Here is a 56,401-nt window from a genome sequence, read left to right on the forward strand (position 1 = left end):
CGCTGGCGCGCGCCCCCCCCCTCGCCGGCCCGCCGCGGGGGGGGGGCGGGGGCGCGCGCGGCCGCGGGGGGCGGGTCGTTACCCACCCCCCCCCCCCCCCGCGGCGGGGGGGGGGGGGGGGCCCCCCCCCCCCCCACGGCCGTCGCGGCCACACCGGCCAGCAACAGCCCGACCACCGCGTGCGCGGTACCGGGACCGGCCGCGCGGGCGTCCACGGCGGCGAGGTGCGCGGTGCCGCCACCGCCCGCGTGGACGGGGGCGACGGGTGAGGCGGGGGGCTGGGAGGAGGGGGATCCGGATTCATTCGCCACGACCTTGATCGCGCCCTTCACCGTGACGCTCCCGCAGGTGATCTTCACGTCGTAGCTGCCCGGTTCCAGCGAGGAGCGGACCCGGGTCTCGCCGGCGAGGGTGCCGGCCGCGCCGACGAGTTTCGCGTCGGCGACGAACGCGTCCGACGCCGCGGAGCCCGTCGTACCGGAGCAGCCGCTGATCCTGAGCGCTACGTCGGCGCCTGGGGCGGGGGACGCGGGGGTCACCGAGACAGTGCCTCCGTCCGCCGCGTACGCCGTCGGGGTGAGCGCCGCGAGGACCGCCGCAACCGCACAGAGAGTGACTTTCAGTGAGCCCATCGTGAACCTCCAGATAGCTGGAGACTCCTCCTCGTCCCCCGGCCGCGCATCCCTGGCGGGGCCCTATTGCTCCGTATGGGGGAGGGGATACGGGGAGTGCATAGCATGGTCACCTCACAAGCCCGCGTTACCTCAGCAGGAGTGCCCGCCCATGACAGAGCGCAAGCCCATCGAATCGTGGCTCACCGACATGGACGGGGTGCTGATGCACGAGGGCGTCCCGGTTCCGGGCGCCGACGCGTTCATCAAGAAGCTGCGGGAGACCGGGCGTCCGTTCCTGGTCCTCACCAACAACTCGATCTATACCGCCCGCGACCTGCACGCCCGGCTGAACCGGATCGGTCTGGAGGTGCCGGTGGAGAACATCTGGACCTCGGCCCTGGCCACCGCCGCCTTCCTGGACAACCAGCACCCCGGTGGCACCGCCTACGTCATCGGCGAGGCCGGACTGACGACCGCGCTGCACGACGCCGGATACGTGCTGACCGACTCGGACCCCGACTTCGTGATCCTCGGCGAGACCCGGACCTACTCCTTCGAGGCGCTGACCAAGGCGATCCGGCTGATCAACGACGGGGCCCGGTTCATCGCCACCAACCCCGACAACACCGGCCCCTCCCCCGAGGGCGCCCTCCCCGCGACCGGCTCGGTCGCCGCGCTGATCACCAAGGCCACCGGCAAGGAGCCGTACTTCGTCGGCAAGCCGAACCCCCTGATGATGCGCAGCGCGCTGAACACCATCGGCGCGCACTCGGAGACCAGCGCCATGATCGGCGACCGCATGGACACCGATGTGCTGGCCGGTCTTGAAGCCGGCATGACGACCTTCCTGGTGCTGACCGGTCTGACGACCAGGGCCGACCTCGACCGCTATCCCTACCGCCCGACGAAGGTCGTGGACTCCATCGCGGACATCGTCGACCTGGTCTGAGGCTCCGACCGGGGCAGGAGTGCGGGCAGTTCGGCGACCGAGCCGAGGACGTGCGTCGCGCCCGCGCCGCTCAGCGCGTCGCGCCGGTGTGCCCCCGTGAGCACACCGGCGACCATGCCGGCGCCGGCGCGGACGCCGCTGAGCATGTCGTACGAGGTGTCGCCGACCACGGCCACCTGTCCTACGGCGTCGGCGGCGCCCGTCCGCAGGAACGCGGTGAGGACCATGTCCGGGTACGGGCGTCCCCGGCCCCCGGCGTCGGCGGGGCACAGGGTGAGGTGCGCGAGGTCCTGCCAGCCGAGGGCGGCCAGGATCGCGTCCTGGGTGGTGCGGGCGAAGCCGGTCGTCAACACCACCGTGCGGCCTTGGGACTTGAGGGTCTCGATGGTCTCGCGGGCGCCGGGGAGGGCGGTGACCCGGCCGCCGTCGACGAGGTCCGCGTAGGCCGACTCGAAGACCTTGTTGGCTTCCTGGGCTTGCGATTCCGTCCCGAACAGGTGCCGGAAGACGGAGATCTTGGACTCGCCCATGGTGGCGCGGACGTGGTCCAGCATCGCGTCGGGTTCCGCGCCCAGGTGTCGGGCGGCGGCGGTGAAGGCCTCTTCGACGAGGCCGTCGTCGGCGACGGTGGTGCCGGCCATGTCCAGGACGACGAGGCGGATGTGCTGGTTCATCGGTTGCTCACCAATTCAGTTCGTTCGCGGTGGTTTCGGCGATCGCCGGGGAGCAGGTCATGCCGCGTCCGCCGGGACCGGTGACCAACCACACGCCGTCGCACACCTGTTGGCGGTGGACGACCCGGGTGGGGTCGGTGCACTGCGCGTACACGCCGGCCCAGCGGCGGCGGATCTTCGGCAGGGGACGGCCGAGCAGCGACTCGACGACCTCGGCGAGGTGGTCGTAGGGGTCCTCGACGGTGTCGAAGGCGAAGGGGTGCTCGTACTCGTGGGTGTCGCCGATGGTCAGTCCGCCGTCGGCGCGCTGCACCATGAGGAGTTGCACGGCGTGCGCGGCTGCGGTCGGCGACTGCGGCTGGTGTGTGGTGAGTCGGTCGAGGGCGGGGCCTCGGTAGGCGGGGTAGTAGCGGAAGCTGTCCGCGTCGGCGACCGAGGTGGGGAGCGGTTCGCCGAGCGGGTCGGTCTGCATCATCTGCAGGCGGACGCGGCGGACGGGGAGTTGGGGTCCGGCGAGTTCGCGGACGAGTCCGCCGAGCCAGGCGCCCGTGCACAGGATCACCGCGTCGGCGGGGTGCACGTCCCCGTGGTCGTCGCGTACCGCGTGTTCGCCGACGACCTCGCGGACCTCGCGCCCCGGCAGGAAGGTGTAGTGCGGGGACTTCGACAGCTCGGCGCGCAGGGCGAGTTGGGCGGTGCGCGGCTCCACCGCCGCGTCGCGCTCGCAGTACAGGGCGGCGGTGAAGTCGCCGCGCAGGGCGGGGTTCACGGCGCGGACCTCGGCGGGGGTGAGGAGTTCGTAGCCGCGGGCGGCGGAGTCCTCGCGGGCCACGGCGGCCTCGGCGACGGCGAGTTCGCGCGGGCCGCGCACCGGGGTCAGTGAGCCGTTGGCGCGGAAGCCGAGTCCGGGGACGCGACGGCCGATCTCCTCCCACAACTCCCTTGCCCGCAGGGCGGTTTCGAGTTCCTCGCCGCCTGCTCGGCCGCTCACCCAGATCTGTCCGAAGTTGCGCAGGGACGCGCCGCGCGCCTCCGTCTCGCGCTCGATCTGTACGACCTCGTGGCCGCGTTCCACTGCTTGCCAGGCGTGCATGGTGCCGACCACGCCGCCTCCGACGACTGTGACTCTCACGCCTAGAGCGTGAACCAGGCCCGCCTTTTGGGCTAGACCCGTTATGGATTCGTTAGCTTGGTGACGAACGAGAAGCGGTCGCCCCGGTACAGGCCCCGCACCCGTTCCAGCGGCTGCCCCTCCGCGTCCTTCGACACGCGGTGGATCAGCAGCATCGGCAGGGCGGGCGGGGTGCCGATGAGCAGGGCCTCGCGCGGGGTGGCGAGCACGGTCTCGATGCGTTCGTCGGCGTCGCCGAAGCGGATGCCGCGGGCGTCGAGGTAGCCGTAGAAGGAGGAGCCGGGCTCGAAGTCCGTGTCCAGGTGCGGGAGTCGGGCGACGGAGACATAGGTGCTTTCGAGGCCGACCCGCTCCTCGTCGGCGAGCAGCAGGCGCTCCAGGTGCCAGACGGGTTCGCCGCGGGTCAGTCCGGTCTCGGCGGCCAGCGCGTCGGGGCACGGGAAGCGGTCGAGCGTGACGAGGCTGCGGCCAGGGGTGCGCCCCTGCCGCCGCACGCCCTCGGTGTAGCTGGTCAGGGACAGCGGCTGCTCCAGCTTGGGGCCCGCGACGACCGTGCCCCGGCCCTGCCGGCGCAGCCTGCCCTCCAGGACGAGTTCGCGCAGCGCCTGCCGGACGGTCTCGCGGGCGACCTCGTACCGCTCGGTGAGGTCGCGCTCGGTGGGGATCACGGCGCCCTCCCCCAACTCGTCGACGAGCGCGGCAATTTGGGCCTTCACCGCGTAGTACTTGGGGATGCGGCCGTGCTCCGGGATGCCGTCGCGGACGGGGGCGCCGGGGGCCTGGTCGTTCGGGTAGTCCACGCGGAGATGGTCGCAGAAACGGCGTCCCGCGTTATCGGCGCCTGCGGGCCAGCAGCAGGGCGCCGGTGGTGACGAGGAGGACGGAGGTGACGGCGAGGACGAGGTGGGCGGTGCCGATTCCGGTGCGGGCGAGTTCGTCGGTGAACGAGAGGTCCTCGGCGGGCGGGGTCGCGGCGGAGGGAGCCGTTGTGGCGGGGGTGGGTGTGCCGGATTCCGGGGCCGCTTCGACGTCGAAGCGGTAGTCGTTCGACTGGCCGACCCAGTACCCGTCGTCGGCATGGCGTTGTACGACGGCCGCGTTGGCGGTGATCTCGTTCGGCCCGGTGTCCGGGGCGAGCGCGAGGCGGACCTTGACCGTGAGGGTCCTGCCGGGGTCGACGGTGAAGCCCGGGAAGCCGTCGTCGAAGGCGCCGACGAGTTCCGCCTCGTCGGTCGTCGCGAAGCGGACGGGGTGCGGGCGCGGGCCGGTGCCGTCGTAGAAGTCGAGCCTGGGCTGGGAGGGCTTCAGGGCGTGCCGCTCGTCGACGAGGACGACGACCGGGTGGATCGCGGTGCAGCGGCGGGCGGTGGTGTTGGTGAGGTCGAGGTACCAGGTGCCGTAGCCGCCGCCGGCCTCGTAGGTGTCGGGGCCGTCGTGGATGCGGGTGGTGAGGGGGAAGGTGCGGGCGTCGGGGGCGGCGCAGGTGGGGGTGGGGTCCGCCGCGTGCGCCGGTGTGGTCGCCGTGAAGAGCATGAAGAGAAGGGTGGCGGCTGCGGCGAGGCAGAGGGACAGGGGTGCGCGCAGTGGGGTGCACGGTCTCAGGGGCAGTCGCATAAGCACATGAGCGTGCCGGAGGCGGGGGCCGATGGAGGGTGACGCGGCCGTCGGTGTGCCTCGAACGGGCGCGGCGGGACCCCTGTTCGGCGGAAGTGTCACAGTTCCCGGAGAAAGTGACACACTTTTTCAGGACACCTCCCCCACCGGACAGGTCCTAGCCGTCCGCCCGCCCGAACAGCGGTCCGAGCAGCAGCTGCGCGGCCCCCTCCGCGACGCCCCGCGCCCCGCCGGAGGCGATCCGCACCGGTACGGCGGCCTCGCCGGCGCCCTCGCGCCGGGCGCGTTCACCGAGGACGGCGGCGACCCCGCGCACGAAGGGCTCCGGGTCGGCGGCGACGGTACGGCCGCCCAGCAGCACGAGGTCGATGTCGAGCAGGCCCACGAGGTTCGCGGCGCCCGCACCGAGCACCCGCGCCGCCTCGTCCACATCCCCGCGCGCTACGGCGGCCAGGCACAGGGCCTCGATACAGCCCCGGTTCCCGCAGTCGCAGGGCGGCCCGTCCAGCTGGATGACCTGGTGCCCGAACTCTCCGGCCCCGGTCCGCGTCCCCCGGTGCACACCGCCGCCGATCACCAGTCCGGCGCCGAGTCCCGTGCCGAGGTGCAGATAGGCGAAGGCCCCGCCCTCCCCGCCGACTGCCAGCCCGAGCGCGGCGGCGTTCGTGTCCTTGTCGACGACGACCGGCACCCCGAGCCGCCGCCCGAGCGCGTCCCGCAGCGGAAACCCGTCCCACTCGGGAAAGCCGGTGACGCGATGCAGCACACCCTGGCTGTGGTCGAGCGGCCCGGGCAGGGCCACGCCCACACCGAGCAGACGGCCGTCGGCAGAAAGAGAGGCGGGCGCGGGGCCTCCGACCACCTCCCCCACCAGCCCCTCGGCCTCCCGGGCCACCGCCTCCACGACCACCGCTGCGCCCGCCCCCAGGTCCAGCGGGGCGCCGCGCTCCCCGACCACGGTCCCGGTGAGATCGACGAGGACCACCCGCAGTTCGTCCCGGTCCAGGTGCACGCCGACCGCATGGCCGGCCTCCGGGACCAGGCGCAGTACCGTGCGCGGTTTGCCGCCGGTGGAGGCGCGGCGACCGGCCTCCGTGACAAGGCCGGGCTCCCGCAGCCGGGCCGTGATCTTGCTGACGGCCTGGGGGGTGAGACCGGTGCGGTCGGCGAGTTCGAGCCGGCTGATCCCGTCCGGTCCGGCGATCCGCAGCAGGTCGAGCACCAGCGCGGTGTTGTGGCTGCGCACGGCGAGCAGATTCGCACCCACCGCACCGGCCGCCGCTCCCGCACCCGCCGTGGATCCGGCTCCGCTCCCGCTCCGCGCACTGTTCACTCTCCCATTCTCCCCACCACTTGCACTTTGGCAACAGCGTTGCGAAAGTGGAGGGCATGACTGGACGCACCACTCGCACACCCCTCCGCGTCGGCCTCGTCGGCTACGGCCTCGCGGGCTCCGTCTTCCACGCTCCGCTGATCGCCGCCACCGAGGGCCTCGCCCTCGACACGGTCGTCACCTCGAACCCGGAGCGGCAGGACCAGGCCAGCGCCGAGTTCCCCGACGTCCGCATCGCTGCGTCCCCGGACGAACTCCTGGACCGCGCCGCCGAGTTGGACCTGATCGTCATCGCGTCCCCGAACAAGACGCATGTCGCGCTCGCGACGAGCGCCCTGAAGGCCGGTCTGCCGGTCGTCGTGGACAAGCCGATCGCCGGCACCGCCGCCGAGGCCCGCGAGCTGGCGGCCCTCGCCGAGCAGCACGGCCTGCTCCTCTCCGTCTTCCAGAACCGCCGCTGGGACAACGACTTCCTGACCCTGCGGAAGCTCCTGGCCGAGGGCGAGCTGGGCGCCGTATGGCGCTTCGAGTCCCGTTTCGAGCGCTGGCGCCCGCAGCCCAAGGGCGGCTGGCGCGAGTCCGGCGATCCGGCAGAGATCGGAGGTCTCCTCTACGACCTCGGCAGCCATGTCGTCGACCAGGCGCTGACCCTCTTCGGGCCCGTGACCTCCGTGTACGCCGAGTCGGACATCCGCCGCCCGGGCGCGGAGACGGACGACGACACGTTCATCGCGCTGACCCATGCGAACGGCGTCCGCTCGCACCTGTACGTCTCCGCGACCACCGCCCAACTCGGCCCGCGCTTCCGGGTCCTGGGCTCCAGGGCGGGCTACGTCAAGTACGGCCTCGACCCCCAGGAGGCGGACCTGCGGGACGGAAAGCGCCCGGGCGCGACGGCCGGCTGGGGCGAGGAGCCCGAATCCCTCTACGGCCGTGTCGGCGTTGGGGGTCCCCCCTCTGGGGGAGAATCCCCCCTCACCGGCGGTGGCCGCCCCGAACCCACCCTCCCCGGTGACTACCCCGCGTACTACGCGGCCGTCGCCGCCGCCCTCCGCGACGGCGCCCCCAACCCGGTCACCGCCCTGGAGGCGGCTGCCGCCCTCGACGTACTGGAAGCCGCGCGCCGCAGCGCCCGCGACGGAATGACGGTGACCCTGTGACCCAGCACAAGCCCGCGATGACCCAGCGGATCGCCCCCGAGATCACCCCGACGGTGGAGGAACTCGAGGCGCAGGAGCGCCGGTTGGTGTTCCAGCACTTCACCTTCGACGACGCGTGGGCGCTGGGTTCCCTCCTCGTGGAACTCGCCCGCGAGAGCCAGGCCCCGGTCGCCATCGACATCCGCCGCGCCGGCCAGCAGCTCTTCCACGCGGCGCTGCCGGGGTCGACCCCCGACAACGACGCGTGGATCGACCGCAAGCGCAGGGTGGTCGAGCGCTTCGGCGCCGCCTCCTACCTGGTCGGCACCCGCTTCCGCGCCAAGGGCAGCACCTTCGAGGACTCCTCCCGCCTCGACCCCGACGAGTACGCGGCCCACGGCGGCTCGTTCCCGATCAGGGTCGAGGACGTCGGCGTCATCGGCACGGTGACGGTGAGCGGCCTGCCCCAGCTGGAGGACCACCGGTTCGTGGTGGCGGCGCTGGAGCAGTTCCTGGACGACGGCCGGAATTAACCCCGGGCTCCCTCCGGTTGGCACCGTCCGGCACGTCCAGTGCATCCGACACCGGAGGGAACGGGACAGATGAGCAGTGCCCTGAAGGAGACGGTCGGCCGGTACGGCATCTGGAGCGTGGCTCTGCGCTCCGAAGATCCGTCCCGGCAGGGCGAGTTGGCGGAGGCCGCGGCCGAGCTGGAGGAACTCGGTTACGGCGCGGTCTGGTTGGGCGGCAGCAGCGCCGCCCGCAACGCCGTGCCGCTCGTCGGGGCGACCCGGCACTCAATCCAGTGGCGCACGTGAGTCCGGCTGAGTGGACCTACGCCAAGTCGGACGTGTCCAGGTCGAACCCGAAGGGCTCGGGCAGCCCCAGCTTCGCGCCGAAGACCGCCTTCTGCGAGTGCTGGTATCGACCGCCCTCGGGCTCCCAGTGCACGACCACCTCGCCACGGTGCCGGTCGACGAGGAGATACACCGGCAGCGCGGCCTGGGCGTAGGCATCACGCTTCTCGATGCGGTCGACGTCGGCGTCCTTCTCGCCGCCCGACGTCACCTCGACGACCATCAAGACGGCCGAGGCATCCGCCCAGGACGGCTGCCCCCGGAAGTTCCCGAGCGGGGCGACCGCGCCATCGACGCGAGCGCGCCCGGCACGATAGGCGGGAATGGCCAGCCCTCGCTCCTGGTACATGCGCAGCCCGGGATCGTGCGCCCGCACCTGGTCTCCGACGGCCATGACGTTCTCGTCGTGGTCACCGTCCAGCGCCGGAGTCACTATGACACTCCCGTTGATCAGCTCGACGTGGAGGCTCTCTGGCGCCGCGGCGTCGAGCGCTTCGAACTCCTCAAGCGTCACTTCGGTCTGCGCAACGGTCATGGTGCTCCTTCTCCACACCAGCCTACGCGTCCTTCAGCTCCTGCCGCTGACGCCCCAGCCCGGCAATCTCCAGCTCAACCACATCCCCAGCCCTAAGGAATGGCTTCGGTTCAGGCTGCCCCAGCGCAACCCCCGCCGGCGTCCCCGTATTGATCACATCCCCGGGATAAAGCGTCATGAACTGGCTGACGTACCGCACCACTTCGGCCACCGGGAAGATCTGCTCCGCCGTGGTGCCGTCCTGCTTCAGCTCCCCGTTGACCCACAGTTTCAGCGAGAGCGCCTGCGGGTCCGGCACCTCGTCGGACGTCACCAGCCACGGGCCCAGGGGGTTGAACGTCTCGCAGTTCTTCCCCTTGTCCCACGTCCCGCCCCGCTCGATCTGGAACTCCCGCTCGGACACGTCGTGCGCGACCGCGTACCCCGCGACATGCGCGAGCGCCTCCTCGTGGGAGTCCAGATAGCGGGCCGTACGCCCGATGACGACGGCGAGTTCGACCTCCCAGTCGGTCTTCACCGACTTGCGCGGGACGAGCACGGTGTCGTAGGGGCCGACGACCGTGTCCGCCGCCTTGAAGAAGACGACCGGCTCGGCGGGCGGCTCGGCGCCGGTCTCGCGGGCGTGGTCGTGGTAGTTCAGCCCGATGCACACGACCTTGCCGATCCGCGCCAGCGGCGGCCCGACCCGCAGCCCGTCGGCGTCCAGCGCGGGCAGCGACCCGGCGTCGGCCGCCGCCCGGATCCGGCCGAGCGCGGCGCTGTCGGCGAGCAGCGGCCCGTCGATGTCCGGGACGATGCCGGACAGGTCCCGCAGGACCCCCTCGGCGTCGAGGAGCGCGGGCCGCTCCGCCCCTGCCGTACCGACTCGCAGCAGCTTCATCTTCACCATCTCCATCGATCACGCGGGCCGTCGCCCGACGGGTGCAGCCATCGGAGGACTGGTCGATCCTCCAAGCTCAAGGTCCAGTCCGCAATACCCGGTTCACGGACTGGACCGTCACCGCGCCGCTCAGCTGTACAGCAGGGCCCGCTCCACCGCGCTCCAGGCCGCGCTGGTCACCACGTACAGGGCGACGGCGAGCGGCACCACGGCCACGGTGACAAGGGTGAGGAAGGACATGAACGGCAGCACCCGGCCGACGGCGCCGGCGTCGACGACCGTCCGCCTGGCACGGACGTAGCTGAAACCGGCGACCGTGGCGACGACGAGGAACAGGCCGACGTAGACGAGCCCGGCCGGCCCGAACACCCCGCCCCCGGCGAGCGCGTCGGCCCACCGTCCGCCGAGCGGCGCGGCGAACAGCCGGTGGGTGAGCAGTCCGTCGCCCCCGCCGGAGAACAGCCGGTAGAGGAGGAAGAACGCGGGGAGTTGCAGCAGGCTCGGCAGCAGCCCGGACAGCGGTGACACCTTCGCATCGGCGTGCAACTCCAGTACGGCCGCCCGCAGTTTCTCCGGCTGCCTCGCATACCGCTTCCGCAACTCGGCGACCTGCGGCTGGAGTCGGGCCCGCGCCCGCTGTCCGCGCGCGGCGGCCCGGGAGAGGGGATGGACGAGGAGTCGTACGAGCGCGGTGAACAGGACGATCGCGGCGGCGACCGCGGACGGGCCGAACAACGGGTTGAGCAGGTCGGCCAGTTGGCCGACCAGATGGGCGAGAACGGACATGGGTGAGCCCTCCGTGGGTCTCGTCGTGCCGGAGTGGGGCATGGCGATGTGACGACCCGCGCGGGAACGCGTTACGCGGTGGTCGTCCGGAGGGCGGTGCCGGGTGCTCGGGGGCGGGGGCGGCCCGAGGCGTCGGGATCGCGCTGGGGCAGGAACGCCGTACGGCGGGCCCGGTCGCGGATGGCCGTACGGACCCGGGTGGGCGGTACGGCGGGCGCGCTGCGCGCGGAGAGCAGGGCGCAGACGGCGAGGGCGGTGCCGGTCGCGGCGAGCGCGACGCCGGCCGGGAGGCCGCCGGTGTCCGCCAGCATCAGCGGGAGCAGCAGGAAGAGGAGCAGCAGGGCGGCGCGATTGCGGACCACTGACCGTCCCCTCCCCTCAACTGCCGTTCTCGTACCGTCCGTTATACCTGATCGGACTCGAACGGCTGGAGCAGTCGCCGCGGCTTGAGGAGGGCGCGGCTGATCGGGTCCGCCGGGTTCGGGTCGAGTCCGGGGCCCGGATCCACGAGGACGTCGGCGACGGGGACGACGAGCGAGCAGCGCGGGCACTCGCCGTACAGGCCGAGTTCGGTGCCGCAGTCCGCGTGCCGGAAGTAGCGCAGCTGGGGTTCGTCGAACTGCTCGCGGCCCCAGCGGCCGAGCGAGCGGAGCGTCGGCCACAGGGCGAGCGCGCGGTCCGTGGGGACGTACTCCTCGCGCGGCGGGGACTCCTGGTAGCGGCGCTTTTCGAGGATGCCCTCGGCGGTGAGGGCCTGGAGGCGGGCGGCGAGGACCGCGCGCGGGATGCCGAGGTGGACGAGGAAGTCGTTGTAGCGCCGTACGCCGTAGAGGGCGTCGCGGATGACGAGCAGCGTCCAGCGCTCGCCGACCACCTCCAGTGCCCGGGCGATCGAGCACTCCTGCGTCGCGTAGTCCTTGCCCAGTGCCATGCCGTCCACCTTAGCCATTTTCCGACTCAAGGTTCAATGAACGAACCCACAGTGCTACGGTACTCCGCATGACTAGGTTCAGTGAACGAACCCTCTCCCCGGTTTCCGAGAAGCACGAGGTCACCGAGGTCGACGCGCCCCGCCCCCGCGCCACCCTCGCCCTGACCAGCGCGGCCACCGCCGTGGCGCTGATGACGTACACCGCGCCTATGGTCACCCTCCCCGACATCGCCGCCGCCCTGCACACCCCGCTCTCCGCCCAGGCCTGGCTGCTCAACGGCACCCCGCTGGGCCTCGCCGCGCTGCTCCTGGTCGCCGGCAGCCTCGCCGACGACTACGGCCGCCGCCGGATCTTCCTGGCCGGCACCTTCGCGCTCGGCATCACCACCGCGCTCTCCGCGCTCACCTCCTCGACCCTGCTGTTCACCCTGACCCGCATCGCGCAGGGCGCCTCCAGCGCGGCGCTCCTCGCCAGCAGCCTGGGGCTGATCGTGCACGCCTTCCCGACCCCGCGCGGCCGACTGCACGCGACCGGCGTGTGGGGCGCGTTCGTCAGCGGCGGCATAGCGGTCGGCCCACTGGTGACGGGCGCGATGCCCGACTGGCGCCTCGCCTACGCCGTCCTCGGCGCCGCCGCCCTGGTCGTGGCCGCGCTCGGCGTCCGTACGCTGTCCGAGTCCCGCGCGCCCCGGGGCGGACGCCCCGACCTGGCCGGAGCGGTCACCTTCGGCCTCGCCCTGGTCGCCCTGGTGGCCGCGCTCACGCTCGGCCGCGACGGCTGGCTGCGCGCCCCGGTGGGCCTGCTGTTGCTGGCGGCCGTCCTGCTCGTCGGCGTCTTCGCCCTCGTCGAGCGCCGGGGTACGACCCCGATGATCGACCTGAGCCTGCTGCGCCACCGCCCCTTCCTGGCCTCCTCGGCGGGCGGCCTGTTCACGGGCTTCGCGGTGATCGGCCTGTTCAGCTTCCTGCCGGCGCTGCTGCAGCAGACGCTGGGCCTGTCGGCGATCGACACGGCTTGGCTTTTCCTCCTCTGGTCGGGCCTGTCCTTCACGGTCGCCCTCCAGGCCCGCCGCCTCGCGGGCCGCGTCTCCTCCCGCCACCAACTCGCCCTGGGATTCCTGCTCCACGCGGCCGGCGTCCTGACCATGCTCGGCGCACTCGACTCCGGTTCCTGGACCCGGCTGCTGCCGGGCCTGGTGATCGCCGGAGTGGGCAGCGGCCTGCTGAACGCCGCGCTGCCCCTGCTGTCCGTCGAGTCCGTACCGGCCGCCCGGGCCGCGATGGGCTCCGGCGCGCAACAGACCTTCCGCTACATCGGCTCCTGCGCGGGTGTCGCGCTGACGATCGCGATCGCCACGTCTGCGGGCAGCGGCCTCGCCCGCGGCGCGGACATCGCGATGGTGGTGTCGGCGGCACTCGCGCTGCTGGCGGCGGGGAGTGTGGTGGGGCTGCGGGAGCGGGTGTGACCCCTCACCGGGCCCTCACCGGGGTCGCGTGGACGTGAGCGTGCCCCACACCACCATGCGGTACCGGGAGGTGAACTCCGGGGTGCAGGTGGTGAGGGTGATGTAGTAGCCGGGGGTCCGGTAGCCGTAGGACGGTTTGACGGTCGAGTGCGGGACCGGCCGGATGACACCGGAGTCGGCGGCGGAGGTCTGCGGCAGGATCTTGTCGACCGTGTAGGTGTAGGTGGCCGCGCCCGTCTCGACCCGGACGGTGTCCTTGAGCCGCAGTCGCGGGAGATACCGGAAGGGTTCGCCGTGGGTGTTGCGGTGCCCGGCGAGCGCGAAGTTCCCTGCCTGGCCCGGCTGTTGGGTGCCGGGGTAGTGGCCGACGTACCCCTTGTTCAGCACCTTCTGCTTGCTGACGCCTTCCGCGATCGGGACGCGGAGGTGGAGGCGGGGAATGGTGAGGATGGCGTAGGCCTGGGAGGGCTGGGAGGTGGTCGTGGATCCTCCGGATCCCCTCGCGGCGGTGGCGGAGGTGGTCCGGTGCGGTGAACTGCCGTCGGCGGCATCCGTGTTGGCCGGTGTCGATGTGGCCCCCGGCGCCGGTGTCTGCGTGGCCCATTGCCGTTCCAGCGCCTGCACTTGTCGCTCCGCGCCCCGCCGGGCCTCCCGGTTGGTCCACCACAGCTGCTGGACGACGAGGAGGAGCAGGACGACCCCGGCGGTGACGAGCAGCTCGCCGCCGGTCCACAGGGCGCGTCGGCGCAGCGCACGGCGTCGACGGCGGTGCTGCTGTACGACGGGGACCCGCATGGGCGGCACGATAAGGGCGGCTTCCCGAACTCACCAGAGCCGTGGCTCCCGTCGGCGCTTCCGATGACGCGTGAAGGTCGCCGTTCGATCCTTCGTACACTGGTTTTAGAAAGGGGTGTCGCAACCCTCGACAACCCCACGCACCACACCCGATGCTTCCTGGTGGCACGAGCCGGGGGGATGGCCGACGCCGGTGGGACGACCGGCGGTTGAGCGAACCGGGAGAAGAAATGATCCGACGCAGAACCCTGCTGGCCGCGGCGGGCGGTGGCCTCCTCGGCACCGCCCTGGCGACCGGTACCGCACGCGCCGACGCGACGGTCGCGGTCAACCCGGCGACGAAGTACGGCACTTGGGAAGGCTGGGGCACCTCGCTCGCCTGGTGGGCGAACGTCTTCGGCGCCCGGGACGACTTCGCCGACATCTTCTTCACCACCAAGTCGACGACGTACAACGGCACTTCGCTCCCCGGCCTGGGCCTGAACATCGCCCGCTACAACCTCGGCGCGTGCAGCTGGAACACCGTGAACGGCGAGTCGATGGTCGCCTCCGCCAACATCCCCGCGTTCAAGCAGATCGAGGGCTACTGGCAGGACTGGAACAACGAGGACCCCACGTCCTCGGCGTGGAAGTGGACGGCGGACGCGACCCAGCGCGCGATGCTGGTGAAGGCGACGGCGCGCGGCGCGACCACCGAGCTCTTCGCCAACTCCCCCATGTGGTGGATGTGTCTGAACCACAACCCGTCCGGCGCCTCGGGCGGCGGCAACAACCTCCAGTCCTGGAACTACCGCCAGCACGCCTCCCACCTGGCGTCCGTCGCCCTCTACGCGAAGAACAACTGGGGCGTGAACTTCGCGACGGTCGAGGCCTTCAACGAGCCCTCGTCGAGCTGGTGGACGGCGACCGGCACGCAGGAGGGCTGCCACATGGACTCGACGGTCCAGGCGGCCGTACTCCCGTATGTCCGCAGCGAGTTGGACGCGCGCGGCCTCACAAGCACGAAGATCTCGGCCTCCGACGAGACGAGCTACGACCTGGCGCGCACGACGTGGAGCGCCTTCAGCTCCACGACGAAGGGCTACGTCAACCGCGTCAACGTCCACGGCTACCAGGGCTCGGGCGGCCGTAGAGACCTGCTCTACACGGACGTTGTGACGACGTCGGGCAAGGCCCTCTGGAACTCCGAGACGGGCGACAGCGACTCCACCGGCCTCACGATGGCGAGCAACCTCCTCTACGACTTCCGCTGGCTGCACCCCACGGCGTGGACGTACTGGCAGGTCATGGACCCGAGTTCGGGCTGGGCGATGATCGCGTACGACCAGAGCACGCTCACGGCCGGCGCGGTGCAGACGAAGTACTACGTGATGGCCCAGTTCAGCCGCCACATCCGCCCCGGCATGACGATCCTGGACACGGGCGTGAGCTACGCGGCGGCGGGCTACGACGCGTCGGCGAAACGTCTGGTGATCGTCGCCGCCAACACCGGCTCGTCGTCGACGACTTTGACCTTCGACCTCTCCAAGTTCACGACGGTGGCGGGCGGTACGAGCGGCCTGGTCCCGCGCTGGAACACGGTCACGGGCGGCGGGGGCGACTTGTACACCTCCCACTCGGACACGTACCTCAGCGGCAAGACGGTGAGCGCGACGTTCGCGGCCGGGGCGGTGCAGACCTTGCAGATCGACGGGGTGGTGATCTGACCCCGGAACCCGAACTCCGTTACGGCAGTGGGCAGTTGGGCCTGCTGGCGCTGGCGCTCGGCGGTTTCGGAATCGGCCTGACCGAGTTCGTGATCGCCGGGCTGCTGCCGCAGGTCAGCCGCAGCCTGGACGTGTCGACGGCTGCCGCGGGTTGGCTGATCTCCGGCTACGCGCTGACGGTCGCGGTAGGCGCGATAGGGGTGACTGCGGCAACGGCGGGCCTACCGCGAAAGCCGGTCCTGATAGGCCTGGTGGCTCTCTTCGTGGCGGGCAACCTGCTCTGCGCCATCGCGCCGAACTACCCGACCATGCTCCTGGGCCGCGTGGTGGCGGCCCTCTGCCACGGCACGTTCTTCGGCATCGGCTCACTGGTAGCCCGCCGCCTGGTCCCACCGGAACGGTCCTCCCGCGCGGTCGCGATGATGTTCGCCGGCCTGACGGTGGCGAACGTCCTGGGCGTCCCGTTCGGCGCCCTCGTCGGCGAACGCTGGGGCTGGCGGGCAACATTCTGGGCGATCACGGCGACGGGAGCGGTGGCGCTGGCGGCGATCGCCGTACTGGTGCCCGGCTGGGCGGGACGGGTGAGTGGGGGTGCAGGCCTCCGGACCCAACTCCACTCCTTCCACTCACTCCAGGTATGGCTGACCCTGACGGCCACGGCCCTCGGCTACGGCGGCATGTTCGGCGCGTTCAGCTACCTCGCGTACACCTTCACCGAAGTCACGGGCTTCTCCACGACGGACGTCGCCTGGCTCCTGGTCGTCTACGGCACAGGCCTGGTCGTGGGCAACATCGCGGGCGGCCGGGGCGCGGACCACAACAGGGACGCGACGCTGATCGTCTCGCTGATCGGGCTGACGGCGACGCTGACGGCCTTCGGCCTGCTGGCGAGCAGCCGCCCGGCGTCGGTGATCCTGGTCTTCCTCCTGGGCGCGTTCGGGTTCGCGACGGTCCCCGGGATGATCACGCGAGTCACGGACGCGGCGGGCGGCGTACCGCTGGCGGCCGGCGCGAACGTCTCCGCGTCGAACGTGGGGAACGCGGTGGGGGCGTGGCTGGGCGGCTTGGTGATCAGCGCGGGGTGGGGGTATTCGGCCCCGTTGTTCGTGGGGGCGGGGATTGTGGGGGTGGGGGTGGGGGTCATGGGATGGGCGGCAGGGGCAGCGGGGTCGGGGTCGGCAGGGGCCACGGCGTCGACGGAGGACGCGGTGGCGCAGCGGTCGTAAACCTGCTGGAAGCCGGTGCGCCACCCGGCGTTCTCCGTGGCCCGGCCTCCCCACGTCCGTCTCACGCCTGTCCCACACCTGTCCCACGTCTCTCTCACTGGCCGACCTGCGGATATCTCTCCCCTTGCCTCCATCTGCGTCGGCATCGGCAGTACCGTGTCGTTCATGCGCCCCGACACGCCCGCCGAGAACGTCGACCACCCCGCCGAAGCGGCCCGCCTGGAGCGGACGGCCGCCCGCTACCCCGAGGACGCCGAGGCCCTGCTCATCCAGGCCGCGGCCCACCTGGAACTGGCCGGCGACCGCCCCGCCGCCACAGCGCTCTACGACCGCCTGCTGTCGTCGCCGAACGACCTGGAAACTCCTCACCTGGTACGGGCCCTCAAGGCCTCGAACCTCTGGGAGTACGGCCACGAGGCCGAGGCCAGGGCGATCATCGACGGCGTGCGGGCGGCGTCCCCGCGCGATCCCGCCCCCTGGGTGATCGTCGCGGAGTCCCTGGAGTCCCACGACGAGCTGGAGGCGGCGCAGGAGACGTTCACGGAGGGGGTGCGTCTGCTCCTGACGGACGTACCCGAACCCCCGTACTCCACCCACCCGTTGCTGTTCGGCCGACACCGGGTCCGGCGCATGCTGGGCGTGTCGCACGACGAGTGGGACACGCTGGCGGACACGCTGCACTCGTCGTCGGTGTCGCTGGACGAACTGCACGACCCGAAGCGGGTGTGGTCCCTGGGCTCGGACAACCCGGCGGAGCTCGAGGCCGAGATCTCTCGGCTGCGGGCGGAACTGGGCGCGTTCCGGGAGGCGTTGTCGCGTCCGTTCCCGGTGGCTGTACTCCATTGGCCGGAGGGGGAGTTGACGGAGCTGGTGGGAGCGTATGCCTCGCTGGCGGAGGAGTACCCCTCGCACGAGGAGCACCTGGCGACGATAGAGGGGTCACTGCGGGAGCTGGCGGCCAGCGGCACCCCGAACCTCGGGATCGTGACGGGGACGGTGCCTTCTTATGAGGCGTTCGCGGCTTCGGAGGGAGCTTCCCCGGGGGATGTTGATCTGTTGCCGCAGTATGCGACGACACTGGCTGCGCGGGGACGGGCTGTGGTGTGGCCGCCTCAGCGGGGGGCTAGCTGTTGGTGTGGGTCGGGGCGGGCTTATGGGGAGTGTCACGGGGGCTGAGGGGTGATGGTGGCGGTCGAACAACACAGGTCCGCCGAACGTCAGTTGGTGCTCAGCTACTTCGAGATGTGGAACACCGGCGATTCGACTGTCGCCGGTGAGGTTCTTCATCCGGAGTAGCGGGACCATACGCATCCGGAAATCGCGGGACCCGATGACGTTCGGCGGGCGGTGGAGCATGTCCGGGCCGCCCAGCCGGACCTGCGCTTCGACATCAGTGCGGTGTTGAGCGAAGGGGAACTGCTGGCTGCGGTCGGGGAGGTGAGCCGGGGAGCCGGTTCGGCGACGACGGCGAGCGGGCTGATCTGGCTGATCCGTGTTCGGGACGGCCTGCTGGCGGAGATGTGGACCTGCCGGCGCGACGAACGGGCCTGATCCGCGGCTCTCGACACAACGCCTCAAGTACGCCGGCACAATACTTCCGTGCCAGATGTCGTCCCGTCCTCCCCCGCCGTGTCCGCCCGCATGAGCCGACAGAGCTCCCGCGACACGGCTCCCGAGGTGGCGGTACGACGCCTCCTGCATGCCGAGGGCCTGCGGTATCGGGTGAACGTGCCGGTGCCCGGCATGCCGCGTCGCACGATCGACATCGTGTTTCCCAAGGCCAAGATCGCGATCTTCATGGACGGTTGTTTTTGGCACGGCTGTCCGCTGCACGCGACGCAGCCCAAGTCGAACGCGGAGTGGTGGCGCAACAAGCTGGACAAGAACATGGCGCGCGATGTCGAGACGACCGAGCACTTGCTCGCGGAAGGCTGGACAGTACTGCGCTTCTGGGAGCACGAGGCGGCCGACGGCGTTGCCCGACGAATCGCCGCCTCCGTCGCACCCCATCAACCAGCTGTGACCGAGCCATGACGGGCCCCAGCGACATCACCCCTGCCACCTGGAGTTCGTTTCAGAACGACTGGGATCAGCAATCATGAAGTTGCTTCACGTATTGACATCCAATTCACCCAATAGTGCTTCGAGGTTGCACGAGTGGGATGCCGATCTGCTCCGCGTGGGCACTGGCCATGGCGTGATCCGTCGCGCCGGTCAGCTCGCTGCGGCCCAGCCGGCCTGACGAGCGAGAGCGGAGACGGTCGATTCCCATGACCGACAATTTCGACGAAATGTACGAAACGTTCAAGGCGCTCTTGGACACGTTCCCTCCCTCGGAGGCGGTCAAGCGGCTGGAGCTGTTCGGTATCAGCCCTGACATCGTCGAACAAATCCGTGAGCACCACGAGCAGCAGATGATCCGTATCAAGGAACTCGAAGAACCGCATGCGGTGGTCCTGGGCAACCGTGACACGTGGTACACAGGCCCACAGGCCAAGGACAAATGCTGGCCCGGTGTCGTGGACCTGCTTCGCAAGGACGGCTGGTCCGAAGAACCTGCCATCAGGGAACTCGACGACTCGTCCACCCGCGTCGTCTCCCTGTTGAACCATCCGAAGGAAAGAGCATTCTCCACACGGGGACTGGTCGTCGGCTATGTCCAGTCGGGCAAGACCACCAACTTCACATCGGTGATGGCCAAAGCCGCTGATCGCGGTTACAAGCTCTTCATCGTCCTGGCGGGCATCCACAACGGCCTCAGGCGCCAAACACAAGCCCGCCTGGTGCAACAACTAGTCGAGCCAAACCCCTCCATGTGGTCCCAACTGACAGGGCTCGACAAGGACTTCACACCGCAGGAGAACCCGGCTTCGTACTTCGGGAAGAGCAACAAGACGCACGTCCTGTGCGTGGTGAAGAAGAACGCAGCAGTACTGCGCAAGCTCGGCACATGGTTGGAGAAGGCTTCGGACTATCTCCAGGACTGCCCCGCGCTGATCATTGACGACGAGGCGGACCAGGCCACGGTCGCCACGAAATCCATCAATCCACTGATCCTGAGCATCATGAGCAGCCTGCCGCGGTCCGCCTACGTCGGCTACACGGCTTCCCCGTTCGCCAATCTGCTGATCGACCCGAGCGCCGAAGACCTCTACCCCCGTGACTTCGTCGTCAACCTGCCCAAGCCAGCCGGTCACTTCGGCACCGAGGTGTTGTTCGGTCGCTATGCCCTCGACGGCGAGGATCCCGAACAGGTCGACGATGGATACGACATGATCCGCTCGATCCCCGACGACGACGTGTCGTGCGTGCGCCCCGAAACGAGGGCCGACGCCGATGGCTTCGAGCCCTTCATCACAGACACCCTCAGCAGAGCGATCGAGTACTTCTGGCTCGTGACGGCAGCCCGCAGAGTGCGGCGCGCGGGCAATCCACACAGCACGATGTTGATCCACACAAGCGTCAACACTGCCGTGCACAACAGCTTCAAGCGGCCGTTGGAGCACCTTCGCTCCCGTGCAACGCAGTCCCTGACCGACGAAGGCTTCCTCTCCAGGTTGCGTGCTCTTTGGGACCAGGAGACAGCACGCGTCCCCGCCGAGGACTTCGGTGAGTCGAAGGTTCCGTTCGACGAACTGGCGACGGAACTGCCGGGTGTACTCAGAAACTGTCGCGTCATCATGGACAACTCCAGCAGCGAAGACCGTCTCGACTACGAGAACGGCCCGGTCGTCGCCATCGCCGTGGGTGGCAACACTCTGTCGCGCGGGCTGACTCTCGAAGGCCTGTCGGTGAGCTATTTCGTCAGAGCCGTGTCGGCGTACGACACGCTGCTGCAGATGGGGCGATGGTTCGGTTTCCGAAACGGCTACGCCGACCTTCCTCGGATCTGGATGACCGACGAACTCGCCGAATGGTTCCGGCACCTCGCCACGGTCGAGACGGAGATGCGTCGGGACATCGACGTCTACATGACCGAGTCCGAGACACCGCTGACTTTCGCGGTCCGTCTGCGCACACACCCCGCTCTACGGGTCACCGCGGCAGCCAAGATGCGCGCTGCGGTAACAGCGGCGTCCTCCTACGGGGGCAAGCGGGTCCAGACCCACTATTTCCACACCAACGGCGAGTGGCTGCGCGGAAACATTGCTGCCGCCCGCGACTTGGTCGCAGCTTCCCTCTCGAACGCTGTCAGAGTGGAGCAACGCCCGGCCGACGGGCGCTATGTGTTCCGTGACGTGCCGTACGACGTGGTGACCGACTTCCTCGCCGCGTACAAGTTCCACGAGAAGTCACCGGAGAACGATGCCGGTCTGATCAGCGACTACATCCGAAAGCGGGTCACTTCAGCCGACTCGCTGCGCCGATGGAACGTTGCGATCGTCGGCAACCCGGCGGGAGAAACGTACACCTTCGTTCCCGGTGTGGCAGTGGGGCGCAATACCCGTGCCCGCCTCAAGGTGGAGAGCCCTGACAGGGACTTCGCCGACATCAAGACACTGATGAGCCGTCCCGACGCCGCAGTGGATCTGACCGGGGACACAACGAAGCTGACAGAGTCGGGCATCAAGGATCTACGTCGCGCCCAACTCCCGGATACAGGTCTGTTGGTCCTGTATCCGATCGACAAGACGTCACAACCGAGCCCGGACAAGGAACTTCGTGCACCGCTGAACGCCGAGGAACACGTCATCGGCGTCGGTCTCGTATTCCCCGAACCGCAGCATGGGGACAGCACGGTCGAAAAGTACATCTCGGCCAACCTGTCAGGTGTCCGCATCGAGGACGAGGACTACAGCCTCCTCGAAAGCGAGGATGCATGAAGGAAGATGCGCTTCGCAAGCTCGTCGAAGATCGTTGGACCGCACTCCACGCCGAGCAGATCACTGGTGAACGAAGCCTGAGAGTCTCGCAGTTGCCCGTCGCAAGCGACAGCGGGTCATTGGCGGTGGCCGTCGACCGCAGTGGACATCGACATGTTCTGGTGCCGATTCACGCGCACCGCAAGGTCCGTCCAGGTCTGGACGGACCCGTACTCAGTTTGCGAAAGCGGGCTCTGGAGGACGAGGAGACGTATCAGACGTATGCCGATCTCGCCTGCATGCGCAATGACCTCGATGATCTGTTCACGGAACTGTGCGTGGACGTGTTGGGTGCGGTCGAAGAGCTACCCGACAATCCGGTCAAGGCGCTCTACCGTGTTCTCGATCGATGGAGGACTCTTTTCCAGGCGCAGGCAGTTCCCCTGGGACCCGAACAACTTGCTGGGCTCTTCGGTGAGTTGACAGTCCTCAATCGGCTTCTCGTGAAGGACCCGAGCGCGCACCGACTCTGGCACGGCCCCGAAGGCCACCATCACGACTTCACTGGCGGAGCCACCGCCGTCGAAGTGAAGGCGAGCACCACCAGAGAGGGACGAAGACCACGGATCCACGGGCTCGACCAACTCGACGTGCCAGAAGGCGGAAACCTCCTTCTGGCCTGGTTCCGGCTGCAACGCGCATCCGGAAACACCGCAGGCACCGCGTTCGTGGACTTGGTCGAACAGGCGCTTCGGCTCTGTGATGATGAAGGCGCGCTGCTCAATCTGCTCGCCTTCGTCGGCTATCGCCCTGCAGATTCCAGCCACTATCACGATGTGCGTTTCGTGATCAGTGAAGAGCGGTGGTACCGAGTCGGCCCCGACTTCCCCGGTCTCACCGGCCGGGCACTCGTCGATGCCGGCGTGCCCGTCTCGATTCTCGACGTCGAGTACACCATCGACCTGTCCGGTGAAACGCCTGCTCCCCTGCCGTCAGACCAAGTGCCCCAATTGATCGAGGGTCTGATCCGGGAGTCCGCGTGATGGAGCCGCGCTGGTATTCACAGCCCTATCCTCCGGAAGGCGCGAGCGCCGCTGAAGGAATCCGTAACCAGCTCGGGCGTCCGGAACTCGACCTACTCACCATCCTGGTGCGCGAGTCCGCCCAGAACAGCTGGGACGCTCGACTGCCGCAGCCCTCCTCTCCCGTGGACTACCGCATCGACATGTGGACAGTCGGTCCGGCCCACGCCGGCGCATGGCGAGAACTTCTGCTCAACGGTGCGCCCGCAGGCAGCGCGGAGACCTTTCCGTTGCGCGACACCCTCAGGCGTGGCCCGGTCCGCGTCCTCTCCGTCTCCGATCGTGGGACGCGGGGACTCGGAGGACCTACTCGCGCCGACGACGCGGTCGGCGCCGAGCGGGACTTCGTCTCTTTCATCCGCAACATAGGTGAACCGCGCGACACCGCACTCGGAGGTGGCACCTACGGCTTCGGCAAGGGCATTTTCTACCTGCTGTCCAAGTCCGGAACCGTGCTCGTGCACTCCCGTTGCCGTACAGCACAGGGAGGTTACGAGACCCGACTCATCGGTTGCACCCTCTGGAAGAGTTACGTGGCCGGTGAACCAGGCGAAGACCGTCGCTATACCGGTCGGCACTGGTGGGGCAACATGTCAGGGCCCGTCGTCGAACCCCTGGTCGGCCAGGAAGCCGAAGCCACAGCGCAACGTCTGGGACTCAGGTCCTTCAGTCCCGAGGAGACAGGGACGACCGTCGTCGTAATCGATCCAGACCTGGACGAACTCGCTCCGCCCGAGGCGGCCGACTATCTGGCAGAGACCATCGCCTGGCATCTCTGGCCAAAGATGATCTCCGTCAGCAGCAAGCCACCCGCCATGAAGTTCGCCGTAGCCTGCGACGGTGTCGAGCACTCCGTGCCGGACCCGCGGGAAACCCGCCCCCTCAACATGTTCGTCGCCGCTCACGAATCGATGGCTGGCCCGGAGGGCAAGAACCTGCACTGCTTGAAGCCCAAGCAGTATCTCGGACGCCTCGGGCTCGTGAAGCGGATCATTCCGCCCCTGGAGCCGACGCGTGCCTCACGCATGCTCGACATCGAAGACATCGTCCATCACGTCTGTCTGATGCGACCTGCAGAACTCGTCGTCACGTACCACGCCGGGCCGAAACCTCCCAGCGTGAATCAGGGATACGCCGGAGTCTTCAGAGCCGACGAAACGATGGACGAGATCTATGCGAAGGCCGAACCGCCTACGCATGACGCCTGGAATCCGCAATCTCTCGTAAGGCCCGAGAGTACCTTCGTGCAGACGACGTTTCGGCGCATCGGCGAAGCTCTGGACAGCCTGCTCTCACTCGGCGGCATGGCCCGTACCGGAGCCAGCAACGTCGCCCTGGGTGCTGCCAGTTCGCTCTTTTCCGGGCTTGTGGGTGGAACCTGGGGCATCGGTGGCGCCACGGCCTACTCGAAGCCCGGCAGCACCGCACGTGCTGCGAAGTCGAACGACACGGAGGAAAGGACGGCCCGTTCGACTCCAGGCCGCGTCGTCCCAAGTCCCGAAGCCTCCGGTACGGATCGGTCTCCAGCCAACGCCCCGGCAAGCTCCGGCGGATTCGGTACCGGCACTGAACACTTCGCCGATGGGTCCGGAGCGGACGGAACAAACACGCCACGCCGCCGCCCGAAAGTCCAGTACATCGGCGAGCCGTACTACGACGATCGCGGCGACACCTCCGTACTCGTCCAGGAGTTCCGGCTGCCCGTACCCGGGCCACAGCAGGTCCGGATCGATCTGGCCGTCACTCTTCCCGGAACCGGTGGGCGTGAGACGGACCCTCCCATCGGGGCAAGCATGCCCGCGCTCGTCGGCTGGGAGGACGACACCGGTCGTGTGTATGCCTCCGAGCCGCACGTGATCGAGGGCAGCGAATCCGTCTGGCTGGCTCTTGTGCGACCGGCTCCGGACACCATGACCGAGATCGGCATCAAGGTCGAGGCGGTGAAGTCCTCATGAGTCGACGCGTCCTTCCGTATCGCGTCCCCTCCGAAGACGTCGTGGTCACCGAGACATGGTCGCTTGTCGTCCCGGACGGAGAGATCGCTCTGCCGGAAGCCCTGCCCGACTGGGACTATCAGATGGACCTGCATCTCCGCAGGACCGTCCGTGTAGACCTGGACCGAGCACGAGCCGAATCCGGACTTCCCGTCGACGCCGCGCTCATGCTCGCGGCCGTGTGGACAGCCACCGGATCCAACCTCAGCGGGCCGGCTCAGCATGTGCGCCTGGCCGACAGAGGCACAAGCACCGTGGAACTCGATGTCCTGCTGCGAGGTACCGATCTGGGTGGACTGCTCATGCTCGACACCGCACTCGTCCTGGCCGAACGTCGGAGCAATGGCCGCCCGTCCTCTCCCCGCCGAGCAGGATCTGTGTTGTGGAGCGACCGTGAGTTCCTCCGACTCCAGGGTGACGCGCCGCAGTTCCCCATGGCCGTGATCGACTTCGCCCGGACCTCTTTCCCCGACCATGCGGCATGGCATCTACAGATCAGTGGAAGCCTGGAGAGCGCGACTATGGGTTCTCTGCTCCTTCTGGTCAATGAGAGGAACGCGGTCACCACCACCGCATTCGAGAATGCGGGCAAGCCCCGTCCGGTGGATCGCATCGTGCTCTCGGCCGTGTACGCCGACGCGGCTCGGATCATGATTGAACACGCGCTGAGCAATGACGACTTCGCCGAGGACTCCGACTTCCCCGAGGGCTCGCTGGGCGCCACAATGTTGAGCCTGTTCGACCAGCTCTTCCCAGGACAGACAATCACCGACATCCGTCTGCGCCAACGGCAGTCGCCGGCTTTGTTCGGCTCGGACCTGCAGGCGGCGGTCAAGATCTTCGAGGTGTCCTGATGAGCTTCCTCTACCCTCGTTTGCTGGCCGAACAGGCAAGACCGCTCTTCGAGGAGTACAGCCACCTACCCATCGCCGAGTTGGCCGGCAGAGTCGCCACCTCTCACGATTCTGCGGTCTACGTGGCCACCGGTGGTGACCGAGTCTCCGCGACTCGGCTCAAGGAACTGCGTGCAGGCGTCGTCGACCTCGCCAAGAGCGCCGGGTTCCCCGACGACTCCGACCGCACCCGCAATGCCGAATTCGACCTTCGGCTCGCCGCCCTGCTGCACGCCGAGATGGGCATGGTGCCTGCGGAGGCAGCATCACGGGACGTCTGGGCATTTCTGGCGCTGGTCCTGCTCCCGGATGTCGCGTTCTGGCGCTACCCCCGACCCCCGGGAGACCGCGTCCTCGGCACGGACCTCACCCGTCACGTCTTCGGCCGGCTGTGGTGGCGGGCCCAACTCGTGCGCTCCTCCGACGACCCGGAACCGTACGGCGCTCTCAAGATTCTCGGAGAGGCCGCCTTCGACCAGATCTACGCCCGCCGGGCGGCGCTCGGTGGAAGCCCGCACATGGTCCGAGCCATCCTCCGTGTGTGGCAGACCCTCGACCTGGCAGGCCTGAACGAACGCGAAACACTGCGCGACTTCCTCAAAAGGCTTTTGCGGCTTGCCCCGTTCGTGCTGTTCGACGGGATCGAAGAGCACACCCTGGACCAAGAGTTGCGCACAGTCGCACAGGAATCCCTCGACGCCCAGCGCCTTACCAGAACGCCTCCCGGCAGTGAAGCTGAGCACGATGGCGACGAAACACAGCTCGTTGTGACACCCGAGTCCTCCGCAGCCCAAGAAGCTCCAGGGGATGCAGCCGAGTCACGTCGCTTCCGCTCGGTCGAACTCTGCGCCGGGGCCGGAGCTCAAGCACTCGGACTGGCGCAAGCCGGATTCGACCCTGTCCTACTCATCGACAGCAAGGCCGATGCCTGCTTCACGATCGACCTGAATCGTCCCGGCTGGGACGTGATCTGCATGGACATCGCGCAATTCCAGCCGAGCGAGCGTCCCGAAGCCCTGGGTGTCGATTTGGTCAGTGGTGGACTTCCCCGCGTGAAGTCTCCTGCGACCGTCGGCCGAACCGAGGACACCGAGGAGCGCGAAGTCCTCAGGGCCGCGATCGCTCTGGTACGCGCCATCAAGCCAAAGGCCGTTCTCTTGGAGAACGTTCCGGACCTGGTCCAGAGCCCTGACTTCGCTACGGACCGCTCATGGATTGAGGCTCAGCTCAACAATGCGGGTTACAGCTGGAGTTGGCGAGTCCTCAATGCTGCCGACTTCGGTGTGCCGCAGAACCGCAGTAGCGGTTTCCTGGTCGCACTGCAATCCCCGTACTTCTCCCGATTTTCGTGGCCTGAGCCGAACGAGTTGCCGCCGCCGACCGTGGGCCAGGTTCTGGGCCCTTCCATGTCCGCAAACGGATGGCCGGGCGCGGAACGCTGGATCAAGGCAGCCAACCGCATCGCACCGGCCCTTGTCGGCGGTTCCGACCGTCGCGGAGGTGCCGATCTCGGTCCCACGGGTACCAAGAAGGCGTGGGCAACCCTTGGCGTCAACGGCAACAGCCTTGGTGACGATCCCCCGGAGGCCGACTTCCCTGCTGACGGCCAACCCAAGCTGACCGTCGACCAGGCCGCGATGATCCAGTCGATCCCGCAGGAATGGAGCTTCTTCGGTGGCAAGACGTCCAGGTATCGTCAGATTGGTCATGCAATGCCACCACCTCTCGCGAGGGCTCTCGGTCGGGCCATCTCTTCCGCCCTGCGCAGCTAAGATCGCCTCATGAGCACGCCCCGTCCCCTCACCCCTCAGCCCATCACGGTCCTTGATCTTTTTTCTGGATGCGGTGGCTTCACTCAAGGGTTTCACGAGTTCCGTCCGGAGGGGGCGGCGGACGGCGGACCGGTGTTCCGTAGCGTCGCGGCAGTCGAACACGATCTCGCTGCAGCAGCTACATATGCGGCGAACTTCGGAAGCCACAAATCGGACGACAGGCTCCCGCCGGCGCGCGTCCACCTGGAGGACATCGAGGACTGGAAGCCGACGGACGAAGCCCTTCACGCGGACGTGGTGGTCGGAGGACCCCCCTGCCAGGGGTTCTCAGCTTTGAATCGCCACAAAAAGGGATCCGAGCGGAACCGCCTCTGGGAAGAATACGTTCGTATCGTAAGCAGAATTCGCCCGAAGATCTTCGTCATCGAGAATGTCGATCGATTCCTGAAGTCGGACGAGTTTCTGAACCTTCTCAGCGAAGTAAAACCTGGTGGCCTACTCTCCGACTACCGCCTGATCAACCCGCCGGGTCACGAACCAGGTGAAACCGACGACAAGAAGCACAAGCGTTACCTCCTCAACGCAGCCGACTACGGCGCGGTTCAAGCACGTCGTCGGGCGATCGTGATCGGTGTCCGAAAAGACGTCGACGGCAACCGCGCGATGAAGTACCCCCCAGCGACGCATACCCGACACCGGAAACACAGCAACGCCATTCCGGCGCAGCCACTCGACGGTGTCGATCTGGAGCCATCATACTGGCGGGCTGTCGACTCAGTATTCAACGAGTCGAATCTGCTCGAAATCCGAGGCACCGAACTTCCGGACGGAAAAGAATACGTTCCCGATGTGGATTCCGTCCTTCCCGGGGTCTTCACAACCCCTGACCTCCACTTCGGCCGAAATCCAGAACCGCTCTCAAGGGCCCGCTACCGAGCTATCCCCAAAGGTGGGAATCGAAAAAACCTGACTGGTAAGTGGTACACGATCGACAGTGACGGAGAAATTCAAATCTTCGACACCCAGAACCCTCCGGGCGTGAAGACAATCGTCAAGTACCTCTCAACCGAAAGCTGGGACAACCACAACACCGGTACGGGCGACGTGATGGGCCGACTTCGGCTGGGTGAACCCTCCGTGACTATCCGCACCGAGTTCTTCAAGCCCGAGAAGGGGCGGTACCTTCACCCCACCGCCGCTCGCCCGATCACCCACTACGAGGCCGCCCGAATTCAGGGCTTCCCACTCGACTTCCGGTGGTGCGGCTCGAAGACCGACATCGCCCGCCAGATCGGCAATGCCGTACCCATCCCACTCGGCACTGCCATTGCCGCGGCGATCCACGCCTATTTGCGGGACTGACCCAAACCATGCTTCCAAGAGCCGGAAGCGCCGAGACCCGACTTCCAACTCTTGAGCCCGTCCCCTCGACGGCCGACCGCGTCCGGTTGTTGTGAGTCAGTGGTCAGGGCGTCGATCCGATTTGCACCTCGAAGTGTGTCTGAGCACGGTCCAGAATCTCCTCCGGATCACAGCCGTGCGCCCGCAGCCAGTGCAGAACGTCCGCGATGACCTCGATCACCGCTTCCTCGGCCATGGCTGCGCCCAGTCGACCAAGGCCCGGTTCCTGAGGCAGTCCTGCGGTCCGGTAGGGGCCGAGCAGCAATTCGGCCCGCATGACACCGGCTGTGCTCACGTGGCCATTTGACGCGTTAAGGCCTGTTTTCAGCTCACACCAGGTCACCTTGCGGTCCTGGTGCAGCAAGACGCCCCAGCAGTCTGCGACCGCATCGACGAGAACCATGCCTCGTCCACCCTCGGAGTCGGAAGTCCCGTCGACGAGGGTCGGCAATGCGCGCGGATCGGGGTCGTGCACCTCGATCCGCAGGCGAGTCCCGTTCATAGAGACCGCGAGCGTGGCCGGGGTGCCGGCGCCCACATGCGTGATGACGTTGGACACCAACTCGCTCACACAGAGTTGAGCCTCGTCGGTCACGTCATGCAGACCCCACATGCCCAAGTGCAATCGCATGATGCGGCGCAGTGCAGCCACTTCCTCGGGATCCGCCGTAAAGGCCAGGTCCCACGACCTTCGTGACATACACGCTTCTTGGATCACCAGGACTCCTCTCGTTGCATGCCACCTCCGCATGATCGACGGAGCGTTGCATGGCCTCACCGTGAGTGGCGTTGTCGACCAGAGTGACGCCGACACATCCCGTCATGCAATGTGCAGGAAGAGATTCCCACTTCCGAGTGATTGGCACGCAGAGGTCTTGGCGCGAGACTGAACACCCGCTAGTCGACGGATTGTTGAGAGGTTTCAGATGGCCGGTTCACCGACGGCGCGCCGTCGCCGTCTCTCGATCGAGCTGAAGAAGCTCCGGGAGACGAACGCGTTCACCTGCGCGCAGGTGGGCCAGGCGCTGGACTGGAGCGGCTCCAAGGTCAACCGCATGGAGACGGGCAACGGCCGGGTCCAGCCGTCGGACATCGACGCCCTGTGCCGGTTCTACGACACGACCGACGAACTGCGGGAGTTCCTCAAGTCGTTGGCTCGGGAGGCCAAGACGCGCGGCTGGTGGCAGGTGCACGGTGCCGGCGTCCCCGAGTGGTTCAACATCTACATCGGTCTGGAGCAGGACGCCTCCACGTTCCGGCAGTACCAGTGCGAGTTGATCCCGGGACTCATGCAGACCGAGGCGTACACCGGTGAACTCCACAGGACGGGAGCCCACATGTCCGCCGAGGACATCGCCAGGGCCGTACAAGTGCGCATGGAGCGGCAGGCCATGCTGACGCGGCCCGACTCTCCTGATGCCTGGTTCGTCGTGAACGAGGGCTCACTGCGCAACGTCATCGGGGATCGGGCGTTGATGCGAGAACAGCTCGAACGCGTGCTGGGATCAGCCGAGTTGCCGAGCGTGACCCTGCAGGTGCTTCCCTTCGACTCGGGCACGTATCCAGCCACGGGCACGTTCACCATCCTGGGCTTTCCCGCTCCGGAGGACCCGGACCTGGTGTACCGGGACGGCATCACCGATGCTGTGTACCTGGAGGGCGAGCATCACGTTCGTGAGTACACGAAGGCGTTCGACGGCCTGCGGGCTGCGGCGCTCAGCCCTCAACGCTCCGCCCAGTTGATCAAGTCCGTTCTGAAGGAATACGCAAGTTGAAGAGTGCAGAGACCGGGACCCACAACCGTCTGGTCTGGTTCACGTCGTCCTACAGCAACGGCGCCGGAGGTGAGTGCGTCGAGTGTGCGATGACCGATGGCCGTGCACTCGTGCGTGACACCAAGAACGCCACGGGCCCAGTGGTCACCGTTCAAAGCGGCCCTTGGCATTCCTTCGTCCAGGCCTTCCAGGACAGCGAGCCGGCGGACTGAACACCTCTCAGGCATACCGCCCCCACTGCCCCCGGTGAACGACATCCTCCACGCCCCGCCGCCGTTCCGCGATGCCCCCACTCTGCTCGGGAACATCCTCAGCCCGGTACCCGACCGTGATCCCCCCGATCGGGGCGTACTCGTCCGGGACCCCGAACTCCGCCCGGAGCGGCTGGAGATGCTCAAGCGCGATGCCGAAGAAGCAAGCGCCGAGGCCTTCGTCGACCGCGGTCAGGAGCATCAGCAGGGCGGCCATTCCCGTGTCGTTGTGCCAGTACGGCGCGGGCCAGCGAGCCTCGGCGCGGTCCTCCCAACCCTTGTCGGGTTCGGCGTGGCGCTCCAGGTACGCCGCCTTGTGGGCCAGGGGGACGACGGCCAGCGGGGCATCCTGCATGGTCGGAGTTTTCTCGACGCGTCACCACCGCCAAGCGCCGCCCGCCGGGCGGTGAACTCACCCTCACCGAGCGGACCGAGAACCGGGCCCTGTCCGCGGCCCGGGCACCCGTCGAACGAGGCATGGCACGGCTGAAGTCCTGGCAGATCTTCCGCAGATCCCGCATCAGTCCCAACCGCATAAGCGTCATCACCAAGGCCGTCCTCACCCTGGAGAAGCAACGCTGAAAACGCTCAGTGTCTGCCGCGGGCGTATATCTCACAACCGGCTACTGGGGCATTCCCGGAGATGAGCCAGTTGTGACGCCCTAGGTTCCCGAGGGGACTGGCTCGTTGCTCCCCGCCACACCCTCTCTGCCCTCGTTGGCCCTGTTGTCCCTCAGGGCCGAGACAATGCCGACGCCATCCGCCCGTCGCTGCCGGGATTACGCAAGCTCGGTATCCGCGTCGTCATCGCCGACAACCAGAGGCGTCGGGCACCTCCGCCCCGCCACTGCTACGGTCTCGTCCATGGCGCTCTCGGTCTCCACAGGTCAGGCTGTCGACCTACGCGTACAGCCGGTTGGCGAGGTTCTTGATCGCGTCGAGCGGTCTCTGCAAGTGGGCTTGCTCCCGGACACGATGGTGCGCAAGCGCCGATCCGTGGGGGCCAGAACAGACCGCGACACCTGGGTGCGGATCGAACGGCGCCTGCTCGACAAGATCCCCGACCAGGGGTGGAACGGCGCTGAGAGTGCCGCGCGTCTGGAAGGCATCGCCCAGCCCGAATGGCACGGATGTGTGGTCTGGCGGGCCACGGACGGGCAGGTGATGTGGCGAGCCGACGAAACCGAGCTCATGCCAGGAGCCCCTATCGGAAGCGCCATCCTGAGTGGAGTCCCGAAGCTGTCAGATGACTGGTGGGGGGCATTGAACGCGTCGTTGGACGCGCTGGCGGCCCAGCACACGAGTCGGATCGCCACACCGGACACCGACACCATCACCCAGGCCCTCGTCACCGAGTCCATCCACGGTGTCTTCTCCGGCGATTTCGATCCGACCATCGAACAGTGGGTACCGGCCCACGCGGACCTGAACTGGGCCAACATGACCGCTCCGGCGTTCAGTCTCTTCGACTGGGAGGACTGGGGTAACGCGCCGCTGGGGCTGGACTCGGCCTCGCTGTGGGCGAGTTCCCTTGCTGTCCCGGCTCTGGCCGACCGCGTATGGCACGAGCGCCGGTCCGACTTCGAGAGCCGGGACGGCAAGTTGATGACGCTGTTCGCCTGCTCGAAGCTCCTCGGGCCGTACGCACACCCAGAAGACCCTCGGCTGGAACCCGCCCGGCGCAAGGCCGAACAGGTCATCAAGGAGCTTCAGACCGGCTGATCGCGTGAACGGTCCCGCAGGAGACTCCGGTACTCCTGGACCGTTAGTTCCTCGACCTCGCCGACCAGGGCGCCGACGAGGTCGCCCAGATGGGCGGGATCATCAGTGCCCACAGCCACAGTGCCGACCCTCGGGATGTGATAGGCGGCTATGAACGCCGCCTGCACGCGCGAGAGTTGATGACTGTCACCGAGGAAGACACGGGGGTCGATCCTGGCCCACACCGAGTCGCTGGTACTGCCGCCGAAGGGGCTCATGCCCCAAACCTCGCTGGGGTCCAGGTCCCACGCCTCGATGAGTGCGTCCGCGGCGTCCAGCGTTCTGACTCCGACGAGTAGGCCGGCGCGGACCATGAGGGTCGCTGGCCTCGGAACGGTCGGGCCGATCAGTCCCACCAGGAACGATGGATCCCAGGACGCGATGCCCCAGGCGGCACACAGGCCCTTGCTCATAGCGTCATCGAGGACAGCGCACGCCTCTGTCAGCACCTCCTGGCCATGCGGGCCGGCCTCGCGGAGCGAGTGTTCCGGGTTGTGCAGGAACACCAGATCCGGCTCCTGCCCCAGGTCCCCAGCCGCCTGTTCCACGGCCGCGTGCAGCCGTACGGGGTCCAAGGAGTGCTCCGCCCCGCCCGGTCCCGGAAAGTAGCCCACCTTCGTGGAGACGGTGAACTTCGGCAGCAGGTCGCCGGCCGTCTGCGCCAGGACCTGATGCGAACGGAAGCCGAGGTAGTTGGTGCTGGTGTCGAGTGCTGTGACGCCGAGGTCGAGCGCCCCGGTCAGGAGCCGGCGTTCGTGACGAGACCGGTGTAGCCCGAGAACAACTCGGGGGTCAGCACCGCGCACAGCTCCTCCTCCACGAGGATCTCAGCGACCTCCGCTACTTCGGCCCCGGCGACGGCCGCGGCCTGTTCCAGCTCGACTGGCCTGCCGCTCAGCAGCAGACGCAGAGCGGGCAGTGCCTTGGCCGCGAGGGTGAGCTTCTTCCCCGAGGCCACGATGTCGACGGTCTCTCCGTGTTCCTGAATCTGGGGCGGGAAATGGGTGGTGCACACCACGGCGTCGAGCGGCCCGAGTACGTCGAGGAACGGCAGGTGCCGAGGCAGGGTCGTCGCTTGCTCGAAGGCGGCCAGGAAGTCGGGCGGCGGGCGTTCGCTGACCAACTGGGCGGCAGCCGCGGTCAGGGCTTCGCTGCCTGTTCCCTGCCAGCGGTCGAGATCGTGGCGGAAGATCTCGTGCTCGCGGCACCAGTCGGCCAGCCACGCGAGCCAGCTCGCCCCCGTGCGCTTGGTGATGCCGAACGTGACGTGCAGGCTGTTGCCGGAGCCGCTGCCGGTCCGTGTCGCCTGGTGCCAGTGGCCTCGGGGTATGTGCATGACGTCGCCGGTCCGCATCAGGCCAGACCAGATGATCTCGTCGCTCGGAGTGGTGTTGGGGTCGGCGTCCCGGTACATCGGGACGTTGCGGGAGGTCGCGCGGACCTCCCATTCCTTCTCACCCGCGAGCTGGACGATGACGACATCGTGGTCGTCCCAGTGCAGGGGGAAGCCGGAGGCGTCGTTCGTGGTCAGGTACGCGTTGACCTGGACTCGCTCGTGGGACCACCATTGCAGGGCCCGGCAGGCGACTTCCATGGTCGGATCGAAGACGTTGGCCTGGTCCATGATCACCGTCGCGCCTTCGCCCAGGAGCCTGCCCAGGCTGCGCATGTTGACCATGGAGATGCTCTGGCCCCGGGGACTGACGCTGTCGGTGTAGTAGATGGCCGGATGGACCTCCTCGCCCTTCTGGAAGCACCGGAACTGCGGGCGGTTCAGGCTCCTGCGCATGGCGATGTCGAGCAGGCGGTTCGGGGTCATGATGCGGGAGACGAGTGCGGGGTCGTCCATGCTCCCGCGTACGAAGTCCTTGCCCAGCTCCTCGGGTCCGCTCCATCCGAGTGTTGTCTCGATGGCGCTGATCAACTGATGTTCCATCGTTGCGTCCTCCCATGGGTTCAGCCACGTGCTTCGGACGCGGTGGGGGCAGGCACGGCCGACCGCACCGGCCCCCACCGCTTGGTGCCTACTCGCTGTCGTGCAGATTGCCGTCGCCACCCGGCCACGGCGCGTCGCCGGAACTACCCTGGTTGTCCGACCGGAGGCTGTCGTACCGGTCATGGACGGCGGTCAGTTCTGTCACCGCCACCAGGAGGCCACTTCGGGCCGGAGTCGGTGTCGTGGGCTCTTCCACCTCGTGCTCCTTCCTTTTCGGTTCTCCCGCCAGGGCCGGCGGGAGGTCGATGGCCGCCCCACGGCCGGGAAGCAGTGATGCTGTGGAGCGGCTGTCCTTGGGGGAGATGTGCGGCCCTACACCCGCGAGTGGGTGGGCCTGCGACTCGTCGGCAAGACGCTCGTGTCCTCGCGCATGTTGGTCTCCAGGAGGCGCTGATCCGGTTCATACAGACATGCGCGGCAGACGTAGAAGGCCGCGTGCATGCCGCTCGACTGGACAGGCCCGATCCATGTCACCTCGACGTCGTCACGTCCGCACCACAGCCAGCACTCGCCGCGGGCCAACCACTCGTGGCGGTCCCAGAGCGCGTACTCGGTGGGTTGCCGGGTGACGGGGTCGATGTCGCGACGGGAAGGACGGAAGACCACATCGGAATCGGTCAGCGGATTCCGTCGTAGCGAATGTCGTCCCATCACGCGACCGCCAGGGTGAGCGGCTCGGGCTCAGCCACGATTCCGTGCTTCGGCCGACGCGCGAAGAACCGGCGCAGAACGGCGGCTCGTATGGCAGGCGCTGTCATCGGCAGCTCGATCTCCGCCCATACGTGCTTGCCGCGTTCAGATGGCGCCCAGGCACAACGCAAGGCGAGAAGATCGACCAGCGCCAGTCCTCTACCGCTCTCGTCTTCGTCTTGGGCCCAACTCATCTGCGGGGCTGATGAGTTGCCGTCGAGGACATCGATCACCAGGGATCCAGACCGGAGGTAGAGCGTGACGGTGACAGGACCCTTCCCGTGGACCACGGCATTGGTGATGAGCTCGGATGCGACCAGGCGTATGGCGTCAGCTTTCTCGTCGTCCATCGGCACGCCCCACGTACGGACCTGGTCGATGACCTTGCGCCGGGCGAAGAACACGTCGCTTTCCGTACCGGCGAAGACGAATCGATGGACGATCGTGGACATATGGGGACGCCTCCGAAGCGATGGAGAACGGCTTCGTCCCCGACGGGGGGCACGGGGACGAAGCCGCCGATCTTAGGAACCGTTCCCGAAGCGGACGCCCTGCGCGCGCTCCTCGTTGGACGGCTGACACTCAGTCAACGGCCCAAGCACGCAAGGCGGAACGTTTCTAGGGGGTTCCTCATGGGGACGCCCTCCCCGTACACGGACACGCGAAGTAGCCTCCCCACTACGCCGCGAGGGGATGACGGGAGTGATGACGTGCCTGGTGAACCGCTGGCAGTCCACCCGCTGACCTTCCTCCGCCACACGCGCGGATGGGGCAAGGCCGAGTTCGCCCGCCTCATGCAAGCGCACGGCAGATCACTCGGAATCCCGCTGGCGACCAACCGGACGACCGTGTGGAAGTGGGAGCAGGGACAGGAGCCGGACGCTGACGCCCAGCGCGTGCTCGCCGACTTGCTGCGCGTCCCGTACAAGCAGGTCCGGGAGGAAGGATGGCCGCGGTGGCTCCCCGTCTGGGAGATCGCGGAGCTCACCACGCCGTGGACCGAGGCCGGTACCGTTGAAGCCTTGTCCGAACTCGTCGGGAGTGGCCGCATGGACCGCCGGGGCTTTCTCACCATCACCGGCGCCGCCTTGACGGGCCTCGCAGCGAGCTGGGCAGACGCGCCCTCCGCCTTCGCCTCGGCGCTCAACGGCGACCAGGTCACGGACACGATGGTCTCGACGATCGAGCAGCGCATCAGCACGCTCCGCACGCTCGACGACCAACTCGGAGGCGCCCGGCTCCTGGAACAGGCACGCGGTGACCTCGCCTTGGTAACTGGCCTCCTCGGCGCCGGACGCTACACGGACAGGATTCGCGTCCGCCTCTACTCGCTGGCGGCCCGGGTGTCGCACCTGACCGGCTGGATGGCCTACGACGCTGGCCTGCGGTCCGCCGGCCAGCACTACTACGTCGGGGCCCTGCGTAGCGCTCGGACTTCTGGAGACGACGCCTTCGGCGCCTTTATCCTCGCGGAGATGGGAGTCCAGGTCTCTGAGGCTGGACGGACCGCCGAGCGGGTCGACCTCATCTCGACCGGCATCGACAACGCACCTCAATCTCTGTCGCCGTACACCCAGTCCTTCCTCTACCTGCACAAGGCCGAGGCACTGTCACGTGACGGGGACCACCGGAACGCCGGAACGGCGCTCAACCGAGCCGTGTCCCTCTGGGAGCACGGCTCGGCGGAGGAGAACCCTGACTGGCTCAACTGGTTCGGCGAGGCGCAGTTGAAGTCGACCGAAGGCAAGGTCCTGTTGCGTTCCGGGCAGGTGGAGCGCGCGACGAGTGCCCTGAAAACCTCCGTAGAGAGCGCGGTTCCCCGGGACAAAGCCGTACGGTCCAGCCGCCTGGCGGAGGCACGGCTCGCCGGCGGCGACTTGGAAGGGGCTCTGGACGCCGCGAACCACGGCGCCGGGCTCCTGGAGAGCAGTGTCAGCTCCGTACGAGCTCTGGACCGCTTGAAGGAGTTCAACGCTCGACTCGAATCGCGCAAATCCGTCTCCGCCGTCCGTGAGTTCCGCGAGCGTCTTCAGGCGCTTCCCGTCGCGGCCTGACAGTCGCCGTCTCGCACTTCGAGGGCCAACCCGCCCCGCTGGAGCAGCCGATCCAAATGCCAGGATGGACGGCATGACGACGATCGACGGCGAGGTCGAGGCTGGATTCGAACCGGTGCGTGAGGCGTTCGAGGCGAACTTCTCCCAGCACGGGGACATCGGCGCGGCGGTGTGCGTGTACCAGTACGGCCGACCGGTGGTGGACCTGTGGGGAGGCGTCGCCGACACCGAGACCGGTCGTCCGTGGACGCGGGACACGCTGCAGCTCGTCTACTCGGCCACCAAGGGGGCGACCGCGACAGCGGTGCACATGCTGGCCCAGCGCGGCGTATTGGACCTGGACGCACCGGTGGCGAAGTACTGGCCGGAGTTCGCCGCGAACGGCAAGGCGGACATCCCGGTGCGCTGGCTGTTGTCCCACCAGGCCGGGTTGATCGCGCTGGACCAACCAGTCCCGCTGGACGAGGCGTTGGCCTGGCACCCGATGGTGGCCGCACTGGCAGCTCAGCGTCCCCTGTGGACTCCGGGCACCGCGCATGGCTATCACGGTCGGACCTGGGGCTGGCTGGTCGGCGAAGTGATCCGCCGAGTGTCCGGCCGTACGCCGGGCCGCTTCTTCGCCGACGAGATCGCTGCTCCCCTCGGGCTGGACTTCTTCATCGGATTGCCGGCGGATGAACGCGATCGGGTCAGCCGCATGGTGTACCAGCGGCCGGACGTCGACCTCACCACCGTGCCCGCCGAGTCGGTTCCCGAGGAACTCCGCGAACTCGTCGCCGCCTGGCGCGACCCGACCTCGTTCAGTAATAGGGCGTATGCCGTCACCGACCCCAACGAGATCGACTTCGACTCGCCCGAGGTGCAGGCCGCGGAACTCCCGGCATCCAACGGCATCGGCACTGCTCGCGGGCTGGCTCGCATGTACGCCGCACTGATCGGCGCGGTGGACGGCGTGCGCCTGCTCACCCCGGAAACCCTGGCAGCGGCAACCAAGGAACAGGCTGGCGGGAAGGACCAAGTGATGCTGATCCCAAGCCGATTCAGCAGCGGATACATGCTGCCCACCGAAGCCAATCCCATGACCAGCGCGAGCGCTTTCGGCCACACCGGGCGAGGGGGCTCACTTGGCTTCGCCGACGTGGAGCACGGCATTGCCTTCGGTTACGTGATGAACAGCATCATCGGAGGGGCCGCCGATGTGCGTGCGGCTTCGCTGGTCGACGCGGTGCGAAGGTCGCTGCTGTAGAGCGACACTGGCACCCTACGAGCGCACAGTGCCACGATCGGTCGCCCCACCCCCGGGGGCGACTCAATAAGGGCTGCCACAACCAAGTTCACTACATGGTCAGCTGCCCGTAATTTCCTCTCGGAGACCTCAGCGTCGCCTACATCACACAGTCCGGCGACGAGCGTAGATGAAGAGGACGACGGTGACTCGCTGTGGCGGCTGGCGCGCGACCTCGGTAGCCGTACGAGCGGTGGTGACCAGGCGCGTTGGATTCTCACCCAGGCGAGCCGCGCCCGCGTGGGCGAGGCGCACACGGACCTGGCGTTCGCAGAGTGGGCCGCACACATTAATCGGCACTTCGACCTCGATGCGCTCTTCGCGAATCACGACGTCCTGATGACCGGCCGGATTGCGCTGCCGATGTACGAGCGATGATCCGCGATCCGTTGCGCACGGTATGAGCTCGGCTGGTTCACCGTCAGCAACCGAAGGGAACGTGCAGTGACCAGTTCGATTCCGTGGCAACAGCGGCTGTCCACCGGCACGGAAGACATCCAGGACGAGGTGATCGGCTGGTATCAGCAGACTCGGCACGGCAGGGCGTACGTCCCCACCATGATTTGGGGCACGCTCCAGACCGAGGCGTACGCGACCGCGATCCTGCGCCGCGTCGTCGACTTTCTCGGAGTTCCGGACGACGTGCCGGCGGGCGTGGCCAAACGCATGGAGCGGCAGCGGGTTCTGTACGACGGTGAGCACCGTTATGACGTGATCCTCGGCGAACAGGCCCTTTACACGACGGTCGGGGGCGTCAGGTCATGTGCGGACAGATGGAGCGTCTCCTCCGGGACATGGACCTGCCCTCGCTCGGTCTTGGAATCCTCCCTGCCACCGCCGAGTTCGGCATCGTCCCCATGCCCGGATTCAACATGGGTGAGGACCGCGCCCACTACGAACTCGTCTCCTGCGGCGTGGACATCACCGACGCCGGTGAACTGGCCCTTCACCACAAGGCGTTCGATGCCCTCGGCGGCGCGGCGTGCCACGGAGACTCGGCAAGGAGCCTGATCAACAAGGCTCTTGCCTTCTGGAGTAACGCCTGAGCGTCAGCAGCAGTGGCACCGCCGCCGACGTCGGCCAGAGGGACCGCGAGGCCTGGTCGATACCAACTCCCCAATCCCCACTGCCCCGTTACGCACTTATTGCACAAGAGATCTTCACCATTTCCGACCTGAGTTCATATGATGCGGAGATCAACAGGCCTGGCCAAGTGGAGACTTGGGCGGGCCTCTCAGGTTCCTGTGGGGGTTTCATGCGTATACGCGTTGCGGCCGGCGTTGTCTCCGGTGCCGTGGTTCTGTCCGCGCTCGCTCTTCCGGTTGCCGCTCAGGCGGCCGAGCGCAGAGGGGCCGCGGCGGAGCTAAGGTCCTTCGCCTCGGCGGCCGTTCAGCCCAGAGACTCCCTGGGCAACACCAAGTTCTCGCACGCTGTCATCAACGGCGGCAAGGACATCGTCCTGGGCACCACCGGCACGAAGTCCGTCACCGTCACGTACACCGCGACGGACCAGAACGGCGTCGCGCTCACCGAGGCCTTCCTGTGGCAGGGGACGGACAGTTCGACCACGGACGGGATCACCGGCGGACTGGGGACGGACGACGACCCCGCCTGCACGGAGACGGCGACCCAGGGGACGTACACCTGCAAGGCCGTCTTCAACATCCACCCCGCGACCGACATGAAGGACAACGGCGTGGCCGGGACCTGGAAGCTGTTCCTGGGGGCCTGGGACCTGTACGCGAACGCCAGTTACAACGACGACGTCGCCACCACCGCGATCAAGAAGGCCTCCACGCTGACCGCCGATGCCACGCCGGAGCCGGTGAAGAAGGGCAAGACCATCACGGTCACGGGCAAGCTCGCCCGCGCGAACTGGTCGACGGGCAAGTACGCGGGGTACGTGTCCCAGCCCGCGAAGCTGCAGTTCCGCAAGAAGGGCAGCAGCACCTACACCACCCTCACGACGGTCAAGACCAACAGCACCGGCGTCCTGAAGACCACCACGAAGGCCACGGTCGACGGGTACTACCGCTACGTCTTCGCCGGTACCTCCACCACCGCCGCGGCGACCGCGGCCGGCGACTTCGTCGACGTCCGGTAAGCGGTTCGCGAGCACCTCAAGCACCTCAAGCACCTCAAGCACCTCACGGCAGTACGTCAGCACTTCGGTGCCGGGTCGCCATGCGTCAACGCGCCCGGCACCGCGCCGTTTCCTCACACCCGCTCCGCCGAGTAAGAGATCTACGTGAACCGCCGGGATCCTCTCCCGCCGCTCCCTATCCCGTGTGTACCGTCCTCCCTTGTGTTGATCGGTGATCACTCAACTACCGTTCTACGCGCGAAGATTCACCGCAGTCAGCGACATCCGCAGCACCCGCACCCCCTGTTCACTCCGCTTCACTCCACCCCCACTCATGGAATCCCCCCACTTCACGGAGGTTCACCGGATGCCCAGGCTTGGCAAGTTCACGTCACGTCGCAAGCTCACCACCGCCGTCACCGTGTTCGGTCTGCTGGCCACGGGCGCGGCCGTCCAGGCAGCCGCCGTCACCCCCGCCGCCGCGGCCACCACGCACCGCGTCCTGTTCGACGACGGGCACGCGGAGGAGGCGGGCAACGCGGACTGGATCATCTCGACCAGCAAGCCCGACCCGCTGGCCGAGGACTCCTCGCCGTCCTCCGAGACGGACTGGACCGGGGCGCTCTCCTCGTGGGGCGTCGCCCTGCAGCAGACCGGCGACTACAGCCTCAGGACCGCCACCAGTGCGCTCACGTACGGCGGTTCGTCGGCGAACGACCTGTCGAACTTCGACACGCTCGTGCTGCCCGAGCCGAACACCAAGTTCACGACGGCCGAGAAGACGGCAATCATGAAGTTCGTGCAGGCCGGTGGCGGTCTGTTCATGATCTCCGACCACACCGGGGCCGACCGCAACAACGACGGCTACGACGCAGTCGAGATCCTCAACGACCTCATGACCAACAACAGCGTGGACAGCGACGACCCGTTCGGGTTCTCCATCGACTCCCTCAACATCAGCTCCGGCTACCCGAAGGCCATCACCGACAGCAGTGACCCCGTACTGCACGGCTCCTTCGGCACCGTCACCAAGAGCCTGATCGCCAACGGCACGACGGCCACCCTCACGCCCGCGGACAACTCTGCCGTCAAGGGCCTTGTGTACCGCAGCGGTTACTCCGGCAACACCGGCGCGTTCTTCCTGACCAGCACCTACGGCAGCGGCAAGATCGCGTTCTGGGGCGACAGTTCGCCGATCGACGACGGCACCGGCCAGTCCGGCAACACCCTCTACGACGGCTGGAACGACACCGGCGCCACCAACGCCGCCCTCGCCCTCAACGCCACGGAGTGGCTCTCCTCGTGAGGCCCTGATCACGGATGCGGGCCGGGGAATCACACACCGGCCCGCATCCGCGTCTTCTGGGTCATCTACGTCATCGACGTAGCTGTCCCCAATTCCCCTATCCCGCACTCACGTTGACGCTGACGTTGGCGGACGACCAGCGTCCATCCGCCCGCCGCCACCGCCGCCACCGCAAGCACCGTCAGCATCCCCGTCGTATGAGATCCCGCACTGTCGGCCGCCCTGGCCACCGGGTTGGGCAGCCCCAACCGATCCGCCATCCAGCCGCCGGCCGCCGTAGCCGTGATCAGCGCACCGCCCACCCGCAGCGCGGGCTGCACCCGCAGCCGCGCGAGGACCAGCAGCGACGGCAACGCCAGGCAGACCAGCAGGAGTTGGACCAGTTCGATGCCCAGGTTGAAGGCCAGGAGACTGGTCGCCAACTGGGCTGTGGACAGGTGCATTTCGGCGAGGACGAACGAGAACGCCATGCCGTGGCCCAGGCCGAAGACGCCCGCCACGATCGCTTCCCTGCCGGGGAACAGAGGGCGGATCGCGTGGACCGCTCCGACAAGGATGCTGGCCGCGATGAACGCCTCGACCGGTCGGCCCGGGATCTCGAAGCGGGTGAGGGCGGTCGCGGCCAGCGCGACGGAGTGGCCGACGGTGAAGGCGAGCGTGATGCCGCCGATGCGCGTGAGCGCGGCGCGCGGGCGTGCCAGGCCCTTCCAGCGCCCGCCGGACGCCAACAGCGGTGCCGGCAGCAGCAGGATGAGCAGGAACAGCAGGTGGTCGGTGCCGGTGAGGATGTGGTTGCCGCCCAGTTCGAGCATCGCGACGAAACCGCTCCAGGCACTGCCCTTGCCGAGGTCGACGGTCAGCGGCGGGACCTTCATGCGCCGGACGTCGAGGCGGATGGTGCCGACCTGCGTGGCGCCGTCGCCCTCGACCCGCCCTGCGGCCCAGTCCTGTCGGACCGACACCAGCGTCACGTGGGTGACGACTTGGTGCACGATCACGTCGTAGTCGAGAGTGAAGTGCCGTACGTCCGCTCCGGCCGGCGGGGTGAGAACGGCCTTCGCGATCAGCTCGCGGTACGGGCCGGTGGAGGTCTGTTCGGTGCGGCTGAGGCTCAGCGCGCCGATGCTGACCTGCCAGGCCTTGCCCTTGAGAGTGGTCGGATGGATGTGCCGGGCGAGGTAGGTGCGGATCGCAACGGACTTGGTGGGGAGAGCGGTTGAGGCGATCGTGTTGAGGTCGATGCCGCTCGCCCGGGAGAAGTCGTCGACCGGCAGCGCCAGCCGCGCGGTCACCGAGGCCTGGTACACGTCGAGTTGGACCACAGAGTGCGGCATCGGGTGCGCGGCGGCCGGCGACGCTCCGAGCAGGAGCGCCGCCGGTACCGCGATCGCGATCCCGGCCACCAGGCGAAGTAGCGCTGTGGTCAGCCAAGTTCGCGGTCGGGTCATGAGAAGGTGAACTCGCTGCCGTAGTCGCGGGTGTGGTCGCGGTACACGGTGTGGTAGTGGACCTTGCCCTGGAAGACGAGGCCGTTCTGGCAGACGAACTCGATCCACACGCCCGGGCCGTCGATGCGCACGTAGTCGCCCTGGGTGTCCAGGGCGGTGCCGCCGGAGTAGCCGACGTAGGTCTCGTTCAGCTCATGCTCGTACGTCTTCATGAGCTTCTTCGCGGTGGCGTCGTCCACGTTGGCGATCCAGGGGTGGATGGCCTTCAGGACCAGCTGCTTCTGCTTCGGTGACAGTGAGCTGACCTTGATGCCTTCCTTGGTCGCCGGGAACTGGCCGTCCTCGCCCGGGCCGAGAAGTACGTCGCTGAACGACTCGGAGAGCTTGGCGGTGGCCAGCTGTTCCGTGCTCAGGCTGCCGGTGAGGGCGAGCATGCCGTTGCGCTGCGCCTCCAGGGGCGAGTACGTGGTGCCGTCGTCGGCGGTCCAGCTGCTCGGCTCGACACCGACGAAGAAGGGGCTGGCGCCTGCCACCTTCCCCTTCTTGTAGGTCTCGTTCACGGCGAGGTGATGGCCGCCGAAGTGCAGCTGCCAGGTGCCCGTCGTGGAGGGGGTGCCGAGGAACGCCAGGAAGTAGACGCCGCTGCCGTAGCCGCCCATGCCGCCGCCGGCACCGCCGGACGGCGGGGTGCCGGTCGGGACGTCGGTCGGTGCGTCGGTGGCCGTCGAGCTCGCGGACGGGTCGGCAGTGGCGGACGGGTCCGCGGAGGCCGTGCTGGACGCGGTGTCCGACGGCGCCGGACCCCCGGAGCTGGTGCTCTGTGCGGCGTTGAGCACGTCGTCGGCCTTGATGATCTGCGTGATCTGGTCGTACCCGGTGCCCTTGCCGGTACCCGTGGCGAGCTTCACCACCTGCATGGCGGCGGCGAGTTGAGTGTCCGTCAGGGAACCCAGCTGGATGCCGGGACGGCAGGTCGAACCGCAGGGGAGGTTCGACCACGCGGTCGCGTTCGCCTGCGAGAAGTCCAGCAGCACCTCCGCCTGCTGGTCGGCGTCCAGCGTGTTCAGGAACTCGTTGGCCGCGCTGACCACGGCGCCGACGCCGGTGGCCTTCTTGTCGACCGGGCGCTTGACGCCCGCCGCCGATTTGCCGGTTCCGGTGTCCGTCGATGCATTCGCCACGGCGAAACCGCCACCGACCAGCACGACTGCCGTGACGGCTCCGGCAATTCCACGCCAAGTCCGTCTCGTACGCACGAGACGGGTTCTTTCTTTACTCACGAACGACTCCTTCGATTCCAGTAATTCGAGCAATTCCGGAACGACGCCCCCGTCACCTGGACAGCATGGATCGCCCGCTCGTCAGCGGCCGCAGGCACGGGATGGCAGGGGTGAGAGACACGCAACGGGCAGCCGACCGCCCGTTCGCGCTATGGGCGGCAAGATTATCGAGTTTCTTACCGGAATCTCAATAGATCGTCACGTGGACACAATAATTTCAGGTTCCACAGCAATGCGAAATAAATTCAGGGAATTCACTTATGCCAGCGACAGGCGACTCTTATCAACCGGATAGGATTCCCTGCTATCAGGCATCGGCTGTCCCAGGAGGTATGTCATGGCCAAGGTTCCCAGCGCGGTGGTCGCCGCGAGCGGGCTCGTCGGCGGATACGGCGTGGCCCGCTGGACGAAGAAGCGTCAACTGGGCGGGGCCGTACTGGCCGTTGCCGGAGCCGCCGCCGCGCAGCAGTGGCGGCAGCGGGCCGGCGGAAAGGCGGCCGGGGCACTCACGGCCGCCTACGTCGCCGCGTTCGCCGGGTCCCATCCCCTGGCCAAGAAGGTGGGCGCCTGGCCCGCCGTCCTCGAAGTCGCCGGTGCCGTCGCCCTGGCGTCCTGGGCGGTCGCCGACCGGCAGGCATGACCCCCGACGCGCTGTCACCGAGAAGCGCGTCCGCTACGGCGGTTCAGCAGCCGTGGGCCGACAGCACGCCCTCCGCCGAGTCCTCCTCGCACGGGCGGAAACGTCGGCCCACCGCCGATGCCACCAGCACCCCCGCACCGATCACGAACGTCGCGAACGCCCACTGCTGGGGCCATGCGGTCTCGTCGGGCCAGTTGGCGTAGCCCCGCGGGTGGGTGACGTACATCAGGCCGGCCGGGGGCACCGCCACCAGCAGCACGGGCCAGGCCGGGTCGTCGCGGCGGCCGAAGTAGCCCGCCAGGACCAGCAGAATCACCCCGAGGACCAGCACGCCCGGGACGGACGCCCCCGTCCAGGCGACGCACACGAAGTACGCCGCCGACGCGAGGGCGGCGCCGAGGATGCGGGTCAGCCAGCGCTCCGGCCAGGGGCACGTCCGCAGGGGGCTCAGCAGCTTCTCGGTCATACGTACGAGGGTTCCCCGGTGCGGCGGAGCGCAACAGAGTACGCGTACTCAGATACGGCGAACCCGGGTTCGGCAGACTCCGCACGTCCACCCGGCGTGCCGACCGGCGCCCGGACGCACGCCGACCCCGCGCCGACCGACCCGCCCGGCCACCCGTCTCCCCTCCTACGCCGCCCCCGCCGTACTCACCGCCGGCGACTTCGCCGCCGTCAACGGCGTGGCCACGTCCTCCAGCGACCGCCTCTCCGCGCGGACCGCCAGCACCGCCGCCACCAGCCCCGCCGCGCACATCAGCGCGGCCCCGATCCGGAACGCGAGCACCGTGTCGGCGACCTTGCCCGTGCCCGTGAGGTCCGCGAAGAGCAGCGGGCCGCTGATACCGCCGGCCGCCGTGCCTAGGGCGTAGAAGAAGGCGATGGACATCGCGCGGGTCTCCATCGGGAAGATCTCCGACACCGTCAGATACGCGCTGGACGCACCTGCCGAGGCGAAGAAGAGCACCGCGCACCAGCAGGCCGTCAGCGTCGCCGCGCTCAGTGAGCCCCGGTCGAACAGCCACGCCGTGCCGAACAGCAGCAGGCCGGAGAGCAGATACGTCGAGGAGATCATCACCCGGCGGCCCACGGTGTCGAAGAGCTTGCCGAGCAGCAGCGGGCCCATGAAGTTGCCCACCGCGATGACCGCGAAGTAGTAACCGGTGTTGCCCGTCGGGACGTCGAAGAACTTCGTCAGGATCGCGCCGAAGCCGAACGTGATCGCGTTGTAGAGGAACGCCTGGCCGATGAAGAGGGAGAATCCGAGGGTCGCGCGCCTGGGGTAGTCGTGGAAGATCGTGCGGGCGATCTCCGCGAAGGAGACCGTCTTCCGCTGGTGAATGGTGATCTCGCCCTCGGCGGGCGGCAGTTGGTGGCCCTGTTCGGCCTCGATCCGGCGCTCGATCGACGTCACCACCTCGTCCGCCTCCCGGTCCCGGCCGTGGATCAGCAGCCAGCGGGGGCTCTCCGGTACATGGCGTCGTACGAGAAGGATCACCAGGGCGAGTACGGCGCCCAGCGCGAAGGTCAGCCGCCAGCCCACGTCCGGCGCGAAGACGCTCGTGTTCAGCGCGAGGATCGAGAGCAGCGAGCCGCCCACCGCGCCCACCCAGAAGCTGCCGTTGATGATCAGGTCCACGCGGCCCCGGCAGTACGACGGGATCAGCTCGTCGATCGCGGAGTTGATCGCCGCGTACTCACCGCCGATGCCGAAGCCGGTGAGGAAGCGGAAGGTGAAGAACCACCAGGTGGAGAAGGAGACGGCGGTGAGCGCGGTGGCCGCGAGGTACACCGCGAGCGTGATCATGAAGAGTTTTTTGCGGCCGTAGCGGTCGGTCAGGTGGCCCCAGAAGAGGGCGCCGACGCAGGCGCCCGCCACATACAGCGCCGCCGCGATGCCGGTGACCTGGCCGGAGCTGATCGGCAGGCCGCTGCCCGGTTCGGAGAGACGGCCCGCGATGTTGCCGACGACCGTGACCTCCAGGCCGTCGAGGATCCAGACGGTGCCGAGGCCGATGACGATCGTCCAGTGCCAGCGGGACCACGGGAGGCGGTCCAGCCGGGCGGGGATGGACGAGGTGATCGTCCGGCCGGTCCCGGCCGGGGTGTCGGCACTCGCGCTGGCACTCGCACTCGCCATGGGGGTCCTCCTCGTCGAGCGAACCCCCTCCGGGTGCCCCCGGGAATCGGCCCCTACACCCGCCTACACCCCCACCACCCGCGACACCGTGTAGATCAACAACCCCACCAACGACCCCACCACCGTGCCGTTGATCCGGATGAACTGCAGGTCGCGGCCGATGTTCGCCTCGATCTTGCGGGTCGTGTGCTCCGCGTCCCAGCTCGCCACCGTGTCCGTGATCAGGGAGGTGATCTCCTTGCGGTAGGTGGTGACGACGTACACCGCCGCGCCCTCGACCCAGCCGTCGACCTTCTCCTGGAGCTTCGGTTCGACCGCCATCCGCGCGCCGAGCGACAGCAGGGAGGCCCGCACCCGCAGCCGCAGCTCACTGCGTTCGTCCTCGGCGGCCGACACGATCATCGAGCGGACGGACGTCCAGGCGCTGGCGATCAGGTCCTGGACCTCGCCGCGGCCGAGGACCTCGCCCTTGAGGCGTTCCACGCGGGCGCGGGTGTCCGTGTCGGACTGGAGGTCGGCGGCGAAGTCGCCGAGGAAGCGGTCCAGGGCGCCGCGGGCCGGGTGGGAGGGCATGTCGCGCATCTCGGTGACGAAGCGGAGCAGCTCCTTGTAGACGCGCTCACCGATCCGTTTGTCGACGAATCTGGGGGTCCAGCCGGGCGCGCCGCCCTCGACGGCGTCCATGACCTGTTCGTCGTGCAGGACCAGCCAGTCGTGGGCGCGGGCGACGATCAGGTCGACGACCCGCTTGTGACCGCCGTCGGCGACGATCTTCTCCAGCATCTTGCCGATGCCGGGCGCGATCTCCTGGGCGTCGGCGCGGCGGGTGATCGCCTCGCCGACCACCGCCTGGACGTCTGAGTCGCGCAGCACGGTGAGGGCTCCGCGGAGGGCGGCCGACAGTTCCGCCGTCACCCGGTCGGCGTGATCCGGCACGGCCAGCCAGGCGCCGAGCCGGCTGCCGATGCCGACCGCGCGCAGCCGCTGTCGTACGACCTCCTCGGAGAGGAAGTTCTCACCGACGAACTCGCCCAGGGAGACGCCCAGTTGGTCCTTCTTGGTGGGGATGATCGCCGTGTGCGGGATGGGCAGGCCGAGCGGGTGGCGGAAGAGCGCGGTAACCGCGAACCAGTCGGCCATCGCACCGACCATGCCGGCCTCGGCCGCCGCGGCGACATAGCCGGCCCAGGGTCCCGCGCCCGAGTTCGAAGCCCACTTGGCGAGCACGTACACGACGGCCACGAACAGCAGCAGGGCCAGCGCCGTCAGCTTCATCCGGCGTACGCCGCGCTGCTTCTCCTCGTCGGCCGCGCTGAATGTGGTCATCGTGCGGCGGGACGACGGCCCATCGCTCCCAGCGCCCACTTCCGTACGTTCCATCCGCTCCACCCGTTCGCCGGTACCGTGCATATTGTCCCTTCCTGACCGACTCCCGGAACGGAACAGGAGTTCCCACCGTCACCCGAAAGGGCAAAATGGCAGGGCCCTGCCACTCACCCGAGGAGATCCGCACCGCGTGACCGAGCGACCCACCGGGGACGAGGGGGTGTCCCCCACCAAGCATCGTGCCCTGCTCTCCGCGATCATCACCCTGATCGTTGTCCTTTCCGCCGGCATCTACGCCGGTGTCTCCGCCGGCGACGGCCGCGCCGGCGACTCCCCCGCCGGAGGCCGCGGCGGGCACAACTCAGCCGCCCCCGCCTCGGCCGGCACCTGGGTCGGCGCCTGGTCCGCCGCCCCGGTGGGCGGCGAGCCCGGCACCGAGCCGACCGGCATGGCGGACCGCTCGGTGCGCAACGTCGTCCACACGAGCGCCCCCGGGACGAGCGCCCGGATCACCCTCTCCAACCTCTACGGCCAGTCACCGCTGACCCTCACCCACGCCTCGATCGCCCTCGCCGCCGGCCACAACAGCTCCGCCGCCGCCCCCGGCACCATGCGCCGGCTGACCTTCGGCGGCGCCACCTCCGTCACCGTCCCGGCCGGGCAGCAGGTGCTGAGCGACGCCGTCCGCCTCCAAGTCCCTCAGGGCGTCGACGTGTTGGTCACCACCTACGCCCCCGCCGAGTCCGGCCCGGTCACCTACCACCCCTACGCCCGGCAGATCTCCTACCTGGCCGACGGCGACCGCGCCGAGGACCCGAGCGCCACGCCGTACACCCAACAGACCTCGGTGTGGCGCTACTTGACCGCGCTGGACGTGCTGAGCCACGACGCGAACGGCACGGTCGTCGCTTTCGGCGATTCGATAACCGACGGTTCCACCTCCAGCGTGAGCGCCAACCGCCGCTGGCCGGACGCCTTTTCGCAGCGGCTGCGCGCGGCCGTGGCGGCCGGGCAGCAGGGCGTGCCGCGCTACAGCGTCGTCAACGCGGGCATCAGCGGCAACCAGATACTCGCCGGCCATGCCGGCCGGCCCGCCGAGAACCAGAGTGGCCTGACCCGCTTCGCGCGTGATGTGCTCGGCCGGCCGAACGTCAAGGTCGTCGTCCTCGACCTCGGCGTCAACGACACCCTGCACGGCGCCGACGCCGACCGGATCCTGGCCGGCCTGCGCACCCTGGTCCGCCAGGCCCACGCCCACGGCATCAAGGTCGTCGGCGCCACCCTGACACCCTTCGGCGGCTACCCCCGGTACACGGCGGCCCGGGACGCCGTACGGCAGCGGGTCAACGCGGAGATCAGGAGCGGCACGGTGTACGACGCCGTCGTCGACTTCGACAAGGCGCTGCGCGACCCGTACGCCCCGCGCAGGTACGCCTCCCAGTACGACTCGGGCGATCATCTCCACCCCAGCGACCGGGGCTACCGCAAGATGGCGGACACCATCGACCTGACGGACCTCAAGGGCGCGGTCCCCGCCCGGTTGTGAACCGGCGGATCAGTCCCGGCCGGTCCCCGTCAGTCCCAGTCTCGGTGCCTGCGCTCCCGCCGCTCCCGGTGCCGCTCACGGCGCTCCTCGTGCCGTTCCCGCCGCTCCTCGTGCCGGCGGCGCATCGCCTCACGGTGCTCGTCCATGGCCTCGCGGTGGGCGTCGTTCAGACCGGAGAGCGCGTCGTGGTGGGAGCCGTAGAGCTCCTTCGTCGACGAACCGCCCTCCAGTTTCTGCCGGCGCCGCTCCTCCTTGAGCCGCTGGCGCTCGGCCCGGGGAAGCTTGCGTTCCACGCCGACCCCGCCCCAGAAGGCGAAGCCCGTGACGATCACGCGCGGGGCGCCGGGGTCGCCCGGCACGCCCTCCTGGCTGTGGTCGAAGCCGCCCATGATGCCGATGCCGCGCACGACGACCTCGACGCCCGGCGGCACGATGATCTGCGTGCCGCCCATGATCGCGATGCAGTTGATCTCGACCTCGCGGTCCGCGAAGTTCGCCTCGCGCAGGTCTATCTCGCCGCCGCCCCAGAAGGCGACTGCGGTGAACCGCTTGGGGACCGTCCAGCGTCCCTTGCGCTGGAACCCGGACATGATGGCCACTGCGGCGGTCGAGGACCCTTCGCCGCCGACGATCCGCGAGGCCCAACTCCCGCTCTCCACCGGCTCCTTGACCATGTTCACCGGCGGCGGGGCGACCCCGGGGGCCGGCAGGTCGGCCGTGATGGGGGTCAGTTCGCCGTACGTCCGCGCCTTGTACGTCGCCTCAAGACGCTCCCCGAACTCCTCCATGTCGAGCCGGCCCTCGGCGACGGCGTCGCGCAGGACCTCGGCGACTCGCTCACGGTCGGCGTCGGATGCGCGGAGCTCCGGGACTGCGTCGTCGGTCATACAGGGCAGCCTACGAGGAAGCTCCACGAAGAGCCATGAGCGGCTGCGAGACCGCTCGGCGGAGAGCCGCGAGGGACTAGGAGACCGCCTTCTCCGCCTGTTCCGCGTACATCTTCGCGATCACCGCCTCGATGTCCGGCTCCCGCACCGACAGGTCCACCATCGGGTACTCCGCCGCGATCCGCGCCACCAGCGGAGCCGCCGACGCCGAGGCGGGGAACGTCAGCCACTGCCGCGGCCCCTCCACCTTCACCGTCCGCGCCTCCGGCACCTCGATCGGGGGCAACTCCCGCTCCAGGTCCACCACGAGCGTCCGCTCGCTCTCCCCCGCCTCGTGCAGCCCGGTGAGCGGACCGTCGTACATCAGACGGCCGTGGTCGATGACCATCACCCGCGAGCACAGCTGCTCGATGTCCTGGAGGTCATGCGTGGTGAGCAGCACCGTGGTGCCCCGCTCGGCGTTCAACTCCCGCAGGAACTCCCGCACTTTGGCCTTGGAGATGACGTCGAGGCCGATGGTCGGCTCGTCGAGGTAGAGCACCTCGGGGTCGTGCAGCAGGGCCGCCGCGATGTCGCCGCGCATCCGCTGGCCGAGCGAGAGCTGGCGTACGGGGACGTCCAACAGGGCGCCCAGTTCGAGGAGTTCGACACAGCGGTCGAGGTTCTCGGCGTAACGGGCGTCCGGGATGCGGTACATGCGATGCATCAGCTTGTACGAGTCGATCAGCGGGAGGTCCCACCACAGGGTAGTGCGCTGACCGAACACCACGCCGATACGGTGCGCGAGCCGGGTGCGCTCGCGGGACGGGTCGATGCCGGCCACCCGCAGCCGGCCCCCCGACGGGGTGAGGATGCCGGTCAGCATCTTGATGGTGGTCGACTTCCCGGCGCCGTTCGGCCCGATGTAGCCGACCATCTCACCGCGCGCCACGGCGAAGGAGATGGAGTCGACGGCCCGCACCTGGCGCCGCTCCCGTTTCATGAACCCGGTCTTCTTGCGCACGTCGAAGACCTTCTCGACGCGGTCCAGCTCGATGAACGCCTGCTCTGTCACCCTCAACTCCCGGTACTTCGGTACGACTTGAGCCCCGCCCGCCAGGCCAGCCCGGCCAGCGCGCAGCAGACGAACGCCACCAGGGGCGAGGCGAACTCCGCGCCCGGCGGCAGATCCAGCGGGTACGGCCGCCCCAACACATAGGAGGCGGGCACCCAGTTGACGAAGGCGAGCGGCAGCATGAAGGTCACGCCCCGCACGAAGTCCTTGCCGAACACGACCGGCGGATACGACAGCAGGGTGTTGCCGCCGTACGTGAACGCGTTCTGCACCTCGGCCGCGTCCTGCGCCACGATCTGGAAGGCCGCGCCCGCCACGAACAGCGCCCCGAAGATCACCGCCCCGCAGATCAGCATCACCGGCACCAACAGCAGCTTCCCCACCGTCCAGTTGACGTCGACGCTCAGCAGCGCATAGCCCAGCACCAGGCCGCCCTGGGTGATCCGGCCCAGCCGGCGCAGCGCGAAATGGTCCGCGCCGATCTGCGCCAGCACCGGCGCCGGGCGCACCAGCAGCGTGTCGAAGGAGCCGTCGCGGATGCGGGTGCCCAGCACGTCCATCGAGCCGAGGACCAGGTCGGAGATCCCGAACGCGGTCGCCGACAGGCCGTACAGGAAGGCGACTTCGGGCAGCGACCAGCCACCCAGCGAGTCGACCCGCGAGAACATCAGCAGGATCGTGGCGAAGTCCAGACCGGTCACCAGCAGGTTGCCGACGACCGTGATGACGAAGGAGGTGCGGTAGGTCATGCTCGACCGGATCCACATCCCGGCGATCAGCCCGTAGGCGCGCAGCCCGTCGCGCCACAGCGGCAGTTCCCCCGTCCGGCGCTCGCTCCGGTGGGTCGTCTCAGCCACCCTGCACCACCACCCTCCGCGTAGCCACCGACTGCAGCATCCGCCCCGCCGCGAGCAGCGCCACCGCCCAGGCCGCCTGGAAGGCGTACGCGTGCAGCGGGTCGGTCTTCCCCATCAGCACGTCCGCCGGCATCTGGATCTGCGCCGCCCACGGCAGGGCCCGTACGACCTCGCCGAGCACGCCCGGGAAGGCGTTCAGCGGCAGCACCATGCCCGAGCAGAAGATCCCCAGGATCATCATGGCCTGGTTGACGCCGGTGCCGTCCAGCAGCCAGAACGTGCTCAGCGCGGCCAGATAGCGGATGCCGAAACTGACGAGCACCGCCAGGAGCAGCGCCACCAGCAGAGCCGCCCAGGAGCCGACGTCCGTGGGCAGCGCCATCGGGAAGAACAGCGCGCCGACCGCGAACGGGATCACTCCGCGCCCCAGCATCTGGAACATGGCCCGCCCGAAGTCGCTTGCCAGCCACCACAGTTGGAGGTCGGCGGGCCGGTACAGGTCGACGGCGATGTCACCCGTACGGATACGCTCCATCAGGTCCTTCTCGAACCCGCCGCCCTGGATCGCCAGCGTCGCGTACAGACACTGCCCCAGCCACACATAGGTCACCGCCTGCGCCTGGTCGTAACCCCCGAGATGCGGGCGCTCGTCCCACAGCGCCAGATAGGTGTAGACGAGGACCACGCCGAAGACGGTGTTGGTGAACACCCCGGCGAGCGTCGCCGCCCGATACGTCGCGTACCGCCTGAAACCCCCCGCCGCGACGGCCGCGTACAACCGCCCAGCACCCACCGGAAACCAACCTCCCACACCTCTTGACACCGAAGCGCAGGAGCCTAGTCCGCAGGTGGTGACGCACGCCACGCATTTTCCGGGCAAGTGCGTGCCGATGGTCGGGAACGGAACGCATGGTGCGAGAGTCTTCGTCTGGGGGCGCAGAAGCGCACAAGGCCGTACAGGAACATACGCGACCGTATGGGAACATGCGGGGCCGTACGGGACGGTACGACGCGAAACAGGAGTCCGTGCACGACATGAGCGACCAGCCGCAGCCGCAACAGCCCGAGCAGGGCTGGGCACCGAAAGAGCCGGAAGCGGCTGCCGTCCCCGGGGCGCCCGGGGCATCCGGGGGCGAGAAGCCCAAGAAGCCCAAGCGACCCAAGCGCACCGGATGGCGCAGGATCATCCCGACCTGGCGGATGACACTCGCCGGAGTCATCGTGCTCGTGGCGCTGCTGATCGGCGCGTTCTACCTCGGCTATTCGCTGGTCAAGATCCCGCCCGCGAACGCCCTCGCCACCAAGCAGTCCAACGTGTACCTCTACGCGGACGGCACCCAACTCGCCCGCGACGGCGAGGTCAACCGCGAGAACGTCGGCCTCGACCAGGTCTCCGCCAACGCCCAGCACGCCGTACTGGCCGCCGAGGACCGGGACTTCTTCTCCGAGTCCGCCGTGGACCCCAAGGCGATGGTCCGCGCCGCCTGGAACACCGCCACCGGCAAGGGCACCCAGTCCGGCTCCACGATCACCCAGCAGTACGTCAAGAACTACTACCTGGGCCAGGAACAGACCGTCACCCGCAAGGTGAAGGAGTTCTTCATCTCGATCAAGCTGGACCGCACGGAGTCCAAGTCCCAGATCCTGGAGGGCTACCTCAACACCAGCTACTTCGGCCGCAACGCCTACGGCATCCAGGCCGCCGCCCAGGCCTACTACGGCAAGGACGCCGTCGACCTCGACGCCGGCCGCGGCGCCTACCTCGCCGCACTGCTGAACGCGCCGAGCGAGTACGACGTCGTGGCGCATCCGGAGAACAAGGCCGCGGCGGTGGCCCGTTGGAACTACGTCCTCGACGGCATGGTCAAGAAGGGCTGGCTCACCCAGTCCGCGCGCACCGGCATGAAGTTCCCGATGCCGAAGGAGGCCACCGCGTCGACGAGCATGTCCGGACAGCGGGGTTACATCGTCACCGCGATCAAGGACTACCTCGCCACCAACAAGATCATCGACGCGGACACCCTCGAAGCCGGCGGCTACCGCATCACCACCACGCTCCAGAAGAGCAAGCAGGACGCCTTCGTGAAGGCGGTGAACGACCAAGTCATGTCCAAGCTCGACAAGAAGAGCCGCAAGGTCGACAACTACGTGCGCGCGGGCGGCGCTTCGGTCGACCCCAAGACCGGACAGATCGTCGCGATGTACGGCGGCATCGACTACGTCAAGCAGTACACGAACGGCGCCACCCGCGGCGACTTCCAAGTCGGCTCCACCTTCAAGCCGTTCGTCCTCGCCTCCGCGATCCAGAACGGCTCGCAGACCCAGGACGGCCAGACCATCACCCCCAACACCTACTACGACGGCACCGACAAGCGCCCCGTGGAAGGCTGGAGCGGCGGTTCCTACGCCCCCGAGAACGAGGACGGCGTCTCCTACGGCGACATCACCGTCCGCACCGCCACCGACAAGTCCGTCAACTCGGTGTACGCGCAGATGGCCGTGGACGTCGGCCCCGCCAAGGTCAAGCAGACCGCGATCGACCTCGGCATCCCCGCCGACACCCCCGATCTGACCGCCACCCCGTCCATCGCGCTCGGCCCCTCCACAGCGAGCGTCCTCGACATGGCGGAGGCCTACGCCACCCTCGCCAACCACGGCCAGCGGCACACGTACACGATGATCTCGAAGATCACCAAGGACGGCACCGACCAGATCAAGCTGCCCGCCCAGAAGACCACCCGCGCGGTGAGCCGCGAGTCCGCCGACACCACGACCAACGTCCTGGAGAGCGTCGTCGACAACGGCACGGCAACCGCAGCGCAGGGCGCCGACCGCCCGGCGGCCGGCAAGACCGGCACCGCGGAGAAGGACACGGCGGCCTGGTTCGCGGGCTACACCCCCGACCTCGCCACCGTCGTCTCCGTCATGGGCCAGAACCCGACCACCGCCGCCCACGAGCCCCTCTACGGCGCGATGGGCCTCGCCCGCGTCAACGGCGGCGGGGCGCCCGCCGAGATCTGGGCCCAGTTCACCAAGACCGCCCTCAAGGGCACCCCGGCGAACGACTTCGACCTCCAGCTCCAGGACGGCGCCGAAACGGTCGCACCCCCGAGCATCCAGCCCTCCCAGCCGTCCACGACGGGCGGCCAGGACAACGGCGGCACGACCACCACCGGCGGCCAGGGCGACCAGGGCCAGACCCAGGGCGGCACCACCACCGGAGGAACCACCGGAGGCACCACCACCGGAGGCACGACCACCACCGACGGTGGCACCACGACGACCGGCGGCACCACAGGCACCACGACGGGCGGCGGTACGACCACCACCGGCGGCACCACGGGCACGACCACGGACGGCACGACGACGACCGGCGGCACGACGGGCACCACAACGGACGGCACCACCGACGGCACGACGACCGGAGGGACGACGGCGGGC

The 56,401-nt window shown here is 68.4% G+C and carries 50 protein-coding genes and 7 pseudogenes (1 of these 57 cut by a window edge); 29 read left to right on the forward strand and 28 right to left on the reverse strand.

What is annotated here, in order from left to right; translation table 11 throughout:
- Window positions 1–134: 134 nt before the first annotated feature.
- Window positions 135–632, reverse strand: a pseudogene (locus AB0I51_RS42320) (hypothetical protein); the annotation flags it as partial.
- Between the two features lie 151 nt (window positions 633–783).
- On the opposite strand from AB0I51_RS42320, the gene AB0I51_RS42325 reads away from it, so the two are divergent.
- On the forward strand, window positions 784–1,563 hold the full coding sequence (locus tag AB0I51_RS42325; RefSeq protein WP_200717370.1) for an HAD-IIA family hydrolase: 780 nt from the start codon (window positions 784–786) through the stop codon (window positions 1,561–1,563).
- Here the strand turns inward: AB0I51_RS42325 and AB0I51_RS42330 are convergent.
- From AB0I51_RS42330 to AB0I51_RS42350, 5 genes are all read right to left on the reverse strand, one after another.
- Entirely contained in the window at window positions 1,509–2,237 is a 729-nt protein-coding gene (locus tag AB0I51_RS42330) for a phosphonatase-like hydrolase (protein WP_362983822.1), read from the reverse strand. The two genes, AB0I51_RS42325 and AB0I51_RS42330, sit on opposite strands and share 55 nt — an antisense overlap.
- A 7-nt stretch (window positions 2,238–2,244) precedes the next feature.
- Window positions 2,245–3,369 (reverse strand): TIGR03364 family FAD-dependent oxidoreductase, encoded by a 1,125-nt coding sequence (locus AB0I51_RS42335; protein WP_362983824.1) that lies wholly within the window; start codon window positions 3,367–3,369, stop codon window positions 2,245–2,247.
- A 41-nt stretch (window positions 3,370–3,410) separates the two neighbouring features.
- Window positions 3,411–4,169, reverse strand: a complete 759-nt coding sequence (locus AB0I51_RS42340) for a GntR family transcriptional regulator (protein ID WP_362983826.1) — start codon at window positions 4,167–4,169, stop codon at window positions 3,411–3,413.
- A 31-nt stretch (window positions 4,170–4,200) separates the two neighbouring features.
- Complete coding sequence (locus AB0I51_RS42345) at window positions 4,201–4,983, reverse strand: hypothetical protein (protein ID WP_362983828.1); 783 nt, start codon at window positions 4,981–4,983, stop codon at window positions 4,201–4,203.
- Between the two features lie 157 nt (window positions 4,984–5,140).
- Entirely contained in the window at window positions 5,141–6,250 is a 1,110-nt protein-coding gene (locus AB0I51_RS42350; protein WP_362983930.1) for an ROK family transcriptional regulator, read from the reverse strand.
- Window positions 6,251–6,372: 122 nt separating this feature from the next.
- On the opposite strand from AB0I51_RS42350, the gene AB0I51_RS42355 reads away from it, so the two are divergent.
- The 3 genes and pseudogenes from AB0I51_RS42355 to AB0I51_RS42365 all read left to right on the forward strand — a co-directional run.
- The gene (locus AB0I51_RS42355) at window positions 6,373–7,476 is read left to right on the forward strand and encodes a Gfo/Idh/MocA family oxidoreductase (protein WP_362983830.1); all 1,104 of its coding nucleotides are present in this window, start codon (window positions 6,373–6,375) and stop codon (window positions 7,474–7,476) included.
- A gap of 17 nt (window positions 7,477–7,493) precedes the next feature.
- Window positions 7,494–7,988, forward strand: a complete 495-nt coding sequence (locus tag AB0I51_RS42360) for a heme-degrading domain-containing protein (RefSeq protein ID WP_362983932.1) — start codon at window positions 7,494–7,496, stop codon at window positions 7,986–7,988.
- Window positions 7,989–8,057: 69 nt separating this feature from the next.
- Window positions 8,058–8,246, forward strand: a pseudogene (locus tag AB0I51_RS42365) (LLM class F420-dependent oxidoreductase); the annotation flags it as partial.
- A gap of 43 nt (window positions 8,247–8,289) precedes the next feature.
- On the opposite strand, the gene AB0I51_RS42370 reads toward AB0I51_RS42365, so the two are convergent.
- The 5 genes from AB0I51_RS42370 to AB0I51_RS42390 form a co-directional block, all read right to left on the reverse strand.
- The gene (locus tag AB0I51_RS42370; protein WP_362983831.1) at window positions 8,290–8,847 is read right to left on the reverse strand and encodes a Uma2 family endonuclease; all 558 of its coding nucleotides are present in this window, start codon (window positions 8,845–8,847) and stop codon (window positions 8,290–8,292) included.
- Window positions 8,848–8,869: 22 nt separating this feature from the next.
- Entirely contained in the window at window positions 8,870–9,727 is an 858-nt protein-coding gene (locus AB0I51_RS42375) for a fumarylacetoacetate hydrolase family protein (RefSeq protein ID WP_362983833.1), read from the reverse strand.
- A 129-nt stretch (window positions 9,728–9,856) separates the two neighbouring features.
- On the reverse strand, window positions 9,857–10,513 hold the full coding sequence (gene yidC / locus AB0I51_RS42380) for a membrane protein insertase YidC (protein ID WP_362983835.1): 657 nt from the start codon (window positions 10,511–10,513) through the stop codon (window positions 9,857–9,859).
- 71 nt (window positions 10,514–10,584) lie between these two features.
- Window positions 10,585–10,875 (reverse strand): DUF6412 domain-containing protein, encoded by a 291-nt coding sequence (locus AB0I51_RS42385; RefSeq protein ID WP_362983837.1) that lies wholly within the window; start codon window positions 10,873–10,875, stop codon window positions 10,585–10,587.
- Between the two features lie 41 nt (window positions 10,876–10,916).
- Window positions 10,917–11,444 carry a helix-turn-helix domain-containing protein gene (locus AB0I51_RS42390; RefSeq protein ID WP_362983839.1) on the reverse strand — a complete coding sequence of 176 codons (528 nt, stop codon included), beginning with the start codon at window positions 11,442–11,444 and terminating at the stop codon, window positions 10,917–10,919.
- Window positions 11,445–11,512: 68 nt separating this feature from the next.
- Between AB0I51_RS42390 and AB0I51_RS42395 the strand changes: the two genes are divergently transcribed.
- A complete protein-coding gene (locus tag AB0I51_RS42395) occupies window positions 11,513–12,910 on the forward strand; it encodes an MFS transporter (RefSeq protein ID WP_362983841.1) in 1,398 nt (465 codons plus the stop codon).
- Between the two features lie 15 nt (window positions 12,911–12,925).
- Here AB0I51_RS42395 and AB0I51_RS42400 read toward each other — a convergent pair whose 3' ends face one another.
- Entirely contained in the window at window positions 12,926–13,705 is a 780-nt protein-coding gene (locus AB0I51_RS42400; RefSeq protein ID WP_362983843.1) for a class E sortase, read from the reverse strand.
- Window positions 13,706–13,935: 230 nt separating this feature from the next.
- Here AB0I51_RS42400 and AB0I51_RS42405 point away from each other — a divergent pair, with 230 nt between their 5' ends.
- From AB0I51_RS42405 to AB0I51_RS42455, 11 genes and pseudogenes are all read left to right on the forward strand, one after another.
- Entirely contained in the window at window positions 13,936–15,411 is a 1,476-nt protein-coding gene (locus tag AB0I51_RS42405; protein WP_362983845.1) for a beta-1,6-galactanase, read from the forward strand.
- A 35-nt stretch (window positions 15,412–15,446) separates the two neighbouring features.
- The gene (locus AB0I51_RS42410) at window positions 15,447–16,637 is read left to right on the forward strand and encodes an MFS transporter (RefSeq protein ID WP_362983847.1); all 1,191 of its coding nucleotides are present in this window, start codon (window positions 15,447–15,449) and stop codon (window positions 16,635–16,637) included.
- 165 nt (window positions 16,638–16,802) lie between these two features.
- Window positions 16,803–17,813: an SEC-C metal-binding domain-containing protein gene (locus AB0I51_RS42415; RefSeq protein WP_362983849.1), complete on the forward strand. Its 1,011-nt coding sequence runs from the start codon at window positions 16,803–16,805 to the stop codon at window positions 17,811–17,813.
- Between the two features lie 138 nt (window positions 17,814–17,951).
- Window positions 17,952–18,188 (forward strand): annotated as a pseudogene (locus AB0I51_RS42420) (nuclear transport factor 2 family protein); the annotation flags it as partial.
- 90 nt (window positions 18,189–18,278) lie between these two features.
- Window positions 18,279–18,671 (forward strand): very short patch repair endonuclease, encoded by a 393-nt coding sequence (locus tag AB0I51_RS42425; protein WP_362983934.1) that lies wholly within the window; start codon window positions 18,279–18,281, stop codon window positions 18,669–18,671.
- Between the two features lie 236 nt (window positions 18,672–18,907).
- Window positions 18,908–21,460 (forward strand): Z1 domain-containing protein, encoded by a 2,553-nt coding sequence (locus tag AB0I51_RS42430; protein ID WP_362983851.1) that lies wholly within the window; start codon window positions 18,908–18,910, stop codon window positions 21,458–21,460.
- A complete protein-coding gene (locus tag AB0I51_RS42435) occupies window positions 21,457–22,482 on the forward strand; it encodes a PD-(D/E)XK motif protein (protein WP_362983853.1) in 1,026 nt (341 codons plus the stop codon). The genes AB0I51_RS42430 and AB0I51_RS42435 overlap by 4 nt, the downstream gene beginning before the upstream one ends.
- Complete coding sequence (locus AB0I51_RS42440) at window positions 22,479–24,476, forward strand: hypothetical protein (protein ID WP_362983855.1); 1,998 nt, start codon at window positions 22,479–22,481, stop codon at window positions 24,474–24,476. Before AB0I51_RS42435 ends, AB0I51_RS42440 begins: the two co-directional genes overlap by 4 nt.
- Window positions 24,473–25,369, forward strand: coding sequence for a hypothetical protein (locus tag AB0I51_RS42445; RefSeq protein ID WP_362983857.1), 897 nt, complete (start codon window positions 24,473–24,475; stop codon window positions 25,367–25,369). Before AB0I51_RS42440 ends, AB0I51_RS42445 begins: the two co-directional genes overlap by 4 nt.
- Window positions 25,369–27,180 carry a DUF6339 family protein gene (locus AB0I51_RS42450; protein ID WP_362983859.1) on the forward strand — a complete coding sequence of 604 codons (1,812 nt, stop codon included), beginning with the start codon at window positions 25,369–25,371 and terminating at the stop codon, window positions 27,178–27,180. The genes AB0I51_RS42445 and AB0I51_RS42450 overlap by 1 nt, the downstream gene beginning before the upstream one ends.
- A gap of 9 nt (window positions 27,181–27,189) precedes the next feature.
- A complete protein-coding gene (locus AB0I51_RS42455; protein ID WP_362983861.1) occupies window positions 27,190–28,542 on the forward strand; it encodes a DNA cytosine methyltransferase in 1,353 nt (450 codons plus the stop codon).
- Window positions 28,543–28,645: 103 nt separating this feature from the next.
- On the opposite strand, the gene AB0I51_RS42460 is transcribed toward AB0I51_RS42455, so the two are convergent.
- On the reverse strand, window positions 28,646–29,299 hold the full coding sequence (locus tag AB0I51_RS42460; RefSeq protein WP_362983863.1) for an ATP-binding protein: 654 nt from the start codon (window positions 29,297–29,299) through the stop codon (window positions 28,646–28,648).
- Between the two features lie 208 nt (window positions 29,300–29,507).
- Between AB0I51_RS42460 and AB0I51_RS42465 the strand changes: the two genes are divergently transcribed.
- Together AB0I51_RS42465 and AB0I51_RS42470 are read left to right on the forward strand one after the other, a co-directional pair.
- Window positions 29,508–30,356, forward strand: a complete 849-nt coding sequence (locus tag AB0I51_RS42465; protein WP_362983865.1) for a helix-turn-helix transcriptional regulator — start codon at window positions 29,508–29,510, stop codon at window positions 30,354–30,356.
- Window positions 30,353–30,568 (forward strand): DUF397 domain-containing protein, encoded by a 216-nt coding sequence (locus AB0I51_RS42470; protein ID WP_362983867.1) that lies wholly within the window; start codon window positions 30,353–30,355, stop codon window positions 30,566–30,568. Before AB0I51_RS42465 ends, AB0I51_RS42470 begins: the two co-directional genes overlap by 4 nt.
- Window positions 30,569–30,575: 7 nt before the next feature.
- Here the strand turns inward: AB0I51_RS42470 and AB0I51_RS42475 are convergent, their stop codons facing one another.
- Entirely contained in the window at window positions 30,576–30,962 is a 387-nt protein-coding gene (locus tag AB0I51_RS42475) for a nitroreductase family protein (RefSeq protein WP_362983869.1), read from the reverse strand.
- A gap of 20 nt (window positions 30,963–30,982) precedes the next feature.
- Between AB0I51_RS42475 and AB0I51_RS42480 the strand changes: the two are divergent.
- From AB0I51_RS42480 to AB0I51_RS42490, 3 genes and pseudogenes are all read left to right on the forward strand, one after another.
- Window positions 30,983–31,189 (forward strand): annotated as a pseudogene (locus AB0I51_RS42480) (transposase family protein); the annotation flags it as partial.
- Between the two features lie 95 nt (window positions 31,190–31,284).
- Window positions 31,285–31,440, forward strand: a pseudogene (locus AB0I51_RS42485) (HAD family hydrolase); the annotation flags it as partial.
- A 31-nt stretch (window positions 31,441–31,471) separates the two neighbouring features.
- Complete coding sequence (locus AB0I51_RS42490; RefSeq protein WP_362983871.1) at window positions 31,472–32,329, forward strand: hypothetical protein; 858 nt, start codon at window positions 31,472–31,474, stop codon at window positions 32,327–32,329.
- Here the strand turns inward: AB0I51_RS42490 and AB0I51_RS42495 are convergent.
- From AB0I51_RS42495 to AB0I51_RS42515, 5 genes are all read right to left on the reverse strand, one after another.
- On the reverse strand, window positions 32,317–33,174 hold the full coding sequence (locus AB0I51_RS42495; RefSeq protein WP_362983873.1) for an aldo/keto reductase: 858 nt from the start codon (window positions 33,172–33,174) through the stop codon (window positions 32,317–32,319). The genes AB0I51_RS42490 and AB0I51_RS42495 overlap by 13 nt on opposite strands.
- Window positions 33,108–34,304, reverse strand: a complete 1,197-nt coding sequence (locus AB0I51_RS42500; RefSeq protein ID WP_362983875.1) for a cupin domain-containing protein — start codon at window positions 34,302–34,304, stop codon at window positions 33,108–33,110. The genes AB0I51_RS42495 and AB0I51_RS42500 overlap by 67 nt, the downstream gene beginning before the upstream one ends.
- An 88-nt stretch (window positions 34,305–34,392) precedes the next feature.
- Window positions 34,393–34,560 carry a hypothetical protein gene (locus AB0I51_RS42505; protein ID WP_362983877.1) on the reverse strand — a complete coding sequence of 56 codons (168 nt, stop codon included), beginning with the start codon at window positions 34,558–34,560 and terminating at the stop codon, window positions 34,393–34,395.
- Between the two features lie 116 nt (window positions 34,561–34,676).
- Complete coding sequence (locus AB0I51_RS42510; RefSeq protein ID WP_362983879.1) at window positions 34,677–35,015, reverse strand: hypothetical protein; 339 nt, start codon at window positions 35,013–35,015, stop codon at window positions 34,677–34,679.
- Window positions 35,015–35,506 carry an ATP-binding protein gene (locus tag AB0I51_RS42515; protein ID WP_362983881.1) on the reverse strand — a complete coding sequence of 164 codons (492 nt, stop codon included), beginning with the start codon at window positions 35,504–35,506 and terminating at the stop codon, window positions 35,015–35,017. Before AB0I51_RS42515 ends, AB0I51_RS42510 begins: the two co-directional genes overlap by 1 nt.
- A 258-nt stretch (window positions 35,507–35,764) precedes the next feature.
- Here AB0I51_RS42515 and AB0I51_RS42520 point away from each other — a divergent pair, with 258 nt between their 5' ends.
- The 5 genes and pseudogenes from AB0I51_RS42520 to AB0I51_RS42540 all read left to right on the forward strand — a co-directional run.
- Window positions 35,765–37,108, forward strand: a complete 1,344-nt coding sequence (locus AB0I51_RS42520; RefSeq protein WP_362983883.1) for a transcriptional regulator — start codon at window positions 35,765–35,767, stop codon at window positions 37,106–37,108.
- Window positions 37,109–37,181: 73 nt separating this feature from the next.
- Window positions 37,182–38,354: a serine hydrolase domain-containing protein gene (locus AB0I51_RS42525; protein ID WP_362983885.1), complete on the forward strand. Its 1,173-nt coding sequence runs from the start codon at window positions 37,182–37,184 to the stop codon at window positions 38,352–38,354.
- A gap of 597 nt (window positions 38,355–38,951) precedes the next feature.
- A pseudogene (locus AB0I51_RS42530) lies at window positions 38,952–39,439 on the forward strand (Scr1 family TA system antitoxin-like transcriptional regulator).
- Window positions 39,440–39,648: 209 nt separating this feature from the next.
- On the forward strand, window positions 39,649–40,497 hold the full coding sequence (locus tag AB0I51_RS42535) for a hypothetical protein (RefSeq protein ID WP_362983887.1): 849 nt from the start codon (window positions 39,649–39,651) through the stop codon (window positions 40,495–40,497).
- 346 nt (window positions 40,498–40,843) lie between these two features.
- A pseudogene (locus AB0I51_RS42540) lies at window positions 40,844–41,776 on the forward strand (hydrolase); the annotation flags it as partial.
- Window positions 41,777–41,847: 71 nt separating this feature from the next.
- Here AB0I51_RS42540 and AB0I51_RS42545 read toward each other — a convergent pair.
- Together AB0I51_RS42545 and AB0I51_RS42550 are read right to left on the reverse strand one after the other, a co-directional pair.
- Window positions 41,848–43,230 carry a HupE/UreJ family protein gene (locus AB0I51_RS42545; protein WP_362983889.1) on the reverse strand — a complete coding sequence of 461 codons (1,383 nt, stop codon included), beginning with the start codon at window positions 43,228–43,230 and terminating at the stop codon, window positions 41,848–41,850.
- Window positions 43,227–44,411 carry a DUF3500 domain-containing protein gene (locus AB0I51_RS42550; RefSeq protein ID WP_362983891.1) on the reverse strand — a complete coding sequence of 395 codons (1,185 nt, stop codon included), beginning with the start codon at window positions 44,409–44,411 and terminating at the stop codon, window positions 43,227–43,229. The genes AB0I51_RS42545 and AB0I51_RS42550 overlap by 4 nt, the downstream gene beginning before the upstream one ends.
- A gap of 436 nt (window positions 44,412–44,847) precedes the next feature.
- Between AB0I51_RS42550 and AB0I51_RS42555 the strand changes: the two genes are divergently transcribed.
- On the forward strand, window positions 44,848–45,150 hold the full coding sequence (locus tag AB0I51_RS42555) for a hypothetical protein (RefSeq protein WP_362983893.1): 303 nt from the start codon (window positions 44,848–44,850) through the stop codon (window positions 45,148–45,150).
- A gap of 43 nt (window positions 45,151–45,193) precedes the next feature.
- On the opposite strand, the gene AB0I51_RS42560 is transcribed toward AB0I51_RS42555, so the two are convergent.
- The 3 genes from AB0I51_RS42560 to AB0I51_RS42570 form a co-directional block, all read right to left on the reverse strand.
- Window positions 45,194–45,616, reverse strand: a complete 423-nt coding sequence (locus AB0I51_RS42560; RefSeq protein ID WP_362983895.1) for a hypothetical protein — start codon at window positions 45,614–45,616, stop codon at window positions 45,194–45,196.
- A 165-nt stretch (window positions 45,617–45,781) separates the two neighbouring features.
- Window positions 45,782–47,290 (reverse strand): MFS transporter, encoded by a 1,509-nt coding sequence (locus AB0I51_RS42565; RefSeq protein WP_362983897.1) that lies wholly within the window; start codon window positions 47,288–47,290, stop codon window positions 45,782–45,784.
- 63 nt (window positions 47,291–47,353) lie between these two features.
- A complete protein-coding gene (locus AB0I51_RS42570) occupies window positions 47,354–48,700 on the reverse strand; it encodes a DUF445 domain-containing protein (RefSeq protein ID WP_362983899.1) in 1,347 nt (448 codons plus the stop codon).
- 106 nt (window positions 48,701–48,806) lie between these two features.
- On the opposite strand from AB0I51_RS42570, the gene AB0I51_RS42575 reads away from it, so the two are divergent.
- The gene (locus AB0I51_RS42575; protein WP_362983901.1) at window positions 48,807–50,162 is read left to right on the forward strand and encodes an SGNH/GDSL hydrolase family protein; all 1,356 of its coding nucleotides are present in this window, start codon (window positions 48,807–48,809) and stop codon (window positions 50,160–50,162) included.
- A 29-nt stretch (window positions 50,163–50,191) separates the two neighbouring features.
- On the opposite strand, the gene AB0I51_RS42580 is transcribed toward AB0I51_RS42575, so the two are convergent.
- The 4 genes from AB0I51_RS42580 to AB0I51_RS42595 all read right to left on the reverse strand — a co-directional run bounded on the left by AB0I51_RS42580 (window position 50,192) and on the right by AB0I51_RS42595 (window position 53,753).
- On the reverse strand, window positions 50,192–51,049 hold the full coding sequence (locus AB0I51_RS42580; RefSeq protein WP_362983903.1) for a DUF1707 domain-containing protein: 858 nt from the start codon (window positions 51,047–51,049) through the stop codon (window positions 50,192–50,194).
- Window positions 51,050–51,125: 76 nt separating this feature from the next.
- Window positions 51,126–52,103, reverse strand: coding sequence for an ABC transporter ATP-binding protein (locus AB0I51_RS42585; protein ID WP_362983905.1), 978 nt, complete (start codon window positions 52,101–52,103; stop codon window positions 51,126–51,128).
- A 2-nt stretch (window positions 52,104–52,105) separates the two neighbouring features.
- On the reverse strand, window positions 52,106–52,870 hold the full coding sequence (locus AB0I51_RS42590; protein WP_362983936.1) for an ABC transporter permease: 765 nt from the start codon (window positions 52,868–52,870) through the stop codon (window positions 52,106–52,108).
- Window positions 52,871–52,952: 82 nt separating this feature from the next.
- On the reverse strand, window positions 52,953–53,753 hold the full coding sequence (locus tag AB0I51_RS42595; RefSeq protein WP_362983907.1) for an ABC-2 family transporter protein: 801 nt from the start codon (window positions 53,751–53,753) through the stop codon (window positions 52,953–52,955).
- A gap of 242 nt (window positions 53,754–53,995) precedes the next feature.
- Between AB0I51_RS42595 and AB0I51_RS42600 the strand changes: the two genes are divergently transcribed.
- On the forward strand, window positions 53,996–56,401 hold the 5' portion of the coding sequence (locus AB0I51_RS42600) for a transglycosylase domain-containing protein (protein ID WP_362983909.1). Its footprint extends 30 nt past the window's final position; 2,406 of the gene's 2,436 nt are visible here — the first part of the coding sequence; its start codon is at window positions 53,996–53,998; its stop codon lies off the right edge, out of view.

This window comes from Streptomyces sp. NPDC050549 (genome assembly GCF_040655035.1).
Taxonomy (GTDB): domain Bacteria; phylum Actinomycetota; class Actinomycetes; order Streptomycetales; family Streptomycetaceae; genus Streptomyces.

Excerpts from the sequence above, each read along its gene's own strand:
- AB0I51_RS42330 (WP_362983822.1), bottom strand. The coding sequence starts at position 2,237 with ATGAACCAGCACATCCGCCTCGTCGTCCTGGACATGGCCGGCACCACC.
- AB0I51_RS42580 (WP_362983903.1), bottom strand. The coding sequence starts at position 51,049 with ATGACCGACGACGCAGTCCCGGAGCTCCGCGCATCCGACGCCGACCGT.
- AB0I51_RS42360 (WP_362983932.1), top strand. The coding sequence starts at position 7,494 with ATGACCCAGCGGATCGCCCCCGAGATCACCCCGACGGTGGAGGAACTC.
- AB0I51_RS42500 (WP_362983875.1), bottom strand. The coding sequence starts at position 34,304 with ATGGAACATCAGTTGATCAGCGCCATCGAGACAACACTCGGATGGAGC.
- AB0I51_RS42590 (WP_362983936.1), bottom strand. The coding sequence starts at position 52,870 with ATGTGGATCCGGTCGAGCATGACCTACCGCACCTCCTTCGTCATCACG.
- AB0I51_RS42425 (WP_362983934.1), top strand. The coding sequence starts at position 18,279 with ATGAGCCGACAGAGCTCCCGCGACACGGCTCCCGAGGTGGCGGTACGA.
- AB0I51_RS42445 (WP_362983857.1), top strand. The coding sequence starts at position 24,473 with ATGAGTCGACGCGTCCTTCCGTATCGCGTCCCCTCCGAAGACGTCGTG.
- AB0I51_RS42465 (WP_362983865.1), top strand. The coding sequence starts at position 29,508 with ATGGCCGGTTCACCGACGGCGCGCCGTCGCCGTCTCTCGATCGAGCTG.
- AB0I51_RS42370 (WP_362983831.1), bottom strand. The coding sequence starts at position 8,847 with ATGACCGTTGCGCAGACCGAAGTGACGCTTGAGGAGTTCGAAGCGCTC.
- AB0I51_RS42405 (WP_362983845.1), top strand. The coding sequence starts at position 13,936 with ATGATCCGACGCAGAACCCTGCTGGCCGCGGCGGGCGGTGGCCTCCTC.
- AB0I51_RS42355 (WP_362983830.1), top strand. The coding sequence starts at position 6,373 with ATGACTGGACGCACCACTCGCACACCCCTCCGCGTCGGCCTCGTCGGC.
- AB0I51_RS42415 (WP_362983849.1), top strand. The coding sequence starts at position 16,803 with ATGCGCCCCGACACGCCCGCCGAGAACGTCGACCACCCCGCCGAAGCG.
- AB0I51_RS42450 (WP_362983859.1), top strand. The coding sequence starts at position 25,369 with ATGAGCTTCCTCTACCCTCGTTTGCTGGCCGAACAGGCAAGACCGCTC.
- AB0I51_RS42510 (WP_362983879.1), bottom strand. The coding sequence starts at position 35,015 with ATGGGACGACATTCGCTACGACGGAATCCGCTGACCGATTCCGATGTG.
- AB0I51_RS42555 (WP_362983893.1), top strand. The coding sequence starts at position 44,848 with ATGGCCAAGGTTCCCAGCGCGGTGGTCGCCGCGAGCGGGCTCGTCGGC.
- AB0I51_RS42455 (WP_362983861.1), top strand. The coding sequence starts at position 27,190 with ATGAGCACGCCCCGTCCCCTCACCCCTCAGCCCATCACGGTCCTTGAT.
- AB0I51_RS42490 (WP_362983871.1), top strand. The coding sequence starts at position 31,472 with ATGGCGCTCTCGGTCTCCACAGGTCAGGCTGTCGACCTACGCGTACAG.
- yidC (WP_362983835.1), bottom strand. The coding sequence starts at position 10,513 with ATGTCCGTTCTCGCCCATCTGGTCGGCCAACTGGCCGACCTGCTCAAC.
- AB0I51_RS42525 (WP_362983885.1), top strand. The coding sequence starts at position 37,182 with ATGACGACGATCGACGGCGAGGTCGAGGCTGGATTCGAACCGGTGCGT.
- AB0I51_RS42545 (WP_362983889.1), bottom strand. The coding sequence starts at position 43,230 with ATGACCCGACCGCGAACTTGGCTGACCACAGCGCTACTTCGCCTGGTG.
- AB0I51_RS42325 (WP_200717370.1), top strand. The coding sequence starts at position 784 with ATGACAGAGCGCAAGCCCATCGAATCGTGGCTCACCGACATGGACGGG.
- AB0I51_RS42345 (WP_362983828.1), bottom strand. The coding sequence starts at position 4,983 with ATGCGACTGCCCCTGAGACCGTGCACCCCACTGCGCGCACCCCTGTCC.
- AB0I51_RS42375 (WP_362983833.1), bottom strand. The coding sequence starts at position 9,727 with ATGAAGCTGCTGCGAGTCGGTACGGCAGGGGCGGAGCGGCCCGCGCTC.
- AB0I51_RS42400 (WP_362983843.1), bottom strand. The coding sequence starts at position 13,705 with ATGCGGGTCCCCGTCGTACAGCAGCACCGCCGTCGACGCCGTGCGCTG.
- AB0I51_RS42560 (WP_362983895.1), bottom strand. The coding sequence starts at position 45,616 with ATGACCGAGAAGCTGCTGAGCCCCCTGCGGACGTGCCCCTGGCCGGAG.
- AB0I51_RS42395 (WP_362983841.1), top strand. The coding sequence starts at position 11,513 with ATGACTAGGTTCAGTGAACGAACCCTCTCCCCGGTTTCCGAGAAGCAC.
- AB0I51_RS42430 (WP_362983851.1), top strand. The coding sequence starts at position 18,908 with ATGACCGACAATTTCGACGAAATGTACGAAACGTTCAAGGCGCTCTTG.
- AB0I51_RS42435 (WP_362983853.1), top strand. The coding sequence starts at position 21,457 with ATGAAGGAAGATGCGCTTCGCAAGCTCGTCGAAGATCGTTGGACCGCA.
- AB0I51_RS42565 (WP_362983897.1), bottom strand. The coding sequence starts at position 47,290 with ATGGCGAGTGCGAGTGCCAGCGCGAGTGCCGACACCCCGGCCGGGACC.
- AB0I51_RS42390 (WP_362983839.1), bottom strand. The coding sequence starts at position 11,444 with ATGGCACTGGGCAAGGACTACGCGACGCAGGAGTGCTCGATCGCCCGG.
- AB0I51_RS42535 (WP_362983887.1), top strand. The coding sequence starts at position 39,649 with ATGCGTATACGCGTTGCGGCCGGCGTTGTCTCCGGTGCCGTGGTTCTG.
- AB0I51_RS42515 (WP_362983881.1), bottom strand. The coding sequence starts at position 35,506 with ATGTCCACGATCGTCCATCGATTCGTCTTCGCCGGTACGGAAAGCGAC.
- AB0I51_RS42570 (WP_362983899.1), bottom strand. The coding sequence starts at position 48,700 with ATGCACGGTACCGGCGAACGGGTGGAGCGGATGGAACGTACGGAAGTG.
- AB0I51_RS42475 (WP_362983869.1), bottom strand. The coding sequence starts at position 30,962 with ATGCAGGATGCCCCGCTGGCCGTCGTCCCCCTGGCCCACAAGGCGGCG.